Genomic DNA, 42055 nt, shown 5'->3' on the forward strand with positions numbered 1-42055 from the left:
GCTCAAGCAAGCGACCAAAGCCCATATGGAGATGTTGGAAAACACCCCGGAACGAGTGTGCTCCTATTTCGAAGACCCCAGGATCAAGTACGCCGCCTGATCAATACTTAGTTGCCGGGTGAATAGAACCTGTCTAGAGTCTCGGGAGCTAGGGCAAGATAAAGCGCAAACAGCCGAGGAAGCGGCGTTTACAAGTGGTAATTGCGCATTCCGAGGATGTTTTCAACGCCCTATTGCTGACGCGTAGAAGACTATAGACAGGTTCTTAGCCCTGATGGGCATATATTGTCTTGGTTCATCGTCTTTGGTGTAGGAAAGGATTGAAATGGGCGCGACGGTAAGTCGACTTGAATTAGCCTGCATGGCGCTGACAGCTTTATTGCTACTACTGGTTTTCGAACTCACTCCTTTGGATGTCTGGTTGGCTGATCCGTATTACCAAGGAGGGCGCTTTATAGGTGTAGGCAATTGGTGGTTGGACGTGTTTAGTCATCACTGGGTGAAGCGATGTGTCATTTTCATCGCGGTGATCGTATGGCTTCGTATCGGCATGAGTTGGTTACACACAAGCTGGATGTTGGACAGACGCCGTTGGCTGACGGTAGGACTGGCTTTGTTGCTGGCCCCGACCGCCGTGTCGGTTATCAAGCACACCAGCGATCGGCATTGCCCTTGGGATTTTACCCGCTATGGCGGGACACTCCCCTATATGTCTTTGCTTGATAGCCCGCCAGCCAGCGCTCCACAAGGCCAGTGTTTTCCGGCTGGGCATGCGAGTACGGGCTTTGCATTGTTTGCTTTTGTGTTGTTTTGGCGAGGGCGCCAGCCACGTCGCGCTTGGCTGGTCTGGGTGGCGGCATTTAGCACAGGTATGGCATTAGGCTGGGGACAACAGCTGCGTGGGGCGCATTTCCTATCGCATACCCTCTGGTCCGCATGGGTATGTTGGGCAATGTGCCTGGTATTGTTTACCGTGTTACAACCCACTCGACCAAACAAGGCAGCGAATCTCATCCCGCAAAATGTACCGCTGTAGTTTCGATCTCACTTCAGTGACAGCCGTGCAGCCAAAAACTCTACCATTGCCCGCACGCTGGCCGTCTGCATACGCGTAGCCATAACAGCATGTACTGGTAGGGGCTTGAAAGACCAGTCAGGCAGCACCCGCACCAAGCGCTCGGCCTGAACGGCCTCACGCGCGAGCTTGTGCGACAACGCAGCAACACCCATCCCCCGCTCCGCCATCAGCCTGATCAAACCAGGGTTGTTGATACCAAGGCGGCCACGTACCCGTACTTCCAAAGAGTTTCCCTCGCGTTGCAGGCACCAACAACTGGCCTGCTGCGCACTCCCAATGGTGATGCACTCATGCTCGACCAGATCAGCTGGCTGCTGAGGATGCCCGTGCAATGCCAAGTAAGCAGGCGCCGCAAAGAGAAACTGTTCGACAGCCCCTAAGCGCCTTACCACGAGTTGATCACCTACTACCTCGCCCAAGCGTATGGCAACGTCCACATGCTCAGTAATCAGGTCGCTTCGACGTGGGGACAGATCCAAATCCAGGCTGATACCTGGGTACATACGGATAAAGTCAGGCAGCAATGGACCGATGTAATTTAGTCCCAAATCGACCGGCATTGACAAACGCACATGGCCTACCGGACGTTGGGTGGTTTCCCTCAGGGCCTCCTGCGCCAACCTTGCTTCATCCACCAAGTGTGCACAACGCTCAAAGTAACGTACCCCCGCCTCGCTGAGCGCCACATTTCGCGTCGTGCGGTCCAACAGGCGCACGCCAAAATTGCGCTCCATGGCGGCAATACGCCGCGATAGCGTAGCCCCCGGTACCCCTAGTTTGAAGCTGGCGCGGCTGAAGCTGCCAGTGCGCGCCACTTCGACAAACAAAGCCATATCGTGCAATGCAGATAGGTTATCCATAGCGGTCAATTTTTCCATTAATGGAAAAATATTATCCATTAATCTCTATTCAAACAAATTATGGACAAATATACCATTCTGTCATCACCAATCAGCGACCATAGAAAGACTCCCCATGAAGGCCATTCGAATCCATGCCTACGGCGATATCAACCAGATGCAACTGGAAGACGCCCCTATCCCAATGTGTGGTCCTGGCGATGTATTGGTACGTGTGGTGGCTGCTGGCATCAACCCGATCGACTGGAAGCTACGCAGTGGTGTCATGGCGGATAACCTTGCCAAAACGTTTCCATTTACCCTGGGCTCCGATGCCGCAGGCGTGGTGACAGCTGTAGGTGGCGCCGTCTCTGGTTTCTCGCCTGGCGACGAGGTCTTTTTCTACGCTGAGTTTGCCCGTGGTGGTACGTATGCTGAGTATTTAGCGGTGGAGGCGACACAGGTAGCACTCAAACCCCGCACCGTCTCGTTCGCCACGGCCGCCGCCTTACCAACACCAGGTCAAGCTGCCTGGACAGCACTGATAGAAGTAGCCCAATGCACGCAAGGCATGCGTGTACTGATTCACGGCGGTGCTGGTGCAGTTGGCAGCTTGGCTGTGCAGTTAGCCAAGCAACATGGGGCACATGTGACGGCTACGGCAGGCACTGCTGACTTGGCCTTGGTAAAAAGCCTGGGTGCTGACGAAGTAATTGATTACCGTACCCAGCGTTTTGAGCAAGTTGTCAAAAACATGGATGTTGTACTGGATACGCTGGGTGGTGTGACACAAGAAGCATCGTGGAGCACATTGCGCGCCGGCGGCCTATTGGTTGCCACGACGATGCCCCCCTCACCTGAACGCGCTGCCGCAGCCGGTGCCCACGGCACCTTTGTCTTTACACCCCCGCGCGGTGCAGTACTTGCGCAATTGGCCACCCTGGTGGATACAGGCCGTTTACGCATGCTGGTAGGACAGGAATTCACGCTGGCCGATGCCCCCCTAGCCCACCGTCTAGGCGAGACCGGCAAAGCACGCGGGAAAATGGTGCTGCATGTTTGCTCACCGGATGCTTGAACACTCAGTTTGATTTACTCACACCTACGCCACCCTTACTCGTTTCATCTCAACCGAAAAAGGTAACGCCATGCAACGTTTCAATCTTCAAGATACCGCAGTCATCCTGATTGACCATCAAGTCGGGACCAATACCTGGGCTGCCACAACACCCTTAGCCTTGTTGCAACGTAACGTGCTGATTCTTGCCAAGTTCGCCAAGGGCACCGGTTTGCCCGTCGTCTTGACGTCCAGCCAAGAGGCTAACGTCAACGTGCAAGGCCCTTTGATGCCTGAACTGCAAGACATCCTCCCCGAGGCATTTGCTGCACGCATCCAGCGCCAAGGCGTAGTCAACGCCTGGGACGACGAAGCGTTTGCCAATGCTTGCCGTACCACCGGCAAACGTAACTTTGTCATGGCTGGAGTAACCACCGATATCTGTATGGTTTCGCCTGCCATAAGCGCAGTGCAGGAAGGGTTCAACGTACAGGTTGTATGTGATGCCTGTGGGTCGTCGAACCAGATTGCTGAAGAAATGGCATGGCGGCGTATGGAACACGCCGGTGTGCGCTTGACCAGCACTGGCGCAATGGTAGCCGAACTAGTCAAAAATTGGGCCAGTCCAGCGGGCGCAGTAGCCTTTCCCTTGCTGACCTAACCCGTCACGCCCGCTAAGAACCTGTCTAAAGTCTCGTGCGCTAAAGCAAGACAAGGCGAAAACAATCGAGGAAACGGAGTTTACGCGTGGCAATTGATCATTCCGAGAACGTTTTCAGCGCCATATTGCCAACGTGCAGCAGACTTTAGATAGGTTCTTAGCGGCACATGCCGGTAAGCGTGCCATGCCGGCCTGACTTAAATCCACCAGCCTCAGCGAAACCCGAGGCGGCTCAAGTTATATATTTTCCAGCGCTTTGCAAAACCATACATCATCTCTCAACAGCATTGCCTAAGTAGAATATTTTATTTGTTACCTAATGATTTTCTTGGGGTATTGGCATTGTCTTACTCTAAAAATTCGCAAGGTCTATTGAGAAATAGTCGGGCCATAAATTGCACTCAATCTTCCCAAATCTCTGCCACCGTTATCGACCAGAATGAAGGCTGGTTGCAATACTCACGATGGCATACAACCCCATATATAACGCACTGCAACCCCCGTGGAGTTACTTATTATCTTGCTTCGATTTAATCGTACGTTACCTAGCTAGCGCGCGTCTGTCATTTAGCGTTGAAGCGCAAGGTTAAACGGGGTGATTTTTTGCACAATCTGACTATAAACCTGTTACAGAGAGGCGTTGGGGAACCAATCTGTTGGGGTGGGGCTACAGCCACCTTATGGCTGCGTTGATTTGAGGTTAGTCCCCATCTCAATTACCTACCCTAGGAGGCATCATGCCAGCAAAGAAATCTTCAGCCAAAAAGACAGCGCCAAAAGTTGCAGCTACAGCCGCACCAAAGGCCCCCCTCAGCGTAAAAAGCGTTGCAGCTTCTGATGTAGCGCAAGCTGATAAGAAAAAGGGGAAGAAGTAGCAGCAATACTTCAATTTGGCATAAGTAAAGCGCGCAATTCCTGCGCGCTTTTTTTATCCTTTACCTACCTCACCGCTCTCACTCTATAACCCATAGAAAAAAATCCAGGGAATTTACCGTCGAAATCTGTCTCACGGGGCACTAACTGCAGCAGCCTATCCCTAAAGAGCATAAGGCCATAATCTAATACTATGAAGCATAACTTGGTATCCTATGGTCATTCGGCGCTCTATGTTGCATGTAATGCATCAACTTGTAAGCAGGGTGAGTTCCAGCTCAACAACCACTACCAGCCTATGCACTTTATATATCTAGTATGAAATCACTTATTGTTTCCCTACTGTTTATCTGCAATCTGTTCGCCCAAGCAGCCGCGACGCCGGGGCAAGCTGCGCCTGCATTTAATCTTACCGACCAAACCGGCCAGAAGCGCACGAATGAACAGTTCATTGGTAAATGGCTGGTGCTATATTTTTATCCAAAGGCTGATACTCCGGGTTGTACCGAAGAGGCGTGCAGTTTCCGTGACGACATTATTCTCTTACGTGCATTGGGTGCAGAGATCGTCGGTATCAGTACTGATTCTCTCACCAGCATTCAGGCTTTTGGCCAAAAGCATCAACTACCCTTTACGCTGCTGTCCGACCCGGATGGCTCGACCGCTGCACGCTATGGCGCGTTATTGGATCTTGGCATCATGAAGTTCGCCAAACGGCACACTTTTTTGATCGACCCTCAAGGTCGCATCGTAAAGCGCTACACCGACGTAGATACCAAGACTTACGCTAAAACCATCATTACAGACTTACGCGCAATGACCGGAAAGCAATGAAATATGCATATGGAAATCAGTGTACCCGCACTTCTCTTCCCCGCTATCTCGCTGCTTTTATTGGCGTATACCAATCGTTTTCTTGGTCTCTCCAGCGTCATACGAAAACTGCACGAGGACTATAAAACCAATCCAGATGCGAAAATTCTTCGCCACATTGCCAACTTGCGCCGACGCGTAGCATTGATTAGAGGTATGCAAGCCGCCGGGGCAAGTGCCATGCTGCTCTGTGTGCTTTGCATGTTCTTGATTTTCTTTGACATGCAATCCGCAGCCCATATTGTATTTGGTATCAGCTTGTTCGCTATGCTTCTCTCACTCGGCGTATCGATCAGTGAAATAGGTATGTCGAGTGATGCGTTAAATATTCTGCTGGCCGATATCGAAGACGATTTGGCCAGCCACACAGCACGTTAATGCATGCAGGATTCAGTCCCTGCGGCCTCAAAAAATGACAATGGCGTACCTCAAGCATAGCAACCCGTATTGCAGGCTAGAATAGATAGATGGAAAAATTAGGTCACTACCGTATTAAGGAAACGTTAGGCGAAGGCGCGATGGGCGTCGTCTATCGTGCTGTGGATGAGCGACTGGACCGTACAGTCGCCATCAAGGTTCTGCGTCTGCACTTGAATATGGCCGAAAGAGCCGAATATGCTGCTCGTTTACAGCAAGAAGCGCGTTCAGCTGCACGGCTCAACCATGCTGGCATCATCACCATGTTCGACTGTGGGGACGAAAATGGCCACGCTTACCTCGCCATGGAGTTTGTCGAAGGAAAGACGTTACAGTCTTTATTGGATCAAGGTATACGCCTCCCCCTGAACCGTGTGTTGAAACTAGCAGACCAGCTGTTCGCCGCATTGGCATATGCGCACGAAAATGGCGTCGTCCATCGCGATATCAAACCCGCCAATCTAATGCTGAAAGCCGATGGCCGACTTAAGATCACTGACTTCGGCATTGCGCAACTTCCCACCAGTGACCTAACCCGCACGGGTACCATCGTTGGTACACCACGGCATATGGCGCCTGAACAAATAGAAGGCAAGAAGCTTGATGGTCGAGCCGACATATTTGCTGCAGGTATCGTGCTTTACGAAGTATTGACCGGAAAGCGGCCTTTTGATGGCGATCACATGGCCAGCATCGCCTATAAAATTTTACATGAAACACCTGCTGATATCCGTAGCTTCAGCCCCAACGTACCGGATTGGCTTGTAGATGTCGTAATGCGGTGTCTTGAGAAGGCCCCAGAGGCACGTTTTGCCACCGCCAAAGAAGCACGAGGCGCCTTACGCGATGTGCAGACAAGCAAGGCAGAAGCTGCACCACCACCGCCCAGTAAACCTACTGCGCCTGCCCCTGCACCAATTAAGAAACCGCAGATAGTCGATCCACCTACCAAAACACGCTCAAAGAATTATCTGTTACCCGTGGTTGCAGGCATTGCTGGCCTTATCGTCATCATCATAGGGTTCACATGGCTTCGTCACGACACCAAGCCGAAAACTATTCCTATCGATACTCCAGTCAGTAAAGTGACTGCCCCAGCAGTAACGCCACCAGCACCGACGCCAACACCAACACCAACATCGGTAGCAGACGAACAGCCTCCGCAACCAACCACCACGCCGGCCACAGAACCCGAACCCGATTCTGAGGCCACGCCCAACCTGAACGAAATACTCAATAGCGAACCCGAGAAAAAAGAAACCGAAACAGCAGCGACTACATCGACGCCTACACGTACACCTATTGCCAAACCGATAAGGCAAAACAACCGGCCTTCACCGAATGAAAAACGTAGATCCAAACCAGTAAATATTGAACCCAGACGCGAAGAACCACCTATCGCTCATCCACAGCCGAAGCCCAACCCTGTAGCGGCACCTGCAAAGTCAGCCGAACCACCCGCTCCTCAGAAAAAGGAGGACGGCAGTCTCTGGCAAAAAATTACCGGATGCGACAGCAATGGGCGCTGCCCAACATCCAAGAAGCGCGAAACGCGCGACCGATAGACTAGGATAATACAAACTCACACTGCCGCAACCGATCGTAGATTGGCATCCCACAATCGGCTGCTAAGATAAATGTATGATAAAAGATCCGCGCCCCTCAGGCAGTGCGAACTTACCAAGCAATGCAGGTACTTCCAGCACAGCCAGCCGTGAATTCAAATTCACCCAGCAGGACTTCGAGCGTGTTAAGAAGTTGATCTACGACTATGCGGGAATTGCCTTAAACGACAGTAAACACGACATGGTTTACGGCCGCTTGGCCAAGCGTCTGCGTGCACACAATTTCAACACCTTTCAGGAATACTTGGTTTTGTTGGAACGGGGCAATGAAGCAGAGTGGGAAGCCTTTATTAACTCCCTTACCACCAACCTCACTTCTTTCTTTCGCGAAGCTCATCACTTCCCAGTTTTATTAGCCCATCTGCGGGCAAACAAATCCGTAGGCACACTGAATATCTGGTGCTCTGCTTCCTCTACGGGCGAAGAACCCTGGTCACTAGCCATTACTGCAGCCGAAGCATTTGATAGCCTTAGCCCACCCGTCAAAATCATCTCTACGGACTTGGATACCAGCGTACTCAAAACAGCGCAGGCAGGCATCTATAGCGCAGATAAGGTGGATAAACTTTCACCGCAGCAATTGAGTAAATTCTTCAACAAACGTAGTGATGGACAATTTGAGATTAAATCCGAATTGCGGGAGATCATGAGCTTTCGGCGTCAAAATCTCATTGAACCCAACTGGTCGATTCGAGGCCCACTCGACGCCATATTTTGCCGCAATGTGATGATCTATTTTGATCGCGCCACACAATTAAAGATTCTGGAACGCTTTGCCCCACTGCTGCGACCCAATGGACTACTCTTTGTAGGACACTCTGAGAATCTCTACCATGCGGTGCATCTATTCAAGCTTCAGGGGAAAACAGTCTACGTCCTGGCGAAATAACAGATTCATTACTGCACGTAGATCGGCATAGGGGCGACCAGATGTTCTGGCCGACCCCTGCCACACCACCCGGCATGCGGGTCCGCACCGGGCGGTTGGAGCAGTTGAGGTCAATCTGCCTCCAATTGATGCACATCGCCCGGTTTCGCTGATCCAGACTCGCCACCACTATTTGTCTCGCTGCCAGGCCGGTTAAGGCTTCTCCTCTTCCAAGCGCATTTGGCGAGCTTCGCTCTCGCGAACATCTGAGACGCCACAGCAACGAGAGTCAAGAGGCTACACCTCCTACTCCTTCGGCACTTCGCCCCATACAGGCAGCTACTATGGCCTCTGCTGACTTCTCGCTCCGGCTCGACACCGTCGCCCTTTCAGGCATAAGGCGAGATCTCCCCAGGTAAGAACGCACTCCTTCACCGCACAACCGCCGGATTTACGCCGCCTTGCCTTGATCACGAGAGCTTCGCGGAGTCATGCCCGCTCGCCCTGCTCGGCAGCGCCTTCTATCCGGTTCTTGTCCATCGGCTCGCGGTTTACGATCCACGCTTCCTTCCCACGCTCGGTCGCCCTCACGCAGTTGCGCTTCACTTCGTTCGCTGTGATCAACTTACGGCGAGACTTCCACCCGCAGGAGTGCGCCCATGCTGGGCGCACAAAAACAAAAAGGCACCACTTCAGGTGCCTTTTGTTCTCAACACATGAATAATCAAGGCTTCTCGACCTTGTGCTGTTCACGCAACTTCTGCAAATAAGCAGCCAACTCCATCTGAGCGCCAGCACTACTAATACTGCCCGCCAAACCTTCACGCATTCCGGCTTCCAATGGCGAGGCACCAGCAGCTGTCGCCACTCGATAGAGCGTAAATCCAGCTGGCGATTCCAACCCGGCAAATGCCGACGCTTTCTCTTTAACAGATGCCGCAAAAATAGCGTTCAAGTCAGCTTTGGCTAATCCTTGTGGCTGCAAACGGCTCAATGTTCTCGCTGCTTGCCAAGCCAGTGAAACCGTCTCTCCTTTTTGAAGCGAAACCAGTGCTTTTTTGCCTTCTTCCAAGGCTTTGGCCTTCGCCCGATCCATCTTCAATTGCTCCGCAATTTTTCCGGAAACCTCCGCCAAAGCCTGTAACTTGGCAGGCTCATGCTGTACCACACGCGCCGCCAACAACGTACCAGGTTTCAGTTCAATAGCCTCGGTATTGTGCTTTTTATTCAAAACATCATCGGCAAACACCGCTTCCCGTACCTTTGCATCACCCAATATGCCGTCGGTAACTGCATCTTTGGTGAGCCAGTCACTCTCATTCATTGTCAACTTGAAAGCATCTGCTGCCGGCTTGAGGCTATCCGCTTGCTGATAAACCAAATCGGAAAACTGTTCACGAGCCTGCTCGAAACGTTTCTGCGCCATTTCCTGCTTAAGGCGCTGCTCAACCAATGACTTCACTTCATCAAACGACTTGACCCGAATATCGTCGAGCATCAGCACGTGGTAACCGTATTCGGTTTCAATCACGCCACTAAGCTCACCTTTGGCCAACTTGAATGCAGCCTCTTCAAAAGGCTTTACCATGGCGCCATGGCCAAAATACCCGAGGTCCCCCCCCTGAGGCGCAGAACCAGGATCTTGTGACTTCTGCTTAGCCAACTCAGCAAAACCAGCCGGGTTCTGTTTTAGTTGAGCTAACAATAATTCTGCCGTCTTTTTAGCAGCGGTACGTTGCGCTGCCGATGCTTTGGCATCAGCACTAATCAGAATGTGTCGTACCTTGCGCTCTTCTGGCGCCAGCTCTTTCCTATTTGCTTCGTAATACGCACGCACCTTGTCTGCATCCACAGGCAAAGCAGCAGCCATTTCATCACGAGATAAAACCACGTAAGCGACCTTGACTCGCTCAGGTAAGCTGAACTCACGCTGATTAGCCTCGTAATACTGCTTAATATCCGGTTCAGACACGCTGATCTGCCCAGCATAAGCAGCCGGTGAGAACTGGAAGCTAGCTACTTCACGTGACTCCGCCAAAGCGTTCACTATGCGTTCTGCAGCAAGTTGGGAACCAAACCCACTCACTCCGACAGCGCCAGCCAATAACTGCAGGCGTAAATCATCACGTAGCCGCGATTCAAACTGCTCAACAGTCATTTGACGTGCAGCCAGTAAGCTTTTGTACCGCTCTACACTAAACTGACCATTTTCCTTGAAAGCATCAATTGCCATGATCTGCTCGCGCAACTGCGTATCACTGGCAATAACGTGACGGCTTCCGGCCTCACTTAGCAATACCTGACGCTGTACCAAGTCTTGCAACAACTGAGCTTTATTTGCCGCAGCCAATGGCTCCCCGCCAGAAGCCATTGCTAAATCACGCTCAGTGATCTTCACGCCATTCACTTTAGCCAAATAGGGTTCGCCAATGGTAGCGCTATAGCCGGCTACGCCACCGCCAACCAGCAGCCCAACACCAACAAGGCCGAGCGCAACGGCCACCAAGGTTCGATTGTTCTGTACAAATTCAAACATCGGAAACGCATCTCCGCGCCTAAATTGGCGCCAGGTTGGATAAGCCGAAAGGCAAAAAAAAAGGGCGAACTTTACAGTTCACCCTTTTTGTCTGGCGGAGCGGACGGGACTCGAACCCGCGACCCCCGGCGTGACAGGCCGGTATTCTAACCAACTGAACTACCGCTCCAGATTCGGTACTACGCCCGAGTGAGTGGCTATTAAAGCAATCGAATCGGTCGTTTTTATAACTGGTGGGTGGTGACGGGTTCGAACCGCCGACATTCTGCGTGTAAGGCAGACGCTCTACCAACTGAGCTAACCACCCATTGCTGCTTTAATATAAGCAAAACAAGGGTCGAATTAATTCGAAACACATCAATCCGACAAGACGACTACTATACCGCAGCTTTTAGCCATTTGCCAACAAGAAATCTAAATTTTTAGCAAAGTTTTGATTACACACGGCAGGCTGGCTCTGGCTTACAGCCTATTCGCTCAAACAATAGCGGCAGAGAGCGCTAAACTCTCCACCGCGTCCTGGTACTGCAAACTCACTAATGCTTTGTTAGTACCGTAGCGCCCGCTGCCGGGGGCGTAACTGCTTCTACCACTGGCGCAGCAGCCCCCACTTCTGCGGAATGTGGGACTGGCTGACGCTCTAAAGCCAATGTCAGCACTTGATCTATCCACTTCACGGGATGAATTTCCAGCTTTTGCTTAATATTGTCCGGAATTTCCACCAGATCCTTCATGTTGCCATCAGGGATAAGCACATGCTTGATGCCACCGCGGTGTGCTGCCAGCAGCTTTTCCTTCAAGCCGCCAATCGGCAATACTTCGCCACGCAAGGTGATTTCCCCGGTCATTGCAACATCTGCCCTCACTGGTATGCCAGTGAGGATAGACACCATCGCGGTCGTGATGGCAATACCTGCCGAGGGGCCATCTTTTGGGGTTGCACCTTCAGGTAGATGGATATGGATATCGTGCTTCTGATAAAAGTCGATATCCACACCCAAGCTGGCAGCTCGACTACGCACCACTGATAAAGCAGCCTGGATGGATTCTTGCATTACTTCTCCAAGCTTACCGGTGGTAATCATCTTGCCCTTACCAGGCAACGACACCGCTTCGATAGTCAACAGCTCTCCGCCCACTTCGGTCCAAGCCAAGCCGGTAACTTGGCCTATCTGATTGCTCTCTTCGGCCAAACCGTAGGTGTACTTGTGCACACTTAGATACTTTTCCAGATTCTTTGCGCTAACCGTTACTTTCTTCTCAGTAGGCTTGAGTAACAGCGCCTTGACCACCTTGCGGCAGATCTTCGCCACTTCGCGATCCAAACTACGCACACCAGCTTCACGCGTGTAGAAGCGGACAATGTCACGCAACGCGGTTTCCTGAATGACCAGCTCGTTTTCCTTCAGGCCATTTGCCTTCATCTGCTTTGGCACCAAATACTTCTGGGCGATATTGACCTTTTCGTCCTCCGTGTAACCCGCCAAGCGAATGATTTCCATCCGATCAAGCAAAGGTGCAGGGATATTCAGCGAGTTGGCGGTAGCCACGAACATCACGTCGGATAGGTCGTATTCCACTTCGATGTAGTGATCGACAAAGTTTTGATTCTGTTCTGGATCAAGAACCTCAAGCAGTGCCGAAGACGGATCACCGCGGAAGTCCTGGCCCATTTTGTCAACTTCATCGAGCAGGAATAACGGATTTTTTACGCCCGCTTTCGTCATGCTTTGCAGAATCTTACCGGGCATGGAGCCGATATACGTACGGCGGTGGCCACGAATCTCAGCCTCATCGCGCACGCCACCAAGTGCCATGCGAATGAACTTACGGTTTGTCGCGCGCGCTATCGACTGCCCCAATGAAGTCTTACCCACGCCGGGTGGCCCTACTAGGCACAGAATTGGCGCCTTCAGCTTATCTACACGCTGTTGCACAGCGAGATACTCAACAATACGTTCCTTGACCTTTTCCAAGCCGTAGTGGTCTTCTTCCAGTACCAGATCGGCACCAGCCAAGTCCTGGCTGATCTTGGTTTTTTTCTTCCAAGGCAGACCAATCAATGTATCGATGTAGTTGCGAACCACCGTAGCTTCAGCTGACATCGGTGACATCATCTTCAACTTCTTCAGCTCAGCTTCGGCCTTGACCTTGGCTTCCTTAGGCAAACCTGCCGACTTGAGCTTCTTTTCCAGCTCATCCAGTTCGGCACCCTCTTCGTTCTCACCCAACTCCTTCTGTATCGCTTTGACCTGCTCGTTCAGATAGTACTCGCGCTGGCTCTTCTCCATCTGCCGCTTGACCCGGCCACGGATACGCTTTTCAACCTGCAAAATATCGAGCTCAGCCTCAAGCTGCTTAAGCAGATGTTCCAAGCGCTCGCCCACATTGAACATTTCCAGGATGTCTTGTTTCTGCTCCAACTTGAGGGGCAGATGGGCAGCAATCGTGTCCGCCAAGCGGCCAGCACGCTCAATTCCTGCCAACGATGTCAGTACCTCAGGCGGGATTTTCTTATTCAACTTTACAAACTGGTCAAATTGCCCCAACAAGGCACGCCGCATCGCTTCAGTTTCAGTGTCCTCAGCTGCATCCATGGGTACAGGATGCGCAGTGGCTGTAAAGAAGCCTTCGTGCTCCTGAATCTCGTCCACCAGCGCGCGCTGGGTACCTTCCACAAGTACCTTCACGGTTCCATCCGGCAACTTGAGCATTTGCAAGATGGTGGCAACAGTACCAATATCGTACATGTCACCTGCTGATGGTTCGTCCTTAGCGGCGTTTTTCTGGGCTAGCAACAAAATCTGCTTACCCGCTTCCATCGCGGTTTCTAACGCGCGAATAGACTTGGGCCGGCCAACAAACAAGGGGATGACCATATAGGGAAAGACCACAACATCACGCAGCGGAAGCAACGGTAAGTCAATGGCATGAGAAGGTAATTCAGCGTGCTGGGACATAAATGGCATCCAGTGCGATAGTCGATGGCTGGAAGATGGGGTGTAGTAGGCACATTTCAATTGCCTACATGACCATATTCACCGAAATAGGATCAGTATGGCAATAAAACTGCGCAAAAAAGGAAACCGCCCAAGGCGGTTTCTTTTCACAAAACAGGGGCAAGCTCAAGCAGCCTGTACTTGCTGGGGATCAGCATGAACCATAATTGGCTGCCCCCCGTTCTCGATCACATTTTCATCAATGACCACTTTCTGCACATTCTCCTGCGAAGGCAGCTCATACATTGTTTCCAACAACGCGCCCTCGATAATGGAGCGCAAACCACGTGCACCGGTCTTTCGAACGAGCGCTTTACGGGCAATCGCCACCAAAGCTTCTGGCCGGACTTCCAGCTCGGCCCCTTCCAACTCAAACAATTTCTGATATTGCTTAACCAGAGAATTCTTCGGCTCAATAAGAATCGTCACCAAGGCAGCCTCATCCAGCTCATCCAAGGTTGCGACCACAGGCAAGCGGCCAACAAATTCCGGAATCAGGCCAAACTTGATCAAATCTTCCGGTTCTGTCTCCCGCAAGGTCTTGCCTACGCTCTTACTTTCATCCTTGGAGTGGACAGAAGCACCGAAGCCTATCCCACCCTTCTGTGAGCGCTGGCGAATAACATTAGCCAAGCCATCAAAAGCACCACCACAGATAAACAAGATATTGGTGGTATCAACCTGCAGAAATTCCTGGTTAGGGTGCTTACGACCGCCGGAGGGTGGAATCGATGCAACTGTACCTTCAATCAGCTTCAACAAGGCCTGCTGCACGCCTTCGCCCGATACATCGCGGGTAATAGATGGATTATCCGACTTACGTGAAATCTTATCGATCTCATCGATATAAATAATGCCGCGCTGCGCCTTCTCAATGTCCCAATCGCACTTTTGCAAGAGCTTGGAAACAATGTTCTCCACATCCTCTCCGACGTAGCCTGCTTCTGTAAGCGTAGTAGCATCCGCCATCACGAAAGGCACATCAAGGAGGCGCGCCAACGTCTGAGCAAGCAAAGTCTTGCCAGAACCCGTTGGGCCAATCAGCAAGATATTGGATTTTGCCAACTCAACGTCACCGGCCTTGGCAGCCGGATTAGCCAAGCGCTTATAGTGGTTGTATACGGCAACAGCCAACGATTTCTTTGCTTTGTCCTGACCAATTACATATTGATCAAGCGACTCCCGAATCTCAGCCGGCGTAAGAAGTTTGCCTGTCGTACCCGTCTTGGCTGCCGTTGTACTGCCGGCGCCAGACTGCAACTCCTCACGGATAATATCGTTGCACAGCTCAATACACTCGTCGCAAATAAATACCTGCGGACCTGCGATCAGCTTGCGTACTTCATGCTGGCTTTTGCCACAGAAGGAACAGTAAAGGAGTTTTTCTTTGTCAGTCATGGCAACCTCGCCATTGGAATGGTTGCTCGAGCAGCATCGGCTTTAGTGCAAGGGCCGGCAAACCGACCAGCCCTTACCTATCAAGCCAAAACGTCGCGCGAGGTAATTACCTTGTCGACCAAGCCATAAGCCTGGGCTTCATCAGCAGTCATGAAGTTATCGCGATCACTATCACGTGTTATTTCTTCCAGTGAACGGCCTGTATGTTCAGCCATCAATTTATTCAACCGTTCACGCAAGCTGAGAATGTACTTGGCATGAATTTCAATATCTGTGGCTTGCCCCTGGAAACCGCCCAAAGGCTGGTGAATCATTACTGTCGAGTTTGGCAAGGCATAACGTTTACCCTTAGTGCCCGCCTGTAACAAAAACGCCCCCATGCTAGCTGCCATCCCCACACACAAGGTGGACACATCCGGCTTGATGAACTGCATTGTGTCATAGATCGACATACCAGCCGAAATTGAACCACCCGGGCTGTTGATGTAGAGGAATATATCCTTATCAGGATTCTCTGACTCCAGAAACAACATCTGGGCAACAACAAGGTTAGCGGTGGCATCGTTAACCGGTCCCACCAAGAAAATGACACGCTCTTTCAAAAGACGTGAATAGATATCGTAAGCCCGCTCACCACGTCCGCTCTGTTCAATGACCATGGGCACATAGCCCAAGCCCTGCGGCTCAATGTGCGTCTTATTCCAATCAGCTTGGTTCCAGGTACTCATAATGTCCTGACGAATTAGGTAGCGATAGCAGAAATGACCAGGAAGCAAACGGGCCCGGCCGGCCTATACCCTAAGGTGAGGCGGACGAGCCCGTTTTCAATACTGCAAATAAGTCTTATGCAGCTTGCTGCTGACCCATCAACTCGTCGAAAGAAAGTTGCTTCTCAACGGTCTTGGCTTTAGCAAACACGAACTCGACCACATTGTCTTCCAAAGCCAGTGACTCCGGGCCCTCAAGACGATCACGACTGGCATAGTACCATTTGACCACTTCTTCAGGGTGCTCATAGCTTTCTGCGAACTCAGCTACGATAGCCTTAACTTGCTCCGGCTTGGCTTCCAGCCCATTGGCGCGCACTACTTCAGCAAGGATGAGTCCTAAGCTAACGCGACGCTTCGCCTGCTCTTCAAACAAATCAGGCGGCAATGGCATATTCTTGGGGTCAAAACCGCGTTGTTTCATCTCTTCGCGAGCCTGATCAGCCAACCGTTCGATCTCAACACCAATCAGTGACTTAGGCACATCAATCGGCGTTACATCCAACAACGCTTGCATGACGGTTTCTTTAGCGCGTGCAGTCAGGCGACGCTTCACCTCACGCTCAACATTCTTACGAATTTCAGCTTGCAGCTTGCTTACGTCACCATCTTCAATGCCCATGGCCTTGGAAAAGTCCGCATCAACGGCAGGCAAGGTGGCGCCAGCTACATTCTTAACCACTACCGTGAACTGTGCCGTCTTGCCCGCCACTTCCTTACCTTGATAGTCCTCGGGGAATACCAAGTCGAAAGTCTTGGTTTCGCCTTCTTTCATACCTACTACGGCACTATCAAACTCCGGCAGCATCTGACCTTCGCCAGCCATGAAGGCGTAGTTATCGCTGGAGCCGCCTTGAAAGGCGACACCATCAATCGTGCCCTTGAAATCGACAATAACGCGATCACCCTTCTGGGCAGCACGTTCAACGCGGTCAAACTTGGTGCGTTGCTTACGCAGAATCTCGATCGTCTTCTCGACTTCAACATCCGTAACAGTCAACACCGGGCGATCAAGCGCCTTATCAGATAAGTCACCCACTACTACTTCCGGGTAAATCTCAAACGTTGCAGCAAAAGCAAAGCTTTCGCCTTGAGCAGGCTTGCCTTCGAAGCGAGGATAGCCAGCAACACGGAGCTTCTGTTCTTGCACGGCCTTGGCAAAGGCAGTTTGCACCTGCTCACCCAGCACTTCTTCGCGAACTTGCAGGCCGTAACTGGCAGCCACCATCTTCATCGGGGCTTTACCTGGGCGGAAGCCCTGGATTTTAGCTGTCCGGGCTACACGCTTTAGGCGGGCTTCCACGGCGGATTCGATATCGGCAGCAGGGATGGCGATGTCGAGGCGGCGCTCGAGTTGGCTCAGCGTTTCCAGTTGTGCTTGCATGTGGATCGATCCTGTGTTGCGACATTCATGTCGTGAAATCGCCGGCAATTGCCGGCGATAGCTTTAAAACCTGGTGCGAGCGGAGAGACTCGAACTCTCACGCCTTGCGGCGCTGGAACCTAAATCCAGTGCGTCTACCAATTCCGCCACGCTCGCGCTTTCTCAACTAATCAAAATATTCACGAATAAATCGGCTCATGCCTTCTACCGCTACTGCAGGTAATTACCATGAACCAACGTTCGTCGTTTTGCAGTGAGTCGGCGATTATAGGGCAGACCGCACAAAAAAAACAAATCTAACCGATAATTTTCATTATTGCGCATCCTCGCAGCCCACCACTCTTTCCCAGCGCTTGGCGCGCCGCCATGTCACTGTGTCATACTGCCGCTCTGATTTTCCCCTCACATCTACTTAAACATTTGCCCGGTGCCTACCGCCGTGACTACGCTGCGACTATTTCCCAACGAATCCGCCTTACCGGCCAGCCTCACCACCGAAATTGAGTGGCGATTACTAGATGGCGTACATACACGTAGCGGCTACAGCACGGTCGAGCAACTGCCTGCGGCGGAACGTATTGAGCTTTTCCTGCCGCCTGCACGCGTCTTGCGAACGGTCGTCAACTTACCGGCCAGCGCCCGCAAGCAAGCGCGTAAATTATTACCTTTTGCGCTTGATCAAATTTTGCTGGGTGAGCCTACTGAGCAACACTTGGCTTATGCCTTTGTCGATGAGGAATGCCAGTTAGCCGCCGTTCAGCGAAATGTATTGGCTGAACTGCTCAACACACTTAGCCAGGCGGGCCGCCGACCTCGGGCAAGCTGGTCTGCCGACATGCTGGTGCCCGCCGATGGCAGTGTATTGCTTTGGTGTGGCAATGGCTGGGCCCGCAGGGAAGGAGCCGGCGCACAGTGGTTTGATGCCCCCTCCCCAACCCAGCCGCCGGCGCTTTTGACCGCCAGCCTGGGCGAGCAACCTCCCTCTGCTTTAGCCATTTCGGCCGAACACGCCAGCGACCTCGACATGGCAGCCTGGCAGACGGCCCTCGGCGATGACCTACGCATCCTGGATCACGAAGATCCTTTGAGCCTTCCGATTCAACGGGACGCGATAGACTTGATGCAAGGCGAATTTGCCAGCGGGCCGCAGTTGGATCTGGACTGGCCAAAGCTACGCGCCACCGCGTACTTGGCTGGTGCGGTGCTAGTACTGGCCACTGCCGCCTGGGCTGGTCAATGGTGGTCGTGGCGGGCCGAAGAAAAAGCCCTTAAACACGAAATGAATAGCGCCTTCCTCGCCGCATTCCCGGGCACACCCATTGTTGATGCCCAGCTTCAACTACAAACCAAATTACAAGGCAAGACAGACACTACTGCCCCCGTCAACGATGCGGCATTGGCCAAACTGCTGACCCTGGCACCACGGTTCACCACTAATGCCGATATCAAACTGGTCGGCCTGAGCTATCTGGAGGGTCGCATCAGTGCGGAATACCAGACCAAGCCCGACCAGATTGCCGGCTTGGTGCAAAGCCTACAGTCCCTCGGTAAGGTGGAAACCACCAACACTACCCCTGGCCATGTACGCCTAACCCTTACCCCTAAGTAAGCCTCCATGAACGCAGCCCTTAGCCCCCTGATCGAATATTGGAAGCAGCGTAACAGTCGCGAGCAACTGATTTTATTATTCGGCGCAGGCATATTACTGCTGGCCTTGCTGTACTCGGTAGTCATCTACCCTATCGCAACTGACCGCGCCCGCCTGGAGAAAAGCCTGCCAGCATTGCGCGCCGACACAGCTCGTTTCGGCCGTGACCTAGCCTTAGCCACCGGAAAAAACAGCGGCCAAAAAACAGACTTGGCTGGGTTAGCTACCGCTGCAGGCCTACCAAAAGATGCACTTCGCCTAAACGGCAGCAAACAAGCAAGCCTGCATGCCAAAGCCACCGCTTGGCCAACCATTACGAAGCTGCTGGCGGATGCACAGACACAAGGCTGGGCATTGAAAATGCTGCAGGTGAATTCACCCGACGGCGATGCCACGGTAGATGTAGATGTGGAGTGGCAGCGATGAGGCGGCTGCATTGGAGTTGGTGGTTGGCGCTCTCGCTGCTGACCCTGCTGTTTATCTTTGTCCGCCTGCCTGCCAGCGTGTTTGGCAGCATCATTGCCGCAAAAACTGGGGATAAGTTTGTGTTGGCCGGCACCAGCGGAAGCATTTGGCAAGGGACAGGCCAACCTGTGGTGGAAGGACAAGCCCTGGCCGAGCAGCTTACTTGGCAGTGGCGGCCCAAGGACTTGCTTAAAGCCAGCCTTGGTTACGATCTGAAACTGGATGCCGGCCAGGCACAACTTAATATCGGCCTGGGTGGCATCAGCCTGCGCAATGCAGACCTCACCGTTGCAGCCAGCCCACTGTTCAAACTTGCCGAACGCACCCGGGCTTATGGGTTGACGGGGCAGCTTCGTCTAGCCACCGCCGAAATGCACTGGCCAACCCCACAAGCAGAAAGCCAACTCAGCATTGACTGGCGCGGCGCAGGCTCAAGCCTCGCACCCAGCGTGCCGGTTTTGGGGGACTATCGCATTGGCTTGACGCCTTCTGGCAAAGCTTGGCAATTGCAGTTGAGCACACTCAACGGCCAATTGGTCTTGAATGGCTCTGGCAAGTGGCAAGCCAGCGAGGGTTTGGCAGCCGATATAACGCTGCAAGCCGCCCCAGGTTCAGGCCCGGCCTTGGTCCCCTTCCTAAACCAAGTTGGTGCAGGTAGCCCGGAAGCCGAACGCCGCTTGCGCTTCAACTTCCGCTAGCCAACTCGCCGGCCGCAAGCCGGGCCGGGTAAAATACCTGCTTTCGTTATTCACACTTCCGGCCCCACGATGACTGTCCGCACCCGCTTTGCCCCCTCCCCCACCGGCCTCTTGCATATTGGCGGCGTACGTACTGCACTCTTCAGTTGGGCTTATGCCCGTAAAAACCAGGGAGTATTCGTACTGCGCATTGAAGATACCGACCTCGAGCGTTCCACCCCAGAATCGGTGCAAGCCATTCTGGACGGCATGCATTGGGTAGATCTGGGCTACGACGAAGGCCCTTTCTATCAAATGCAGCGCATGGCGCGCTACAAGGAAGTAATCCAGGAAATGCTGCAGGCTGGCACTGCTTATCACTGCTACACCAGCAAGGAAGAGTTGGACCAGATGCGTACCGAAGCCGAAGCCCGCGGCGAAAAGCCGCGTTACGATCGCCGCTGGCGGCCCGAGCGCGACAAGACACTTCCACCCGTACCGGATGGCGTGCAGCCCGTAGTGCGCTTTCGCAACCCTATCGATGGCGTTGTTGCCTGGGATGACGCGGTCAAGGGGCGCATTGAAATCGCCAACAGCGAACTCGATGACTTGATCATCGCCCGCCCCGATGGCACCCCCACCTACAACTTCTGCGTGGTGGTCGATGATTGGGACATGGGCATCAGCCATGTGGTTCGTGGCGACGACCATGTCAACAACACACCGCGTCAGATCAATATCCTGGCAGCGCTGGGCGCGCCGCTGCCGGTTTATGGGCACCTGCCCATGATCTTGAACGCCGACGGCCAAAAGATGAGCAAGCGCCGCGATGCAGTCAGCGTGGTCGACTATAGCGAGCAAGGCATCTTGCCGGAAGCGTTGCTGAACTACCTTGCGCGGTTGGGTTGGGGTCATGGTGACGACGAATTCTTCACCATGGCACAGTTTGTCGAGTGGTTCGACCTTAAAAACGTCAGCCCCAGCCCCTCGCGCTTCGACCGCGAAAAGATGCTGTGGATCAACCAACTGCACATGAAGGTTGCTGATAATGGCCGACTGGCCAACTTGACCCAACCGTTTCTGAACAAGCTAGGCTGCAATACCAACCAAGGCCCCGCCCTGGCTGATGTGATTGCCCTCTTGAAAGAACGCGTCACTAACCTGGTTGATCTGGCCCAACAAGCGGCTTACTTCTACCGCCACGATAGCGCACCTGCCGAACTGGCCGCCCAACATCTGACTGAAGAAGCACGTGCCCGCCTGGGTCGCTTTCAAGCCGTATTGGCCGATACGGCATGGGAAGCATCTGCTTTATCCGCAGCAATCAAAACTTTCGTGACCAGCGAAGGTGTCAAGATGCCATTGGTGGGCATGCCATTACGTGCCGCCGTATGCGGTACCACACAGACACCATCCATTGATCTTGTGTTGATGCTGCTGGGTAAGGAAGAAGTGCTCAAACGTCTGAAGCACACCCTCGCCTAGCCAGCAATCGCTCCTGCTTTTTTGTCGGAGATGCAACAAGCCACCGTACGGTGGCTTGTTTGTTTTCTGGCGGGACCAAACACCAGCAATTGCTTGCTAATTAACTTGGCGTAGCAAGCCCGATAACACCGATACAGCTGTTACATTTCACCGCAAAGATAAAACCAAGGCGCCGTACGACCCTTCTTGCCAGGAGAAAAAGGTACCAATAGGCTGCTATGCTAGTGAAAAGGCGTATTTATGCCGGCCACTGCCCCCAAGCGCAGGCACTTTTCCGGTAAAATTCGCTTCCTCTCCCAGCTCAACCGACCGGTTCGCGACTCATGCCCACCCTTCTCAAGCTGCGCGGCGGCCTTGCTCTCTCCGCCTTCCGTATCGAAAAACTGCTCAATGACCTGCAAACGGCAGGGGTCCGTAGTTTGGCGCCCTATGCCGAGTACTGGCATTTCGCCCAAGTAGAAGGCGCACTCAGTGCCGACGATAAAGCCAAACTAGGCAAGGTCCTCGCCTATGAGAACGCTGCCGAACCGGCCCGCGCCAAGGGCAGCATGATCCTGATCACGCCACGGGTAGGCACCATTTCGCCGTGGTCATCCAAAGCCAGCGACATCGTCCATCTGTGTGGCCTCAACGCAGTGCTGCGTGTAGAACGCGGTATGGCCCTGTATGCCGGCCGCGAATTGAATGCTGCCGAATTGGCCAAGCTGACCGAGCTGACACACGACCGGATGACGGAAACCGTGTGGCCCAACTTTGACGGCATTGATGCATTGTTCTGCCATACCAGCCCACAACCCCTTGCCAGTGTGGATATCCTGGCGGGCGGCAAAGCTGCGCTCGAAACGGCCAATCGTGAAATGGGCTTGGCGCTCAGCGCTGACGAGATCGATTATCTGGTCAAAAACTTCAAAAAGCTCAAACGCAATCCGAACGACATCGAATTGATGATGTTTGCCCAGGCAAATTCAGAACACTGCCGGCATAAGATCTTCAATGCCGACTTCATCATCGATGGCGAGGCGCAGGAAAAATCGCTGTTCGGCATGATCCGTGATACCCACGCGGCTCACCCAAAAGGCACTGTCGTCGCCTATTCGGATAACTCATCGGTTATCGAGGGTGCCAAGATCAAGCGTTTCTACCCGCAGCCCGGCAATCATGCCTACGCATATAAGCAACGCCCTACCCATATCCTGATGAAGGTGGAAACCCATAACCACCCTACCGCCATTTCGCCCTTCGCCGGTGCGGCTACTGGTTCTGGCGGCGAGATTCGCGACGAGGGAGCTACAGGCCGCGGGTCGCGTCCCAAGGCAGGGCTAACCGGCTTTAGCGTTTCCAACCTGAACATCCCTGGCTACAAGCAGCCGTGGGAAGTCTTCTCGGAAAGCCAGTTGGAATATGGCAAGCCTGACCGCATTGTCTCGCCTTTGCAGATCATGCTTGATGGCCCCGTTGGCGGCGCAGCCTTCAACAACGAATTCGGCCGGCCCAATCTGACGGGCTACTTCCGCACCTTTGAAGAGAAGCTTACCGGTGAGATGCGTGGCTACCATAAGCCCATCATGATCGCCGGCGGTCTTGGCAACATTGATGCCGACCATGTTGGCAAGCAGGATATCCCCGCAGGTGCATTGATCATTGTGCTGGGTGGCCCCGGCATGTTGATCGGCCTCGGTGGCGGCGCTGCTTCGTCGATGGACACAGGCGTCAACGCTGCTGATCTCGATTTCGACTCGGTACAACGTGGCAACCCTGAAATCGAACGCCGCGCCCAGGAAGTGATCGATCGCTGTTGGCAACTCGGCGACAAGAATCCCATCCTCAGCATCCATGATGTCGGTGCGGGCGGACTTTCCAACGCTCTGCCCGAATTGGTGCACGGCTCAGACCGTGGCGCCCAATTCAAGCTGCGTGACATCCACATCGAAGAAAAGGGCATGTCGCCTGTACAGATTTGGTGTAACGAATCGCAAGAACGCTATGTACTGGCTATTTCAGCCCAGGCGCTCGATACCTTCCGCGTCATTGCCGAACGTGAACGCTGCCCATTCGCCGTTGTGGGTACCGCCACGTTGGAAAAACAACTGGAAGTCGTCGACAGCCAATTCGGCAACAAGCCTGTCGATATGCCCATGGATGTGCTCTTGGGTAAACCACCCAAGATGAGCCGTAATGTAAAGCGCCTGGAACGCGACATTCCGATGTTCGACTCCAGCTCGCTCGACCTGCATGACGCCACCTACCGGGTACTGCGTCTGCCCTCGGTTGCTGACAAGCGCTTTCTGATCACCATCGGTGATCGCACCGTGGGCGGCATGACTGTACGCGACCAGATGGTTGGCCCATGGCAGACACCCGTGGCCGACGTCGCCGTCACCACCATGGGTTTTGACACACATCTGGGCGAAGCCATGGCAATGGGCGAACGCACACCGCTCGCTTTGATTTCTGGCCCAAGCTCGGGCCGCATGGCCATCGGCGAGGCGTTGACCAATCTGGCGGCAGCCCCTATCGCCAAGCTGGGCAACGTAAAACTCTCGGCCAACTGGATGGCAGCCGCCGGCCATGCTGGCGAAGACGCCAACCTGTTCGATACCGTCCAGGCAGTACGCGATCTGTCGATTTCACTGGGCATCAGCATCCCCGTGGGTAAAGACAGCCTGTCGATGAAAACCGTGTGGAAGGACACGCAAGGCGAGAAAGCTGTCATCGCGCCCCTTTCACTAGTCGTCTCGGCTTTTGCCCCTGTCACTGACGTTCGCCGCACGCTCACCCCACAACTCAAGGCCGACCAGGGCGATACCGACCTGATTCTTATCGACCTGGGTAAAGGCAAGTGTCGCTTGTCGGGCTCTGCCCTGGCGCAAGTCTATAAGCAGGTGGGCAACCACGCGCCAGACCTGGAAGACAGCCAGGCATTGGCCAACTTCTTTGCGGTAGTGCAGCAACTGAATACCGAAGGCAAGCTACTGGCTTACCACGACCGCAGCGATGGGGGCCTGATGGTGACAGTGGCTGAAATGATGTTTGCCGGCCACGTCGGCGTCACGCTCGACGTCGATGAAGTCTGTATCGAACGTCGCCGCACTGAGCGTGAATACGGTGATGTCACGCCAGAGTCGGTTGCCCGCGCCGATAATGGCCGCTTGATGGGTGTGATGTTCAATGAAGAACTCGGTGCCGTGTTGCAGGTGCGCCGCAGCGATACCACTGCCGTCATGGCCGCATTCTTTGCCGCCGGGATTCGTAGCCAGCTGCATATCATTGGCACCATCAACGATGACGACCGGTTGAAGATCAAAAAACGCAACCGCCTGGTTTTCAATGAAACCCGGGTCGACTTGCAAAAAGCGTGGTCCGAAACAAGCTGGCAGCTACAACGCCTGCGCGACAACCCTGCTTGTGCCGATAGTGAATACGCTCTGATCGAAGAAAAGAATGCGCGCGGACTCTTTGCCGAACTGAGCTTTGATCCGGAAGAAAACCTGGCCGCTCCGTATATTTCCAAGAAGGTTCAACCCAAAATCGCCATCCTGCGCGAACAAGGGGTCAACGGCCAGATTGAAATGGCCGCGGCGTTCGACCGTGCGAGCTTCAGTGCAGTCGACGTACATATGTCCGATATCCTCAGCGGCCGTGTTTCGCTCAAAGATTTCCAAGGCTTCGCCGCCTGCGGCGGTTTTAGCTATGGTGACGTGCTTGGCGCTGGTGAAGGCTGGGCCAAGACCATCTTGTTCAATGCCCGCGCACGTGACGAATTCGAAGCCTTCTTCAAGCGGGCCGACAGCTTTGCATTAGGTGTATGTAATGGCTGCCAGATGATGTCGAATTTGTCGGAAATCATTCCGGGCGCACAAGCTTGGCCAAAATTCCGCTGCAACGCTTCCGAGCAATTCGAAGCACGCTTGGTTATGGCGGAAGTCACCCAGAGCCCTTCGTTGTTCTTCAATGGCATGGGCGGGTCGAAACTTCCAGTCGTGGTATCGCATGGTGAAGGCCGTGCGGTGTTTGGTCAGGAAGCAGATCGCAAGGCAGTGCTGACAGCTTTACGTTACATCGACGACCGTGGCCATGCTACGGAAGTGTATCCGCACAACCCCAATGGCTCGCCCGAGGGTGTTGCCGGTGTGACTACTGCTGATGGCCGTTTCAGCATCATGATGCCGCACCCGGAACGTACCTTCCGCACCGTCAACCTCAGCTGGCACCCCGACAACTGGGGCGAAGACAGTGCCTGGATGCGCATGTTCCGTAATGCCCGCCACTGGTTGGGTTGATCGCCAGCCCAGGCTGACAACGGCAGCATGTTAAGCACCGCCTGGTGGCGTCACTGGGGGCCCACAGTTGTACTGTGGCTCCTGGTGATGGCTGGTTTTTATGTCGCGATTGATTGGTTGATCCAACGGCAAGACATGCCCAACCGGATCAGCAATCTCAGCGGCCAAGTGCTCCAATTGCAGCGTGCCCGTGACGGGCACTATCGCCTGGAAGGCCGCATCAATGGTCAGCTGGTGCGGTTGATGATCGACACCGGCGCGAGTGGTGTCGCGATGGACAGCCGCCTCGCCAACAAACTCGGTTTACCCCGTGGCGCTGCGATCACCATCTCTACCGCCAATGGGATGATCGAAGGCAACCTGACCCGCCTTGATGAGCTTCGCCTCGGCGATATCGTCCTACGCAATATCCCCGCCAGCATTGCGCCAAACTTTGGCGACCCGGACGAAATATTGCTCGGCATGAGTGCCCTCCGACATCTGGAAGTCAGCATGCGTGGCGACACACTGACCATCAGCGTGCCGAAAAAGCAATAAGACTGCACCGACATTCGTTTTTCAGATCGCGTTTGCCACGAAGCGGGCGGTTATAATGCCGCACCCTATGCTGTGCGCCCCTCTGTGACTTCTACCAATCAAGCTCTTTCCCTGCTGCAAACCGTCTTCGGTTACGAGCGTTTCCGCGGCCGCCAAGCCGAAATCGTCGCCCAGGTGACCGGGGGTGGCGACGCCTTGGTGCTGATGCCAACTGGCGGCGGGAAGTCACTTTGTTATCAGATACCCGCCCTACTGCGTGAGGGCTGCGCAGTCGTCGTTTCCCCACTTATTGCGCTGATGCAGGACCAGGTTGAAGGTTTGCACCAACTGGGCGTGGATGCCGCTTTCCTGAACTCCACCCAAAGCCTGGACGAAACCCGCGAAGTCGAACGGCGCTTCATGGCAGGTACGCTCAAGCTGCTGTATGTGGCGCCCGAGCGATTACTGACCCCGCGCTTCCTTGGCCTGCTGGAAAGTGGCCCGGTCTCGCTATTTGCCATTGATGAAGCCCACTGCGTGTCGCAATGGGGGCATGACTTCCGGCCCGAATACATTGGCTTGTCGCTGCTGCACGAACGCTTTCCCAAGATACCGCGCATTGCCCTGACCGCTACCGCCGACGCTGCCACACGGCGCGAAATCGTGCAACGGCTGGCGCTGGAAGACGCCGCGCAGTTTGTTTCCAGCTTCGACCGGCCCAATATCCGCTACCGCATCGTCGAGAAAGACAACGCCAAGAAGCAGCTGTTGGGTTTTATCCTGCGTGAGCATGATGGCGACGCCGGTATCGTCTACTGCCTTTCGCGCAAGCGGGTGGAAGACACGGCGCAATTCCTGTCCGACAACGGTATTACCGCCCTGCCCTATCATGCCGGCATGGCGGCGGATGTACGCGCCCGCAACCAGACCCGCTTTCTACGTGAGGACGGTATTGTGATGGTAGCCACCATCGCTTTTGGCATGGGCATCGACAAGCCGGATGTGCGCTTCGTGGCGCATATCGACCTGCCCAAGAGTCTGGAAGGCTATTACCAGGAAACCGGCCGGGCCGGCCGTGACAGCTTGCCCTCCAACGCGTGGCTGGCCTATGGCCTCAACGACGTGATGCAGCTCAAGGAAATGATAGAGGGCGGCCAGGCCCCTGAAGCGCAAAAGCAGGTGGAGCGGCTGAAACTCAACGCCATGCTCGGGCTGGCTGAAACCGTGGTTTGCCGCCGTCAGGTAATACTGGGCTACTTTGGCGAAGCATCTCAACCGTGCGGCAACTGCGATAACTGCTTGACGCCCCCGACAACCTGGAATGCCACCGACGCCGCACGCAAGGCACTCAGCTGTGTCTTCCGCACCGGCCAGCGTTTTGGCGCGGGGCATATCATTGACGTGCTGCTGGGCAAAGCCACCGAGAAGGTCAAACAGCACTTCCACGATCAGGTCAGTACCTTTCGCATCGGGGCCGATCTTTCGGAAACCGCTTGGCGTTCAGTGCTACGGCAGTTACTGGCCGCTGGCTTTCTGCAAACCGAGCCTGAATTTGGCGGCCTGCAACTTACCGACACCTCACGCCCACTTTTGCGAGGTGAGCTGGAACTGCATTTGCGCGGCTTGCCGGAAAAGAAACGCGAAAAGCCGGAACGCGAAAAGAAACGTCCCACCAGCCTCGACATCATCCCCGCCGACGAGGGCCTATGGCAGGCGCTACGTGCTAAACGCCGCGAACTGGCCGACCAGCAAAGCGTGCCGGCCTATCTGATCTTTACCGACGCCACCCTGAAAGCCATGTTGGACGCACGGCCCGGCAGCTTGGTAGAAATGGCGCATATCTCCGGTGTGGGCGCGCAAAAGCTGGAGCGCTACGGCCAAGCTTTCGTGGATATATTGCAGGCGGACCTCGGCTAGGCTTACTCTGCTTTCCAGCCACCCAAGTTAGCGTCTGAACCCGCTAATCCAATGCCAATTTCGCCAAAGCCGCCGGGCTGTTGGCGTTCATCCAATCCCCATTGAACGCGACCTCGACAACGCCTACCGAATTCTGCCATGGCATCACCGCACGCTGCCCGGCATCCAGTGTCATTTGCAACGCCGGCAATACAGTCCGTTGAATGAGACAACACAACGGTTGCACCCTGTCACCCGCTGTCGCTCGTATGATCGGCGCGGCATCGCGCATCTCCCATAGCCGGGCCAGCAAATCAAGGGGCAATTGCGGCATATCGCAAGGTACGGCCAGCAGCCAATCCGCCTGGCTCGCCATCAACGCAGCCTCGATACCCGCCAGCGGCCCAAGGTAACCGGGACGGCTATCCGTCAAGACTGGCAGGCCACTGGTGGCATAAACTGCTTGGTTACGGTTGGCGGATAGGTAGACTTGGCCAATCCCATCGGGCGTTAGCTGCGCAAGCACATGCTGGTAGAGCGGCCGGCCAGCCAACTTTATCAAGCCCTTGTCGCGCCCCCCCATTCGTTGACCTTGCCCGCCACACAAAATCACGGCATCGGGTAGTGGGTGAACCACTTCCATCATGCCTGCATACCTGTCAAACGTTGAGGATGGGTATAAACCGTCATGCGCGACTCGCGGGTAAAACCGATGAGGCAAACCCCGGCCTCATCAGCCAGTTTGACAGCCAGCGCCGTCGGGGCTGATATCGCCGCAACGATGGCAAAACCGGCTGTCGCCACCTTGTGCACCATCTCATAGGAAGCTCGTGAACTGATCACGACAAGACCATCACGCGTCGTCAACCACGCATAGGCTCCTATCAACTTGTCGAGCGCATTGTGCCGGCCCACATCTTCACGCAGCAGAAACGCACTATGCTGCCATAAGCCCGCAGCATGCACCGCCCCAGTGATAGCATTGAGCGGCTGTTGGGTCGATAAGTGGGCGACAGCCTGACTCACCTCGGCGGGCGCCAATGAATAGTTCGAATTCACTTTCGGAATCGGCCGGATAGCCTGTTCCAGTGTCTCCTGCCCGCACAGACCGCACCCGGTGCGGCCTGTCAGGCTACGTCGCCGCGCCTTCAGCTGCTGGAAGCGCGCCTCGGTAATGCGCAACTCCATGCTGATCCCACGCTCGGAGGAGACCGACTCGATATCCAACAGCTCACCGGCATGCGCAATAATGCCCTCGCTCAGCGAAAAGCCCAGTACAAAGTCTTCCAAGTCCAGTGGCGTCGCCATCATCACAGCTTGGGAAATACCGTTGTATACAAGGGCGATGGGGGTTTCTTCCGCCAGCGACTCGGCCCTTGATTGCGCTTGTCCCCGTTCAATCCGCAGCGCCGTCACTGCTTCGTATCCCGATGGAGCGATCATTAGCTTCGACATAATTCATGCCCCTTGGCAGTCAGCCAAAGCGTACGGCGCTTGCCCTCCTGCCGTGTTGCCACGAAATCCAGGCCACCCAGTTCAGCATTGCTGCACAAAACAGCCAATGCCCGGTTAAGCTGGCTCATTCCAATACCGAGCTTCTTAGCAATCTGACTGTCCGACATCCCATCACGTTCGACCAAGAGGGCAACAATCGCCATCAGCAGGTTTTCCATCAGGCCACCGTGGTCTCAGCGGTGTTCAGTGTCAATATGACCGGTATTGACTTGGAGGCCGGTGTACGCGCACGGTCCGCCATGCTGCTTAACGGGACAAGGCCATTGGTCTCGGGAAAGTAGCTTGCAAGGCAGCCTTCCGGAATATCGTACTCAACCAGCAAAAAGCGCTTGGCTTCGCGTTTTCCGTCGTGCCACACCGAGGTCATATCCACCCACTGGCCCGCGCTGAAACCCAACCGGGCGAGGTCTACCTTATTGATAAAGCACACCCTGCGGTGGCCGAATACACCCCGATAACGGTCATCCATACCATAAACCGTGGTGTTGTACTGGTCGTGGCTGCGCACCGTCATCAGGTTGAATACTGGCTGGCTGCCGTATTGGGCACGCATAGATTTGATGGGCAGGTCGGTCGGCACCGCATGCGCCATAAAGCGCGCCTTGCCTGTGGCAGTACGCCAGTCACGTTCACGCGCGGAATTACCGAGGTAGAACCCACCGGGCACATGCACGCGCTGGTTGAAGTTCTCAAAGCCCTCCACCACCTGGGCAATCTTGTCACGAATACGGTCGTAATCCTCAACCAACCATAGCCACGGGGTTTTGCTGTGCTTGAGGGTTGCCAGCGCCATGTGTGCAACGATGGCGGGTTCAGACAGTAGCCGGTCTGAAGCGGGTGGATTCATGCCGGCCGAGATATGCACCATGCTCATCGAATCTTCCACCGTAACACCCTGCGGGCCCTTGTCCTGGATGTCGATTTCGGTACGCCCCAGGCAGGGCAGGATCAACGCCGCCTTGCCATGCACCAGATGGGATCGATTGAGCTTGGTGGTGATATTTACCGTCAGATCGCACTGCTGCAAAGCCACCTTGGTACGGTCGGCATCGGGTGTCGCCACGGCAAAGTTGCCACCCATGCCGATAAACACTTTGGCGTCACCTGCCAGCATGGCTTCGATTGCCCCGACAACGTCGTAGCCATGTTTCTGTGGCGGGGTGAAATTAAAAGCTATGCCGAGTCTGTCGAGGAATGCCTGCGCGGGCCGCTCGAAAATACCCATGGTGCGGTCGCCCTGCACATTCGAATGGCCGCGCACCGGGCACGCCCCAGCCCCTGGCTTGCCAATATTGCCCTTGAGCAACAGCAAGTTGACTATGGCTTGAATGGTGGCCACCGAATGTTTGTGCTGGGTAATGCCCATTCCCCAGGTGCAAATAGTAGCGGCGCTTTGGATGTAGATACCCGCCGCCTCACGAATCTGCGCTTCGCTCAAGCCGGATTCTTCGACGATGGTTGCCCATTCCTCGCTCAGTACATCGGCCTGGAATTCAGCAAAACCATCGGTATGGCCGGCAATAAACGCCTCGTCGACATCGCCTGCCTCCAGTACCACTTTGGCGATACCTTTGGCGACAGCCAGATCACCACCAATTTTCAGTTGGTAGTAGCTCGAAGCAATCTGGCTGCCTTGGCTCGACAGCATATCGATGGGACTTTGTGGGTCGGCAAAGCGCTCCAGCCCCCGCTCACGCAACGGGTTAAACACCATAATGCGACAGCCCCGCTTGGCGGCATCACGCAAAGTACCCAGCATGCGCGGGTGATTGGTGCCAGGGTTCTGCCCGAAAATGAATATCGCTTCGGCATGGTCAAAGTCTTCCAGCGTCACCGTGCCTTTGCCTATGCCGATTTGTTCACGCATGGCGGTGCCAGAAGGCTCGTGACACATATTCGAGCAATCGGGCAGGTTATTGGTGCCAAACTCGCGAATAAACAGCTGGTAGAGGAAGGCCGCTTCGTTCGAGGTGCGGCCCGAGGTGTAGAACAAGGCTTGGTCAGGGTGCGCCAATGCATTCAGGTGCTGCGCAATCAGGGCAAAAGCACCATGCCAGTCGATCGGCACATAGCGTTGGCTCGCGCTGTCGTAGCACATTGGTTCCGTCAGCCGGCCTTGGTTCTCCAACCAGTAATCGTCGTGCGCCGCCAGCTGCGACACCGTATGGCTTTCAAACAAGGCACGGCTGACCCGCCGCTCGGTCGCTTCAGCCGCAACGGCTTTAACGCCGTTCTCGCAGAATTCAAACGTGGAATGGTGATTTTTGTCGGGCCATGCGCAGCCGGGGCAGTCAAAGCCATCGGGCTGGTTGACATGCAGCAGGGTGCTTACGCCATGGCTCATACTGCCTTGCTCACGCAAGTGCTTGAACACACTACGCAAGGCACCCCAACCACCGGCCGGCTTATTGTAAAACTTGATCGACTGTTTGCTCATGCCATCGCTCCCTCATCCCGGTTGGCATATTGCCACCGCCTATTTTTCATCTTTCCACATGGTGCCCGAGCCTCATGTCAGGTAAGAAACCTTCCTTACCGACGGACACAAGACCCGTACACGCTATGCGGTTACGGGTCTCTCGATCACGACTTAGAACCTGTTCAAAGCCTGTAACGGACAGCTTTCGGAGGCTGACACACGGCAGACTTTGACGAGTTCTTTACTAATTAAAGAGCGCCATGGTCTTCCTGAGGGTCTGGTAAACCCCCCAGACCAATGGCAATGAAACATACAACCACAAGATCACACCCTTGGCATTGGCAGTCATGATTCAGGCCTCCTTGGTCACAAAACGGGTATTGACAGGTTTGATCAGCATATTGGCGACCAAGCCCACAATCAGTAACGCCGCCATCACATACATGGTGGTGTTGTAAGCCGATGCCTTGGCGACACCTTGTTCGATTTGGTATTCACGCATGTAGTTCACGATGATGGGGCCCAATACACCGGCGACAGACCAAGCGGTCAGCAAGCGGCCATGGATTGCACCGACAAAGCGCGTACCAAAGATATCCGACAGATAAGCCGGGATCGTAGCAAACCCACCCCCATACATCGACAGGATCACGGCATAAAGGACAACAAAGAAGAGCACGTTGCCTTCAGCACCAGCGGATGGCACCAGCGCATAGAGCAACGCCCCAAGCAAAAAGAAAACGAGATAAGTCATCTTGCGTCCGATCAAATCAGAAACAGACGACCAGAAAAAACGCCCGCCCATATTGAATAGCGAAAGCAGACCAACAAAACCTGCAGCAGCAGCGGCAGTTACTGTCTCCTTGAACACTTCTTGGATCATCAACGACGCTTGTCCCAGCACACCGATACCCGCCGTTACATTCATGCACAACACGACCCACAACAACCAAAACTGCGGGGCGCGATGTGCACTATCGACGTGCACGTAGGCATCACCGGCCAGTTTGTCACTGCTTTCCTTCTCGACATAACCTTCAGGCTTCCAACCGGGCGCAGGCAGACGCACCGTAAACGCTCCAACCATCATCGAAAGGGTGTAGACCACACCCATCACGACAAAAGTTTCTGTAATGCCCGCCGTGGTGTCAGTTTTGAAATAGTCCATCAACATCACTGCCAACGGCGCACCAATCATCGCGCCGCCACCAAAGCCCATGATGGCCATGCCCGTAGCCATACCGCGGCGATCGGGAAACCACTTGATCAACGTAGAGACGGGGGAAACATAGCCAAGGCCTAGGCCTATCCCGCCCACAACGCCATAGCCCAGGTAGATCAGCCAGAGCTGTTGCAGATGGATACCGAGAGCGGAGATCAAAAATCCACCGCCAAAGCACAGCGCCGAAGTAAACATGGTAGCGCGTGGTCCCACGCGTTCCAGCCATTTCCCACCAAATGCCGCCGACAAGCCGAGGAAGACAATAGCGAGTGAGAAAATCCAGCCCAAGCTGGAAATACTCCACCCATATGTCTTGTGAAGCGGAGCGTTAAACACCGAAAACGCATAGGCTTGGCCAATACACAGGTGTATTGCCAGTGCAGCAGGGGGGATCAGCCAACGATTGAATTGAGGGTCAGCAATACTGTTCCCCTTATCCAGTGCTTTCAACAAACTCATCTAGGTGCTTCCTAGTTATGGGCGGTAGAACCCGTTTTTCGGAGATTGCGCATTATTAATTGCATGCATTGCCGCCTTGAGTCGTAGACGTGGCTCGACAAACCAACCGAATTTCATAGTTAGCCGTCATAAAAATATTGAGCGTGCTGCAGATTTTTCAGACAAGAAAAGTTTTATTATCAGGCGTACAAATACATGAATTAGAGTTATCTTATATATCTCTATCAAGCGCTGCAACAGCAATATTTTTTGTTGTTTTTTGCAGACGCTGGTCGCTTGCAGACTAGTTGGTTTTGGCTTCGGGATGCAGATATAACTGCAGGAATTCGATGAGTTTCCTCACCTTGACAGGGAAGTAAGGTGCTGACGGATAAACTGCATGTATACCGGCACGTGGCAGATGCCAGTCAGGCAGTAACTGTACCAAACCACCTTGCGCTAGGTCAGCATCCAGCATGTAATCAGGTAGTACTGTACACCCCACGCCAGCGCGCGCACATTCACGTGCGACAGTGGCACTGTTCACACGCATGGCAGCACGTGCTCTTATCGTTTGGGCCTCTGCCCCTGCTTGGCTGAAGGTCCAGGTCAATGGCGAAGATAAAACACTCAAAGCAATCCATGGTTGGCCATTCAAGTCGCTCGGCTTTTGCAAAGCGCCCAACCGCTTGAGCAAGTCAGGCGCTGCTACCGCCACTTGCTCAAACCCACCCAGCTTTACTGCCCGCAGACTGGAATCACGTAAGAAACCACCACGGATAGCCAGGTCAATCCCATCAGCCAACAAGTCGAGCGACGTATCACTCGCTATCAATTCCAGTTCCAGCCGTGGGTTGCACGCCGCAAAATGGGCCAGCACCCTTCCCAATACGCCATCGCTATAAGCCAATCCAGCCGTTACACGTAAGCGGCCCTCCAGCTGCCCATCACCGCTCATACGCTCTATTGCATTGCTCAACCCCACCAGCAGCGGTGCACTATCGGCGTACAGCATTTCACCACTCTCGGTTGTCACTACCCGCCGTGTCGTGCGGACAAACAGCGCAACACCGAGCTCAGCTTCCAGTTTGGCGACTTGCTGGCTGACTTGTGACTTGGCCATACCCAAGCGTTCGGCGGCGGCTGTAAACCCACCGCATTCCACCACTGCCGCAAACATCGCCAAGCGATTCAAATCAGGCTGCTGCATGGCTTATTGTTCTCCCATCAAGAACAATGAATTCTGCTTTATGGCATTTATTTGATCAATAAGAATGCGCAATATACGTCCATCAACAGACGGACTAAAACCATGCAACCCAAGCTCACCTTATTATTCGACCCACTTTGCGGCTGGTGTTATGGCGCCCACTCTGCGCTTGCAGGCATCGATGCTGCGTTCAAACCTGAATGGACATTGCTGCCTACAGGCCTATTCACCAAACCTCAGCCCATGAGTGCGGAAGCCGCCGCCTACTATTGGCAAAACGACCAACGCATCGCCGAACTGACCGGCCAAATTTTCAGTACACGTTATCGCGATCAAATACTGGGGGATCACACTGCCGCGTTTGATTCCACGACCGCAACCCAGGCATGGATTAGGCTGTCTGCCGCACAACCCAAACAAAGCCTTGCTGCTCTAGCCCGTATTCAAGCACTGCGCTATAGGGACGGCATGCCCCATGATGCCAGCACCCTCGCACAAATCGCTGCCGAATTCGGCTTGGATGCAGAAACGTTTGAAAAGGAGATGCACACCGGTTGGCCTGATGGGGCGGTAGCCCAGATGACACAAGCCCAAAATCTGATGCAGCAATACCAATTACGCGGCGTGCCCACCTTGTTATTTGAGGATCAAGTCATACCGAGTCAATTCTTGTATCAAACGCAAGACCTCGTTGCTTATATTCATTCTCTAACCAACTGAAATAAAAAAGGAAAACCATGAAAATCGCACTGATCGGCGCCACCGGATTTGTTGGAAGCGCCCTGCTGAATGAAGCCCTGGAACGCGGCCATCATGTGACGGCCTTAAGTCGCAACCCCGATAAATTGGCTAAGCACACCCATCTAAAAACCGTACCAGCCGATGTGTACAACACCAAAGAGGTCGCTGCCGCAGTAGCCAATGCTGACGTCGTCATCAGCGCCTTCAACCCAGGTTGGGATAAAGCCGACATACAGGCACTGTTCTTGAAAGGCCAGAATGCCATCGTCGCAGGTGTGAAAACCGCTGGCGTGAAACGTTTCATCAGCGTGGGCGGTGCGGGTAGCTTGTATATTGCACCCGGCTTGCAACTGGTCGATACAGCGGAGTTTCCAGCCGTATGGAAAGAAGGTGCGCTTGGCGCACGGGAAGCGCTGAATCAGATCAAACTGGAATCCAGCCTCGATTGGACCTTCGTCTCCCCACCTGTTGGACTCGCCCCAGGAGCCAAAAGCGGAAAGTATCGCTTGGGCACAGACGATGTATTGTTCGAGGGCGACCAACCTGCCGGGATTTCCACAGCTGACCTGGCCGTTGCCATTCTGGATGAAGTTGAATCCCCCAGACACATACAGCGCCGGTTTACCGCAGCTAGCCAAAAATAAAGGCATAGCCCAGCTTGTGCAATGCACTCCCAGGCATCGCATAAGCCGCATTACACCTGATCAAGCCCTATTAGTGGTTTACTGAGTAGTGCTGTTTGATTATTCAGTCTTAGACCTGCTTACAATCTGTAGCGAGCAGCTGTCAGCAGGGTGAAGCGCAGCACAGAAACCGGAATGTACTTGAGTTCATGAGGATTTTGAGTAGCACCTGAACCCTGATCACGGCTGCGCGGTAAGATCATGAACAGGTTCCAAGGCCGATCACTTTGGCCCATAGACAGCTAAACTTCAATTGGCCGGATTCTCAGTCTATCGTATTTGTATGGCTGGTCCTCTTTGGCTGGCACAGGGAGAACGATGCGGCTTTGCTGCTGGCTGGTAGCCTTACGGGCTTTGTTCACGACGCCCTATGCGGCCAATACCGTAGCTTGGCCAATGGTGAATGGCCGCCTTACGCAGGGGAAACACTGCCGGAAGGCGGCATCGGCACGCATATTGTCCGTGCTGCGCTGGCTGCCGAAGGTATTACGGTCGAATTTGACTATCTGTCGTGGAAGCGCGGTTTGGAAATTGCGAAACGCGGCTTGCTGGTTGGGGCCATCCTCTGGGTTCCGCTCCCTGAAAGGGAAGCGGACTTCCTATTTTCCGACCCCATTATGAATACGGATTTTGTGCTGCTCTACCGACAGAATAAACCGCTCAATAGCGTCAAGCAGGTGAAGGGCTTTCAGTTTGGTATGGCAAATGGTTATTCCTACGAAAAGATGCCGGAGTTGACCAGCTTGGTGCGCGAATCCGGCAAACCATCGGTAGTGGTTGCAGACGATGAATCAGGCATCAAAGCGGTAATCCAGGAACGCATCGATCTCTTTCCTATCGACCGTCAGGTAGGACGTTGGTTGTTGTCCAACATGCCTGCCCCCAACGTCCCTGTCCTTGTAAATGAACCCCCTATCAGGGTTGACCAACTGGTGGTCCTATTTCCCCGCACGTCCGCACGTTCCAAATGGCTGCAAGAACGCATGAATGCCGGCCTCGCCAATCTACGTGCATCAGGCCAGCTTACCAACTGGCTACAAGAAGCAGCGCACTCGCCTTAAGAACCTGTTTAATGCCTTACTGTGCTTCACCCTACTAAAGTCCGCTCGCTGCAGACTTTGAACAGGGTACTGACAATGGAGCGGGCGAAGCCGCTACTTCCTCTTCTTCCCCGTTGCCTATTTCGTAAATGAATATTTTGACTGCACCCAAGAACGGGAAAAGCACACCTTTATCGTTGGCTGAGTATGTCGTTGCCGAGTAGTGACGTCAGCCTTATCCTCAGACAAATCGGTTTGTAAAGCCAATCCAAGGCAGCCAAAGACACAAGCAAGAGAGCGGCGTAGTTATGCCAACTTTGTATAGATCATGATGGCCAATCAGCAGAATGGCTTCAATTAAAGGGTTTCTAGGTCTATCTTATTTTTACATGCTTAGCCTTGTCGACTAGCAAGGGAGAAACGATGCGGTTTTGTTGCTGGTTATTCGCCATTCTGGTCCTGGTCGCCACGACTAATGCGGCCGAAACCATACGGTTGGCTAATGGTGAATGGCCCCCGTACGCAGGCGAGTCGCTACCTTATGGTGGAATTGGCACACGTATCGTCCGCGCTGCACTCGCCGAAGAAGGTGTGACAGTCGAGTTTGTCTATCTTTCATGGAAACGTGGTTTGGAAATCGCCAAGCGGGGCATGCTTGATGGGGCGATTCTTTGGGCACCGACACCGGATAAATTGGTCGACTTCCTAGCTTCCGAATCCATCATGTCCAGTGATGTGATCTTGTTATATCGACAAAACAAACCCCTGGATCCCATCAAGCAAGTGCAATTAAAAGGATATCAATTCGGCTTGCCAAATGGCTACTCGTATGACCAATACCCCGAGTTGATCAAAATGATCCGCGATTCCGGTAAACCAGCAATCACGATTGATGATGATGACCTGGGCGTAAAAGCCCTCATCCAAGAGCGGATTGATGCCTACCCTATTGACCGGCATGTAGCACGGTGGCTACTGGCCAACATGCCCGCCCCTTCCGTACCAATCATCGTATTGGAACCCCCGATAAAAACAGGCCCCCTAGCGGTGCTTTTCAACCTTAAATCGCCCCGTGCCAAATGGCTGCAGGAGCGTATGAATGCCGGCTTGGCCAAACTGCGAGCTTCGGGCCAACTCGCTGCCTGGATACGTGAAGTCGGGCAAGCCACCCCCTAGATAAATTTCAACAACTCCCACTTGCGCCAAGTAATAACCCCAAACTCGATGGTTGAGCACAAAAAAAGCCGGCCCCTGTTGGGGGGCCGGTAATCCGTACTGGATGATGACGCACACATCGCATTGAGGCAGTTGAGGGACGCATCAATGCGCTGCATCTACCAGATCAACTGAGGCCATTCGCTTCCCGATCGCAACCGCCGGAGCTGACTGAGCAGATGAATAAATAGTATCGATAACTATTCGCATTTGCAAACTGTTTCTGGATTTTATTTGCTGTCTTCTGTCTAATTACGCCTGTTGTCCTCATCGCCAAGCCCGCCAAGGGCGCATGGCATAATTACGCCATGGTTGCTCCTACCCGCCCTCTCGCCGTTTCCGTAGCTGAAGCTGCCGACCCACAAGCATGGCTTTCACGGTTGACCGACCGCTACACGCCTGAAGAAATGTCCCAACTGGCAATCGCCATGGAATGGGCTCAGACGTTGTATGCCGGCCGCTGCTACAGCCCCATCGACGCACCGGTGTTCCCTCATGCTGTCGCGGCCGCCAGTATCGTGGCCGACCTACGATTATCCGCAGACACCGTCATCGCCAGCCTGCTTTTCTGTGCGCCAGACTACCTGCCCGATGCTTACGAACAAATTGGCGCACGCTTCGGCGAGACCGTTGCCAAACTGGTTGATGGCATCAGCAAAGTGCGCAAAATGGCTGCGCTAAGCCGTATCGAAGCCAGCCGGAAAGAAGATGCCCAGCAGCAGATTGAAACCGTACGCAAAATGTTGCTGGCCATGGTGGAAGACATACGCGTCGTGTTGGTCAAGCTGGCTTGGCGTACCCAGACCATGCATTACTTGGCAAAATGCGACGAAGCCGTCCGGGTGCCCATTGCCCGCGAGACACTCGATATCTTCGCGCCATTGGCCAATAGGCTGGGTGTGTGGCAAATCAAATGGGAATTGGAAGACCTCGGTTTTCGCCACCTGGAGCCCGTCACTTACAAGAAAATTGCCAGTCTGCTCGATGAAAAGCGTGTAGATCGAGAAAACTTCATTGCCGAATCCATCGCCTTTATGCGTGACGAGCTACTCAAACAAGGTATCAAGGCCGACCTAATGGGTCGCCCTAAACACATCTTCAGTATCTATAAGAAGATGAAGAAAAAACGGCTCGACTTCAGCGAGATGTACGACATCCGCGCAATACGCGTGCTTGTCAACTCGATTCCAGAGTGCTACACCGCCCTGGGGGTTGTTCATAACCTGTGGCAACCCATCCCTGGCGAATTCGACGACTACATCAGCAAACCCAAGGGCAACTTCTACCGCAGCTTACACACTGTTGTGATGGGCCCCAACGATAAGGCCCTGGAGGTACAGATACGTACCTTTGACATGCACGAGCATGCCGAATACGGTGTAGCCGCTCATTGGCGCTACAAGGAAGGTGGTCAGGGCGACACCCGTTACGAAGAGAAAATCGCGTGGCTCCGCCAATTGCTGGATTGGCGTGATGATATGAGCCAGCAAAATACCGGCCAATCCGACAGCTCATCTGCCGATAACTTCGGCACGTGGCGCCACACAGCCGCGCTGGCCGAAGCGTTTCAAGCAGAACAATTCGACGATAGCATCTACGCCCTGACGCCAGCGGGCCGGGTGATCGTACTGCCGCACGGATCAACACCGGTCGATTTCGCCTACCACCTACATACCGACCTCGGCCATCGCTGCAGAGGCGCAAAAGTGGATGGCCATATCGTGCCGTTGGACACCGCTTTGCAAACGGGCCAACGTGTTGAAATTATCGCGGCGAAGGAAGGCGGCCCTAGCCTGGATTGGCTGCACCAGGGCTATCTCAAAAGTCACCGAGCCGTCACCAAGGTACGCCACTGGGTACGCCAACAAAACCTGGATGTCGCAATCGAAGCCGGCCGTACCATTCTTGACCGTGAAGTGGGCCGTACCGGTACCCATCCAAACTTGGAAGAACTCGCCGACAAGCTTGGTTTCAAACACCTGAATGAACTATTGGCCGCCGTAGGCCAGAACGAAGTAACAGCGCGAGATTTGGCTCTTGCGTTGGCCCCGGCACCTGTAGCCACACTGGTCGAAGCCGAAAACATCGTCAAACGCGCCCGAGCCGACACGCATGGCGAAGGTATCCTGATTGAAGGTGTCGATAAGCTGATGACCATGCTGGCAAAGTGCTGCAAACCTGTGCCCCCCGACGCGGTGATTGGCTTTGTCACAAAGGGGCGTGGCATCAGTATTCACCGCCGCGACTGTGCCACCCTCAAGCGGCTATCCGCCAATGCGCCGGAGCGGCTGATTACCGCCGACTGGGGGAATAAACTTAGCTGCCCCCAACAAAGCCAAGTGTTTTCAGCCGATATTGCAGTGGAAGCACATGATAGACCCAGCTTGCTGCGTGATATTTCTGATCTGTTCTCTCGTGACAAGATCAATGTCACCGCAGCACAAACCCTAACTCGCAATCAGTTCGCCCGTATGCGTTTTACGCTGGAGATTCGTGACGCCCAAACATTGCGCCGTGTCATGGATAATGTACAAACCATCCCCGGCGTCATCAGCGTCATTCGTCGTTAAGCGTATACACAGAAAGTCCCCTTCATGATTCACAACGACGTGATGCGTAGCATCCGCTACATCCTCAACATCAGCGATGTTCGTATTGTTGGCATCATTCAGTTAGGCGGTCTGGAAATCGACAAAACTCATGTCATCGCCTACCTGAAAAAAGAAGATGAGGAAGGCTATATCGATTGCCCGGACAATGTGATGGCCCACTTCCTCGATGGCCTCATCATCCACAAACGCGGCCGCGACGAAAATCACCCCCCTCCTCCCATTGAACTACCTATCCACAACAACACCGTGCTGAAAAAGCTGAGAGTCACCTTCGAATTACGCGAAGAAGATATCTTGGCCATCCTGGAACAAGCTGGCTTTACAACGTCAAAACCCGAACTCAGCGCCCTCTTTCGTAAGCCAGACCACAAAAACTACCGACGTTGCGGCGATCAGTTCCTACGCAATTTTCTTAAAGGTTTAACACTCAGGTTGCGCCCGGATACACGCTAGACAGTAGATTCACCACAAAAAACCCCGGCCAATCGGCCTAATGCCGTTCACTTTAGCCAGTGAACGGCATTTCTCTTGCCAGTCGTGAGTCCTGCTGTCATGTTGTCCACGAACGTTTCAAGTGGATATCTGGATGCTCGGCAAGGCTCACAAACACCCCGATTT

34 protein-coding genes, 3 tRNA genes and 1 pseudogene are annotated in these 42055 nt (G+C 54.0%); 21 read left to right on the forward strand and 17 right to left on the reverse strand.

Annotation, left to right across the window (positions count from 1 at the left end; genetic code table 11):
• Nucleotides 1-325 precede the first annotated feature (325 nt).
• Nucleotides 326-1036 carry a phosphatase PAP2 family protein gene (locus CSQ89_RS07135; RefSeq protein ID WP_099405487.1) on the forward strand — a complete coding sequence of 237 codons (711 nt, stop codon included), beginning with the start codon at nucleotides 326-328 and terminating at the stop codon, nucleotides 1034-1036.
• Nucleotides 1037-1044: 8 nt separating this feature from the next.
• On the opposite strand, the gene CSQ89_RS07140 is transcribed toward CSQ89_RS07135, so the two are convergent.
• The gene (locus tag CSQ89_RS07140; RefSeq protein WP_099405488.1) at nucleotides 1045-1977 is read right to left on the reverse strand and encodes a LysR family transcriptional regulator; all 933 of its coding nucleotides are present in this window, start codon (nucleotides 1975-1977) and stop codon (nucleotides 1045-1047) included.
• Between the two features lie 76 nt (nucleotides 1978-2053).
• Between CSQ89_RS07140 and CSQ89_RS07145 the strand changes: the two genes are divergently transcribed.
• The 7 genes from CSQ89_RS07145 to CSQ89_RS07170 all read left to right on the forward strand — a co-directional run bounded on the left by CSQ89_RS07145 (nucleotide 2054) and on the right by CSQ89_RS07170 (nucleotide 8312).
• The gene (locus CSQ89_RS07145; RefSeq protein WP_099405489.1) at nucleotides 2054-2995 is read left to right on the forward strand and encodes an NADP-dependent oxidoreductase; all 942 of its coding nucleotides are present in this window, start codon (nucleotides 2054-2056) and stop codon (nucleotides 2993-2995) included.
• Between the two features lie 70 nt (nucleotides 2996-3065).
• Nucleotides 3066-3635, forward strand: coding sequence for an isochorismatase family protein (locus CSQ89_RS07150; protein ID WP_099405490.1), 570 nt, complete (start codon nucleotides 3066-3068; stop codon nucleotides 3633-3635).
• 737 nt (nucleotides 3636-4372) lie between these two features.
• A complete protein-coding gene (locus CSQ89_RS22860) occupies nucleotides 4373-4510 on the forward strand; it encodes a hypothetical protein (protein WP_186293349.1) in 138 nt (45 codons plus the stop codon).
• 316 nt (nucleotides 4511-4826) lie between these two features.
• Nucleotides 4827-5342: a peroxiredoxin gene (locus CSQ89_RS07155; protein WP_099405491.1), complete on the forward strand. Its 516-nt coding sequence runs from the start codon at nucleotides 4827-4829 to the stop codon at nucleotides 5340-5342.
• Between the two features lie 3 nt (nucleotides 5343-5345).
• Complete coding sequence (locus CSQ89_RS07160; RefSeq protein WP_233202980.1) at nucleotides 5346-5759, forward strand: DUF2721 domain-containing protein; 414 nt, start codon at nucleotides 5346-5348, stop codon at nucleotides 5757-5759.
• 89 nt (nucleotides 5760-5848) lie between these two features.
• Entirely contained in the window at nucleotides 5849-7363 is a 1515-nt protein-coding gene (locus CSQ89_RS07165; RefSeq protein ID WP_099405492.1) for a serine/threonine-protein kinase, read from the forward strand.
• A 76-nt stretch (nucleotides 7364-7439) separates the two neighbouring features.
• A complete protein-coding gene (locus CSQ89_RS07170; RefSeq protein WP_099405493.1) occupies nucleotides 7440-8312 on the forward strand; it encodes a CheR family methyltransferase in 873 nt (290 codons plus the stop codon).
• Between the two features lie 703 nt (nucleotides 8313-9015).
• Here the strand turns inward: CSQ89_RS07170 and CSQ89_RS07180 are convergent.
• From CSQ89_RS07180 to CSQ89_RS07215, 8 genes are all read right to left on the reverse strand, one after another.
• Nucleotides 9016-10827 carry a peptidylprolyl isomerase gene (locus CSQ89_RS07180; RefSeq protein WP_099405494.1) on the reverse strand — a complete coding sequence of 604 codons (1812 nt, stop codon included), beginning with the start codon at nucleotides 10825-10827 and terminating at the stop codon, nucleotides 9016-9018.
• A gap of 92 nt (nucleotides 10828-10919) precedes the next feature.
• Nucleotides 10920-10996: transfer RNA gene (locus tag CSQ89_RS07185), tRNA-Asp, on the reverse strand.
• Nucleotides 10997-11058: 62 nt separating this feature from the next.
• Nucleotides 11059-11134 (reverse strand) — tRNA-Val (locus CSQ89_RS07190).
• Nucleotides 11135-11363: 229 nt separating this feature from the next.
• Nucleotides 11364-13787 (reverse strand): endopeptidase La, encoded by a 2424-nt coding sequence (gene lon / locus CSQ89_RS07195; RefSeq protein ID WP_099405495.1) that lies wholly within the window; start codon nucleotides 13785-13787, stop codon nucleotides 11364-11366.
• Between the two features lie 165 nt (nucleotides 13788-13952).
• Entirely contained in the window at nucleotides 13953-15224 is a 1272-nt protein-coding gene (gene clpX, locus CSQ89_RS07200; RefSeq protein ID WP_099405496.1) for an ATP-dependent Clp protease ATP-binding subunit ClpX, read from the reverse strand.
• A gap of 80 nt (nucleotides 15225-15304) precedes the next feature.
• Nucleotides 15305-15952 (reverse strand): ATP-dependent Clp endopeptidase proteolytic subunit ClpP, encoded by a 648-nt coding sequence (clpP, locus tag CSQ89_RS07205; protein ID WP_099405497.1) that lies wholly within the window; start codon nucleotides 15950-15952, stop codon nucleotides 15305-15307.
• 115 nt (nucleotides 15953-16067) lie between these two features.
• Entirely contained in the window at nucleotides 16068-17375 is a 1308-nt protein-coding gene (tig, locus tag CSQ89_RS07210; protein ID WP_099405498.1) for a trigger factor, read from the reverse strand.
• A 71-nt stretch (nucleotides 17376-17446) separates the two neighbouring features.
• A tRNA-Leu gene (locus tag CSQ89_RS07215) sits at nucleotides 17447-17531 on the reverse strand.
• Nucleotides 17532-17814: 283 nt separating this feature from the next.
• Here CSQ89_RS07215 and gspL point away from each other — a divergent pair.
• From gspL to recQ, 7 genes are all read left to right on the forward strand, one after another.
• Complete coding sequence (gspL, locus tag CSQ89_RS07220) at nucleotides 17815-18984, forward strand: type II secretion system protein GspL (protein ID WP_158228931.1); 1170 nt, start codon at nucleotides 17815-17817, stop codon at nucleotides 18982-18984.
• Nucleotides 18985-18990: 6 nt separating this feature from the next.
• Nucleotides 18991-19449: a type II secretion system protein GspM gene (gspM, locus tag CSQ89_RS07225; RefSeq protein WP_099405500.1), complete on the forward strand. Its 459-nt coding sequence runs from the start codon at nucleotides 18991-18993 to the stop codon at nucleotides 19447-19449.
• Nucleotides 19446-20186 carry a type II secretion system protein N gene (gene gspN, locus CSQ89_RS07230; protein WP_099405501.1) on the forward strand — a complete coding sequence of 247 codons (741 nt, stop codon included), beginning with the start codon at nucleotides 19446-19448 and terminating at the stop codon, nucleotides 20184-20186. Before gspM ends, gspN begins: the two co-directional genes overlap by 4 nt.
• Nucleotides 20187-20255: 69 nt before the next feature.
• Nucleotides 20256-21650: a glutamate--tRNA ligase gene (gene gltX / locus CSQ89_RS07235; RefSeq protein ID WP_099405502.1), complete on the forward strand. Its 1395-nt coding sequence runs from the start codon at nucleotides 20256-20258 to the stop codon at nucleotides 21648-21650.
• Between the two features lie 323 nt (nucleotides 21651-21973).
• Nucleotides 21974-25930 (forward strand): phosphoribosylformylglycinamidine synthase, encoded by a 3957-nt coding sequence (gene purL, locus CSQ89_RS07240; protein WP_099405503.1) that lies wholly within the window; start codon nucleotides 21974-21976, stop codon nucleotides 25928-25930.
• 27 nt (nucleotides 25931-25957) lie between these two features.
• Complete coding sequence (locus CSQ89_RS07245) at nucleotides 25958-26467, forward strand: retropepsin-like aspartic protease family protein (RefSeq protein ID WP_099405504.1); 510 nt, start codon at nucleotides 25958-25960, stop codon at nucleotides 26465-26467.
• A gap of 84 nt (nucleotides 26468-26551) precedes the next feature.
• The gene (gene recQ / locus CSQ89_RS07250) at nucleotides 26552-28363 is read left to right on the forward strand and encodes a DNA helicase RecQ (RefSeq protein WP_099405505.1); all 1812 of its coding nucleotides are present in this window, start codon (nucleotides 26552-26554) and stop codon (nucleotides 28361-28363) included.
• A gap of 43 nt (nucleotides 28364-28406) precedes the next feature.
• Here recQ and mobA read toward each other — a convergent pair whose 3' ends face one another.
• The 7 genes and pseudogenes from mobA to CSQ89_RS07285 form a co-directional block, all read right to left on the reverse strand.
• Complete coding sequence (mobA, locus tag CSQ89_RS07255; RefSeq protein ID WP_099405506.1) at nucleotides 28407-28988, reverse strand: molybdenum cofactor guanylyltransferase MobA; 582 nt, start codon at nucleotides 28986-28988, stop codon at nucleotides 28407-28409.
• The gene (fdhD, locus tag CSQ89_RS07260) at nucleotides 28985-29797 is read right to left on the reverse strand and encodes a formate dehydrogenase accessory sulfurtransferase FdhD (protein ID WP_099405507.1); all 813 of its coding nucleotides are present in this window, start codon (nucleotides 29795-29797) and stop codon (nucleotides 28985-28987) included. The genes mobA and fdhD overlap by 4 nt, the downstream gene beginning before the upstream one ends.
• Nucleotides 29785-30015: an ArsR family transcriptional regulator gene (locus CSQ89_RS07265; RefSeq protein WP_099405508.1), complete on the reverse strand. Its 231-nt coding sequence runs from the start codon at nucleotides 30013-30015 to the stop codon at nucleotides 29785-29787. The genes fdhD and CSQ89_RS07265 overlap by 13 nt, the downstream gene beginning before the upstream one ends.
• Complete coding sequence (locus tag CSQ89_RS07270) at nucleotides 30015-32294, reverse strand: FdhF/YdeP family oxidoreductase (protein ID WP_099405509.1); 2280 nt, start codon at nucleotides 32292-32294, stop codon at nucleotides 30015-30017. The genes CSQ89_RS07265 and CSQ89_RS07270 overlap by 1 nt, the downstream gene beginning before the upstream one ends.
• Before the next feature lie 226 nt (nucleotides 32295-32520).
• Entirely contained in the window at nucleotides 32521-32625 is a 105-nt protein-coding gene (locus tag CSQ89_RS23990) for an MFS transporter small subunit (protein ID WP_099405510.1), read from the reverse strand.
• Between the two features lie 9 nt (nucleotides 32626-32634).
• Nucleotides 32635-33948 (reverse strand): annotated as a pseudogene (locus CSQ89_RS07280) (L-lactate MFS transporter); the annotation flags it as partial.
• Between the two features lie 292 nt (nucleotides 33949-34240).
• A complete protein-coding gene (locus CSQ89_RS07285) occupies nucleotides 34241-35146 on the reverse strand; it encodes a LysR family transcriptional regulator (protein ID WP_099405512.1) in 906 nt (301 codons plus the stop codon).
• Between the two features lie 102 nt (nucleotides 35147-35248).
• Here CSQ89_RS07285 and CSQ89_RS07290 point away from each other — a divergent pair, with 102 nt between their 5' ends.
• Together CSQ89_RS07290 and CSQ89_RS07295 are read left to right on the forward strand one after the other, a co-directional pair.
• A complete protein-coding gene (locus tag CSQ89_RS07290) occupies nucleotides 35249-35866 on the forward strand; it encodes a DsbA family protein (protein WP_139022799.1) in 618 nt (205 codons plus the stop codon).
• A gap of 17 nt (nucleotides 35867-35883) precedes the next feature.
• Nucleotides 35884-36531, forward strand: coding sequence for an NAD(P)-dependent oxidoreductase (locus tag CSQ89_RS07295; RefSeq protein WP_099405514.1), 648 nt, complete (start codon nucleotides 35884-35886; stop codon nucleotides 36529-36531).
• A gap of 119 nt (nucleotides 36532-36650) precedes the next feature.
• Here CSQ89_RS07295 and CSQ89_RS23485 read toward each other — a convergent pair whose 3' ends face one another.
• Complete coding sequence (locus tag CSQ89_RS23485) at nucleotides 36651-36773, reverse strand: hypothetical protein (protein WP_255408623.1); 123 nt, start codon at nucleotides 36771-36773, stop codon at nucleotides 36651-36653.
• 24 nt (nucleotides 36774-36797) lie between these two features.
• Between CSQ89_RS23485 and CSQ89_RS07300 the strand changes: the two genes are divergently transcribed.
• The 4 genes from CSQ89_RS07300 to CSQ89_RS07315 all read left to right on the forward strand — a co-directional run bounded on the left by CSQ89_RS07300 (nucleotide 36798) and on the right by CSQ89_RS07315 (nucleotide 41890).
• Nucleotides 36798-37631: a substrate-binding periplasmic protein gene (locus CSQ89_RS07300; protein ID WP_158228932.1), complete on the forward strand. Its 834-nt coding sequence runs from the start codon at nucleotides 36798-36800 to the stop codon at nucleotides 37629-37631.
• A gap of 402 nt (nucleotides 37632-38033) precedes the next feature.
• Complete coding sequence (locus CSQ89_RS07305) at nucleotides 38034-38786, forward strand: substrate-binding periplasmic protein (RefSeq protein WP_099405516.1); 753 nt, start codon at nucleotides 38034-38036, stop codon at nucleotides 38784-38786.
• A gap of 347 nt (nucleotides 38787-39133) precedes the next feature.
• The gene (locus CSQ89_RS07310) at nucleotides 39134-41395 is read left to right on the forward strand and encodes a RelA/SpoT family protein (protein ID WP_099405517.1); all 2262 of its coding nucleotides are present in this window, start codon (nucleotides 39134-39136) and stop codon (nucleotides 41393-41395) included.
• A 24-nt stretch (nucleotides 41396-41419) separates the two neighbouring features.
• Entirely contained in the window at nucleotides 41420-41890 is a 471-nt protein-coding gene (locus CSQ89_RS07315; RefSeq protein ID WP_099405518.1) for a DUF1456 family protein, read from the forward strand.
• The last annotated feature ends 165 nt before the right edge of the window (nucleotides 41891-42055 follow it).

The sequence above is a fragment of the Chitinimonas sp. BJB300 genome, from assembly GCF_002735695.1.
GTDB lineage: Bacteria > Pseudomonadota > Gammaproteobacteria > Burkholderiales > Chitinimonadaceae > Chitinimonas.

Bases quoted from the DNA above. Each gene is read 5' to 3' on its own strand.
- CSQ89_RS07135 (WP_099405487.1), top strand. From the start codon at position 326: ATGGGCGCGACGGTAAGTCGACTTGAATTAGCCTGCATGGCGCTGACA.
- CSQ89_RS07140 (WP_099405488.1), bottom strand. From the start codon at position 1,977: ATGGATAATATTTTTCCATTAATGGAAAAATTGACCGCTATGGATAAC.
- CSQ89_RS07145 (WP_099405489.1), top strand. From the start codon at position 2,054: ATGAAGGCCATTCGAATCCATGCCTACGGCGATATCAACCAGATGCAA.
- CSQ89_RS07150 (WP_099405490.1), top strand. From the start codon at position 3,066: ATGCAACGTTTCAATCTTCAAGATACCGCAGTCATCCTGATTGACCAT.
- CSQ89_RS22860 (WP_186293349.1), top strand. From the start codon at position 4,373: ATGCCAGCAAAGAAATCTTCAGCCAAAAAGACAGCGCCAAAAGTTGCA.
- CSQ89_RS07155 (WP_099405491.1), top strand. From the start codon at position 4,827: ATGAAATCACTTATTGTTTCCCTACTGTTTATCTGCAATCTGTTCGCC.
- CSQ89_RS07160 (WP_233202980.1), top strand. From the start codon at position 5,346: ATGCATATGGAAATCAGTGTACCCGCACTTCTCTTCCCCGCTATCTCG.
- CSQ89_RS07165 (WP_099405492.1), top strand. From the start codon at position 5,849: ATGGAAAAATTAGGTCACTACCGTATTAAGGAAACGTTAGGCGAAGGC.
- CSQ89_RS07170 (WP_099405493.1), top strand. From the start codon at position 7,440: ATGATAAAAGATCCGCGCCCCTCAGGCAGTGCGAACTTACCAAGCAAT.
- CSQ89_RS07180 (WP_099405494.1), bottom strand. From the start codon at position 10,827: ATGTTTGAATTTGTACAGAACAATCGAACCTTGGTGGCCGTTGCGCTC.
- lon (WP_099405495.1), bottom strand. From the start codon at position 13,787: ATGTCCCAGCACGCTGAATTACCTTCTCATGCCATTGACTTACCGTTG.
- clpX (WP_099405496.1), bottom strand. From the start codon at position 15,224: ATGACTGACAAAGAAAAACTCCTTTACTGTTCCTTCTGTGGCAAAAGC.
- clpP (WP_099405497.1), bottom strand. From the start codon at position 15,952: ATGAGTACCTGGAACCAAGCTGATTGGAATAAGACGCACATTGAGCCG.
- tig (WP_099405498.1), bottom strand. From the start codon at position 17,375: ATGCAAGCACAACTGGAAACGCTGAGCCAACTCGAGCGCCGCCTCGAC.
- gspM (WP_099405500.1), top strand. From the start codon at position 18,991: ATGAACGCAGCCCTTAGCCCCCTGATCGAATATTGGAAGCAGCGTAAC.
- gspN (WP_099405501.1), top strand. From the start codon at position 19,446: ATGAGGCGGCTGCATTGGAGTTGGTGGTTGGCGCTCTCGCTGCTGACC.
- gltX (WP_099405502.1), top strand. From the start codon at position 20,256: ATGACTGTCCGCACCCGCTTTGCCCCCTCCCCCACCGGCCTCTTGCAT.
- purL (WP_099405503.1), top strand. From the start codon at position 21,974: ATGCCCACCCTTCTCAAGCTGCGCGGCGGCCTTGCTCTCTCCGCCTTC.
- CSQ89_RS07245 (WP_099405504.1), top strand. From the start codon at position 25,958: ATGTTAAGCACCGCCTGGTGGCGTCACTGGGGGCCCACAGTTGTACTG.
- mobA (WP_099405506.1), bottom strand. From the start codon at position 28,988: ATGATGGAAGTGGTTCACCCACTACCCGATGCCGTGATTTTGTGTGGC.
- fdhD (WP_099405507.1), bottom strand. From the start codon at position 29,797: ATGTCGAAGCTAATGATCGCTCCATCGGGATACGAAGCAGTGACGGCG.
- CSQ89_RS07265 (WP_099405508.1), bottom strand. From the start codon at position 30,015: ATGGAAAACCTGCTGATGGCGATTGTTGCCCTCTTGGTCGAACGTGAT.
- CSQ89_RS07270 (WP_099405509.1), bottom strand. From the start codon at position 32,294: ATGAGCAAACAGTCGATCAAGTTTTACAATAAGCCGGCCGGTGGTTGG.
- CSQ89_RS23990 (WP_099405510.1), bottom strand. From the start codon at position 32,625: ATGACTGCCAATGCCAAGGGTGTGATCTTGTGGTTGTATGTTTCATTG.
- CSQ89_RS07285 (WP_099405512.1), bottom strand. From the start codon at position 35,146: ATGCAGCAGCCTGATTTGAATCGCTTGGCGATGTTTGCGGCAGTGGTG.
- CSQ89_RS07290 (WP_139022799.1), top strand. From the start codon at position 35,249: ATGCAACCCAAGCTCACCTTATTATTCGACCCACTTTGCGGCTGGTGT.
- CSQ89_RS07295 (WP_099405514.1), top strand. From the start codon at position 35,884: ATGAAAATCGCACTGATCGGCGCCACCGGATTTGTTGGAAGCGCCCTG.
- CSQ89_RS23485 (WP_255408623.1), bottom strand. From the start codon at position 36,773: ATGATCTTACCGCGCAGCCGTGATCAGGGTTCAGGTGCTACTCAAAAT.
- CSQ89_RS07305 (WP_099405516.1), top strand. From the start codon at position 38,034: ATGCGGTTTTGTTGCTGGTTATTCGCCATTCTGGTCCTGGTCGCCACG.
- CSQ89_RS07310 (WP_099405517.1), top strand. From the start codon at position 39,134: ATGGTTGCTCCTACCCGCCCTCTCGCCGTTTCCGTAGCTGAAGCTGCC.
- CSQ89_RS07315 (WP_099405518.1), top strand. From the start codon at position 41,420: ATGATTCACAACGACGTGATGCGTAGCATCCGCTACATCCTCAACATC.